At 45.7% G+C, this 57671-nt stretch carries 55 protein-coding genes and 1 pseudogene (1 of these 56 running past the window's edge); 30 read left to right on the forward strand and 26 right to left on the reverse strand.

The window, feature by feature from the left end; all coding sequences use genetic code 11:
* Nucleotides 1–6 precede the first annotated feature (6 nt).
* On the reverse strand, nt 7–261 hold the full coding sequence (locus tag QUB24_RS21845) for a hypothetical protein (protein WP_333155395.1): 255 nt from the start codon (nt 259–261) through the stop codon (nt 7–9).
* Between the two features lie 233 nt (nt 262–494).
* On the opposite strand from QUB24_RS21845, the gene QUB24_RS21850 reads away from it, so the two are divergent.
* Both QUB24_RS21850 and QUB24_RS21855 read left to right on the forward strand, forming a co-directional pair.
* A complete protein-coding gene (locus tag QUB24_RS21850; RefSeq protein ID WP_333155397.1) occupies nt 495–1691 on the forward strand; it encodes an RNA-guided endonuclease TnpB family protein in 1197 nt (398 codons plus the stop codon).
* Between the two features lie 35 nt (nt 1692–1726).
* The gene (locus QUB24_RS21855; protein ID WP_333155399.1) at nt 1727–3370 is read left to right on the forward strand and encodes a GTP-binding protein; all 1644 of its coding nucleotides are present in this window, start codon (nt 1727–1729) and stop codon (nt 3368–3370) included.
* Nucleotides 3371–3695: 325 nt separating this feature from the next.
* On the opposite strand, the gene QUB24_RS21860 is transcribed toward QUB24_RS21855, so the two are convergent.
* Nucleotides 3696–4829 (reverse strand): adenylate/guanylate cyclase domain-containing protein, encoded by a 1134-nt coding sequence (locus QUB24_RS21860; RefSeq protein WP_333155401.1) that lies wholly within the window; start codon nt 4827–4829, stop codon nt 3696–3698.
* Nucleotides 4830–5603: 774 nt separating this feature from the next.
* Between QUB24_RS21860 and QUB24_RS21865 the strand changes: the two genes are divergently transcribed.
* Nucleotides 5604–6533 carry a phosphoribulokinase gene (locus QUB24_RS21865; RefSeq protein WP_333083222.1) on the forward strand — a complete coding sequence of 310 codons (930 nt, stop codon included), beginning with the start codon at nt 5604–5606 and terminating at the stop codon, nt 6531–6533.
* A gap of 89 nt (nt 6534–6622) precedes the next feature.
* Here QUB24_RS21865 and QUB24_RS21870 read toward each other — a convergent pair whose 3' ends face one another.
* Nucleotides 6623–6811, reverse strand: coding sequence for a hypothetical protein (locus tag QUB24_RS21870; RefSeq protein WP_333155402.1), 189 nt, complete (start codon nt 6809–6811; stop codon nt 6623–6625).
* A gap of 110 nt (nt 6812–6921) precedes the next feature.
* Between QUB24_RS21870 and QUB24_RS21875 the strand changes: the two genes are divergently transcribed.
* On the forward strand, nt 6922–7902 hold the full coding sequence (locus tag QUB24_RS21875; protein WP_333155404.1) for an ABC transporter ATP-binding protein: 981 nt from the start codon (nt 6922–6924) through the stop codon (nt 7900–7902).
* Nucleotides 7903–8171: 269 nt separating this feature from the next.
* Here QUB24_RS21875 and QUB24_RS21880 read toward each other — a convergent pair whose 3' ends face one another.
* A complete protein-coding gene (locus QUB24_RS21880) occupies nt 8172–9806 on the reverse strand; it encodes an NB-ARC domain-containing protein (protein ID WP_333155405.1) in 1635 nt (544 codons plus the stop codon).
* 364 nt (nt 9807–10170) lie between these two features.
* Here QUB24_RS21880 and QUB24_RS21885 point away from each other — a divergent pair.
* The 3 genes and pseudogenes from QUB24_RS21885 to QUB24_RS21895 all read left to right on the forward strand — a co-directional run.
* Nucleotides 10171–11631: pseudogene (locus QUB24_RS21885) on the forward strand (choice-of-anchor K domain-containing protein); the annotation flags it as partial.
* A 282-nt stretch (nt 11632–11913) separates the two neighbouring features.
* Nucleotides 11914–12570 carry a calcium-binding protein gene (locus QUB24_RS21890; RefSeq protein WP_333155492.1) on the forward strand — a complete coding sequence of 219 codons (657 nt, stop codon included), beginning with the start codon at nt 11914–11916 and terminating at the stop codon, nt 12568–12570.
* Between the two features lie 177 nt (nt 12571–12747).
* Complete coding sequence (locus QUB24_RS21895; RefSeq protein WP_333155406.1) at nt 12748–13020, forward strand: hypothetical protein; 273 nt, start codon at nt 12748–12750, stop codon at nt 13018–13020.
* 442 nt (nt 13021–13462) lie between these two features.
* Here QUB24_RS21895 and QUB24_RS21900 read toward each other — a convergent pair whose 3' ends face one another.
* Together QUB24_RS21900 and QUB24_RS21905 are read right to left on the reverse strand one after the other, a co-directional pair.
* Nucleotides 13463–13798 (reverse strand): DUF5615 family PIN-like protein, encoded by a 336-nt coding sequence (locus QUB24_RS21900; protein WP_333155409.1) that lies wholly within the window; start codon nt 13796–13798, stop codon nt 13463–13465.
* Nucleotides 13782–14105, reverse strand: coding sequence for a DUF433 domain-containing protein (locus QUB24_RS21905; protein WP_333155411.1), 324 nt, complete (start codon nt 14103–14105; stop codon nt 13782–13784). Before QUB24_RS21905 ends, QUB24_RS21900 begins: the two co-directional genes overlap by 17 nt.
* Before the next feature lie 254 nt (nt 14106–14359).
* Here QUB24_RS21905 and QUB24_RS21910 point away from each other — a divergent pair, with 254 nt between their 5' ends.
* The 5 genes from QUB24_RS21910 to QUB24_RS21930 all read left to right on the forward strand — a co-directional run bounded on the left by QUB24_RS21910 (nt 14360) and on the right by QUB24_RS21930 (nt 15900).
* On the forward strand, nt 14360–14770 hold the full coding sequence (locus QUB24_RS21910; protein ID WP_333155413.1) for a hypothetical protein: 411 nt from the start codon (nt 14360–14362) through the stop codon (nt 14768–14770).
* Nucleotides 14770–15066 carry a hypothetical protein gene (locus tag QUB24_RS21915; protein WP_333057507.1) on the forward strand — a complete coding sequence of 99 codons (297 nt, stop codon included), beginning with the start codon at nt 14770–14772 and terminating at the stop codon, nt 15064–15066. Before QUB24_RS21910 ends, QUB24_RS21915 begins: the two co-directional genes overlap by 1 nt.
* A 138-nt stretch (nt 15067–15204) precedes the next feature.
* Nucleotides 15205–15387, forward strand: coding sequence for a hypothetical protein (locus QUB24_RS21920; protein WP_333155414.1), 183 nt, complete (start codon nt 15205–15207; stop codon nt 15385–15387).
* Nucleotides 15388–15427: 40 nt separating this feature from the next.
* Complete coding sequence (locus tag QUB24_RS21925; protein WP_333155416.1) at nt 15428–15631, forward strand: hypothetical protein; 204 nt, start codon at nt 15428–15430, stop codon at nt 15629–15631.
* Nucleotides 15628–15900 carry a type II toxin-antitoxin system RelE/ParE family toxin gene (locus QUB24_RS21930; RefSeq protein ID WP_333155417.1) on the forward strand — a complete coding sequence of 91 codons (273 nt, stop codon included), beginning with the start codon at nt 15628–15630 and terminating at the stop codon, nt 15898–15900. Before QUB24_RS21925 ends, QUB24_RS21930 begins: the two co-directional genes overlap by 4 nt.
* 89 nt (nt 15901–15989) lie before the next feature.
* Here the strand turns inward: QUB24_RS21930 and QUB24_RS21935 are convergent, their stop codons facing one another.
* Together QUB24_RS21935 and QUB24_RS21940 are read right to left on the reverse strand one after the other, a co-directional pair.
* Nucleotides 15990–16241: a DUF2281 domain-containing protein gene (locus QUB24_RS21935; RefSeq protein WP_333155420.1), complete on the reverse strand. Its 252-nt coding sequence runs from the start codon at nt 16239–16241 to the stop codon at nt 15990–15992.
* Between the two features lie 120 nt (nt 16242–16361).
* Complete coding sequence (locus tag QUB24_RS21940; RefSeq protein WP_333155421.1) at nt 16362–17015, reverse strand: Uma2 family endonuclease; 654 nt, start codon at nt 17013–17015, stop codon at nt 16362–16364.
* 22 nt (nt 17016–17037) lie between these two features.
* Between QUB24_RS21940 and QUB24_RS21945 the strand changes: the two genes are divergently transcribed.
* A complete protein-coding gene (locus QUB24_RS21945; protein ID WP_333155422.1) occupies nt 17038–17217 on the forward strand; it encodes a hypothetical protein in 180 nt (59 codons plus the stop codon).
* On the opposite strand, the gene QUB24_RS21950 is transcribed toward QUB24_RS21945, so the two are convergent.
* Entirely contained in the window at nt 17214–18230 is a 1017-nt protein-coding gene (locus QUB24_RS21950) for an adenosine kinase (RefSeq protein WP_333155423.1), read from the reverse strand. The genes QUB24_RS21945 and QUB24_RS21950 overlap by 4 nt on opposite strands.
* Before the next feature lie 152 nt (nt 18231–18382).
* Here QUB24_RS21950 and QUB24_RS21955 point away from each other — a divergent pair, with 152 nt between their 5' ends.
* The 4 genes from QUB24_RS21955 to QUB24_RS21970 all read left to right on the forward strand — a co-directional run bounded on the left by QUB24_RS21955 (nt 18383) and on the right by QUB24_RS21970 (nt 21837).
* Complete coding sequence (locus tag QUB24_RS21955; RefSeq protein ID WP_333155426.1) at nt 18383–19942, forward strand: AAA family ATPase; 1560 nt, start codon at nt 18383–18385, stop codon at nt 19940–19942.
* 29 nt (nt 19943–19971) lie between these two features.
* Nucleotides 19972–20355, forward strand: coding sequence for a hypothetical protein (locus QUB24_RS21960; RefSeq protein ID WP_333155427.1), 384 nt, complete (start codon nt 19972–19974; stop codon nt 20353–20355).
* Nucleotides 20356–20481: 126 nt separating this feature from the next.
* Nucleotides 20482–21276: a YdcF family protein gene (locus tag QUB24_RS21965; protein WP_333155429.1), complete on the forward strand. Its 795-nt coding sequence runs from the start codon at nt 20482–20484 to the stop codon at nt 21274–21276.
* Nucleotides 21277–21603: 327 nt separating this feature from the next.
* Nucleotides 21604–21837: a hypothetical protein gene (locus QUB24_RS21970; RefSeq protein WP_333155430.1), complete on the forward strand. Its 234-nt coding sequence runs from the start codon at nt 21604–21606 to the stop codon at nt 21835–21837.
* 92 nt (nt 21838–21929) lie between these two features.
* Here QUB24_RS21970 and QUB24_RS21975 read toward each other — a convergent pair whose 3' ends face one another.
* The 3 genes from QUB24_RS21975 to QUB24_RS21985 form a co-directional block, all read right to left on the reverse strand.
* The gene (locus QUB24_RS21975) at nt 21930–22163 is read right to left on the reverse strand and encodes a ferredoxin-thioredoxin reductase variable chain (protein ID WP_333155431.1); all 234 of its coding nucleotides are present in this window, start codon (nt 22161–22163) and stop codon (nt 21930–21932) included.
* Nucleotides 22164–22840: 677 nt separating this feature from the next.
* Complete coding sequence (locus tag QUB24_RS21980) at nt 22841–25612, reverse strand: DUF3536 domain-containing protein (protein ID WP_333155432.1); 2772 nt, start codon at nt 25610–25612, stop codon at nt 22841–22843.
* A gap of 100 nt (nt 25613–25712) precedes the next feature.
* Nucleotides 25713–25943: a hypothetical protein gene (locus QUB24_RS21985; RefSeq protein ID WP_333108520.1), complete on the reverse strand. Its 231-nt coding sequence runs from the start codon at nt 25941–25943 to the stop codon at nt 25713–25715.
* A 222-nt stretch (nt 25944–26165) separates the two neighbouring features.
* Between QUB24_RS21985 and QUB24_RS21990 the strand changes: the two genes are divergently transcribed.
* The 5 genes from QUB24_RS21990 (at nt 26166) to QUB24_RS22010 (ending at nt 29310) form a co-directional block, all read left to right on the forward strand.
* Entirely contained in the window at nt 26166–26318 is a 153-nt protein-coding gene (locus tag QUB24_RS21990; RefSeq protein WP_333155433.1) for a hypothetical protein, read from the forward strand.
* 18 nt (nt 26319–26336) lie between these two features.
* Nucleotides 26337–26483, forward strand: coding sequence for a DUF1016 N-terminal domain-containing protein (locus QUB24_RS21995; RefSeq protein WP_333155435.1), 147 nt, complete (start codon nt 26337–26339; stop codon nt 26481–26483).
* Between the two features lie 101 nt (nt 26484–26584).
* Nucleotides 26585–28231 (forward strand): hypothetical protein, encoded by a 1647-nt coding sequence (locus QUB24_RS22000; protein WP_333155436.1) that lies wholly within the window; start codon nt 26585–26587, stop codon nt 28229–28231.
* A 42-nt stretch (nt 28232–28273) separates the two neighbouring features.
* Nucleotides 28274–28771, forward strand: a complete 498-nt coding sequence (locus QUB24_RS22005; RefSeq protein WP_333155438.1) for a DUF4365 domain-containing protein — start codon at nt 28274–28276, stop codon at nt 28769–28771.
* A complete protein-coding gene (locus QUB24_RS22010) occupies nt 28768–29310 on the forward strand; it encodes a hypothetical protein (protein WP_333155439.1) in 543 nt (180 codons plus the stop codon). The genes QUB24_RS22005 and QUB24_RS22010 overlap by 4 nt, the downstream gene beginning before the upstream one ends.
* A 133-nt stretch (nt 29311–29443) precedes the next feature.
* Here QUB24_RS22010 and QUB24_RS22015 read toward each other — a convergent pair whose 3' ends face one another.
* The 6 genes from QUB24_RS22015 to QUB24_RS22040 form a co-directional block, all read right to left on the reverse strand.
* Nucleotides 29444–30259: an alpha/beta hydrolase gene (locus tag QUB24_RS22015; RefSeq protein ID WP_333155442.1), complete on the reverse strand. Its 816-nt coding sequence runs from the start codon at nt 30257–30259 to the stop codon at nt 29444–29446.
* Between the two features lie 254 nt (nt 30260–30513).
* Nucleotides 30514–31713 (reverse strand): FAD-dependent monooxygenase, encoded by a 1200-nt coding sequence (locus tag QUB24_RS22020; RefSeq protein WP_333155444.1) that lies wholly within the window; start codon nt 31711–31713, stop codon nt 30514–30516.
* Between the two features lie 154 nt (nt 31714–31867).
* The gene (locus QUB24_RS22025; RefSeq protein ID WP_333155447.1) at nt 31868–32464 is read right to left on the reverse strand and encodes a Uma2 family endonuclease; all 597 of its coding nucleotides are present in this window, start codon (nt 32462–32464) and stop codon (nt 31868–31870) included.
* 414 nt (nt 32465–32878) lie between these two features.
* Nucleotides 32879–33295 (reverse strand): VOC family protein, encoded by a 417-nt coding sequence (locus QUB24_RS22030; RefSeq protein WP_333155448.1) that lies wholly within the window; start codon nt 33293–33295, stop codon nt 32879–32881.
* A 64-nt stretch (nt 33296–33359) separates the two neighbouring features.
* Complete coding sequence (locus QUB24_RS22035; protein WP_333155449.1) at nt 33360–33869, reverse strand: GrpB family protein; 510 nt, start codon at nt 33867–33869, stop codon at nt 33360–33362.
* A gap of 83 nt (nt 33870–33952) precedes the next feature.
* Nucleotides 33953–34423 carry a GNAT family N-acetyltransferase gene (locus QUB24_RS22040; protein ID WP_333155451.1) on the reverse strand — a complete coding sequence of 157 codons (471 nt, stop codon included), beginning with the start codon at nt 34421–34423 and terminating at the stop codon, nt 33953–33955.
* Nucleotides 34424–34703: 280 nt separating this feature from the next.
* Here QUB24_RS22040 and cax point away from each other — a divergent pair, with 280 nt between their 5' ends.
* Together cax and QUB24_RS22050 are read left to right on the forward strand one after the other, a co-directional pair.
* On the forward strand, nt 34704–35825 hold the full coding sequence (gene cax, locus QUB24_RS22045; protein WP_333155453.1) for a calcium/proton exchanger: 1122 nt from the start codon (nt 34704–34706) through the stop codon (nt 35823–35825).
* Nucleotides 35826–37216: 1391 nt separating this feature from the next.
* The gene (locus tag QUB24_RS22050; RefSeq protein WP_333155454.1) at nt 37217–39286 is read left to right on the forward strand and encodes a serine/threonine-protein kinase; all 2070 of its coding nucleotides are present in this window, start codon (nt 37217–37219) and stop codon (nt 39284–39286) included.
* A gap of 105 nt (nt 39287–39391) precedes the next feature.
* Here the strand turns inward: QUB24_RS22050 and QUB24_RS22055 are convergent, their stop codons facing one another.
* The 3 genes from QUB24_RS22055 to QUB24_RS22065 form a co-directional block, all read right to left on the reverse strand.
* Complete coding sequence (locus QUB24_RS22055; protein ID WP_333155455.1) at nt 39392–39943, reverse strand: GUN4 domain-containing protein; 552 nt, start codon at nt 39941–39943, stop codon at nt 39392–39394.
* Between the two features lie 44 nt (nt 39944–39987).
* Nucleotides 39988–41658, reverse strand: a complete 1671-nt coding sequence (locus tag QUB24_RS22060; RefSeq protein ID WP_333155456.1) for a calcium-binding protein — start codon at nt 41656–41658, stop codon at nt 39988–39990.
* A gap of 70 nt (nt 41659–41728) precedes the next feature.
* Entirely contained in the window at nt 41729–42361 is a 633-nt protein-coding gene (locus QUB24_RS22065; protein ID WP_333155458.1) for a transaldolase family protein, read from the reverse strand.
* Between the two features lie 279 nt (nt 42362–42640).
* Here QUB24_RS22065 and QUB24_RS22070 point away from each other — a divergent pair, with 279 nt between their 5' ends.
* The gene (locus tag QUB24_RS22070; protein WP_333155461.1) at nt 42641–42868 is read left to right on the forward strand and encodes a hypothetical protein; all 228 of its coding nucleotides are present in this window, start codon (nt 42641–42643) and stop codon (nt 42866–42868) included.
* A 261-nt stretch (nt 42869–43129) separates the two neighbouring features.
* Here the strand turns inward: QUB24_RS22070 and QUB24_RS22075 are convergent, their stop codons facing one another.
* Nucleotides 43130–44293, reverse strand: a complete 1164-nt coding sequence (locus QUB24_RS22075; RefSeq protein WP_333155464.1) for a quinone-dependent dihydroorotate dehydrogenase — start codon at nt 44291–44293, stop codon at nt 43130–43132.
* Nucleotides 44294–44523: 230 nt separating this feature from the next.
* On the opposite strand from QUB24_RS22075, the gene QUB24_RS22080 reads away from it, so the two are divergent.
* Nucleotides 44524–47445, forward strand: coding sequence for a GAF domain-containing protein (locus tag QUB24_RS22080; RefSeq protein ID WP_333155466.1), 2922 nt, complete (start codon nt 44524–44526; stop codon nt 47443–47445).
* A gap of 182 nt (nt 47446–47627) precedes the next feature.
* Here the strand turns inward: QUB24_RS22080 and QUB24_RS22085 are convergent, their stop codons facing one another.
* Nucleotides 47628–48086 carry an ABA4-like family protein gene (locus QUB24_RS22085; RefSeq protein ID WP_333155469.1) on the reverse strand — a complete coding sequence of 153 codons (459 nt, stop codon included), beginning with the start codon at nt 48084–48086 and terminating at the stop codon, nt 47628–47630.
* Nucleotides 48087–48264: 178 nt separating this feature from the next.
* On the opposite strand from QUB24_RS22085, the gene QUB24_RS22090 reads away from it, so the two are divergent.
* Nucleotides 48265–49275 (forward strand): leucine-rich repeat domain-containing protein, encoded by a 1011-nt coding sequence (locus QUB24_RS22090; RefSeq protein WP_333155471.1) that lies wholly within the window; start codon nt 48265–48267, stop codon nt 49273–49275.
* A gap of 139 nt (nt 49276–49414) precedes the next feature.
* On the opposite strand, the gene QUB24_RS22095 is transcribed toward QUB24_RS22090, so the two are convergent.
* The gene (locus QUB24_RS22095) at nt 49415–49723 is read right to left on the reverse strand and encodes a hypothetical protein (protein ID WP_333155473.1); all 309 of its coding nucleotides are present in this window, start codon (nt 49721–49723) and stop codon (nt 49415–49417) included.
* Complete coding sequence (locus QUB24_RS22100; protein WP_333155475.1) at nt 49701–51200, reverse strand: NAD(P)/FAD-dependent oxidoreductase; 1500 nt, start codon at nt 51198–51200, stop codon at nt 49701–49703. Before QUB24_RS22100 ends, QUB24_RS22095 begins: the two co-directional genes overlap by 23 nt.
* Nucleotides 51201–51270: 70 nt before the next feature.
* Between QUB24_RS22100 and QUB24_RS22105 the strand changes: the two genes are divergently transcribed.
* The 3 genes from QUB24_RS22105 to QUB24_RS22115 all read left to right on the forward strand — a co-directional run bounded on the left by QUB24_RS22105 (nt 51271) and on the right by QUB24_RS22115 (nt 55494).
* Nucleotides 51271–52962, forward strand: coding sequence for a hypothetical protein (locus tag QUB24_RS22105; RefSeq protein ID WP_333155476.1), 1692 nt, complete (start codon nt 51271–51273; stop codon nt 52960–52962).
* A 110-nt stretch (nt 52963–53072) separates the two neighbouring features.
* A complete protein-coding gene (locus tag QUB24_RS22110) occupies nt 53073–54068 on the forward strand; it encodes a pentapeptide repeat-containing protein (protein ID WP_333155479.1) in 996 nt (331 codons plus the stop codon).
* Nucleotides 54069–54159: 91 nt separating this feature from the next.
* Entirely contained in the window at nt 54160–55494 is a 1335-nt protein-coding gene (locus QUB24_RS22115) for a serine/threonine-protein kinase (protein ID WP_333155481.1), read from the forward strand.
* Nucleotides 55495–55698: 204 nt separating this feature from the next.
* On the opposite strand, the gene QUB24_RS22120 is transcribed toward QUB24_RS22115, so the two are convergent.
* A protein-coding gene (locus QUB24_RS22120; protein ID WP_333155493.1) for an ATP-binding protein crosses the window boundary here: on the reverse strand, nt 55699–57671 show its 3' portion. It continues 439 nt past the right edge of the window; the window shows 1973 of its 2412 coding nt (coding positions 440–2412); its start codon lies off the right edge, out of view; it ends in the stop codon at nt 55699–55701.

Genomic DNA, 57671 nt, shown 5'->3' on the forward strand with positions numbered 1-57671 from the left:
CAAGCGTCAGAAACTTTCTTGTTTCTTTAGATTTACCAAGAAGAAGGTAAGCTCGCCTGAAAGTCGGTATGATCGCCTGAGTGTCGGCTCGATCGACTGATTGTCGGTAGGATCGCCCACTTGTCGGTAGGATCGCCCACTTGTCGGTAGGATCGCCCACTTGTCGGTACGATCGCCCACTTGTCGGTACGATCGCCTGTGTGATGTGGCGATCACCTGTTTGATGTGGCGATCGACCGTCCTCACTCTTTTAAGATACAAGGGGCGGGCTTCGCTAACGCGCGCTTCGCCATTTGAGATTTGAGATTTGAGATTTGAGATTTGCCATGACTGATGACTATCGGCGTAATGTAAAAATCAACTAGAACAGCAGGAGTCCCGCACTCTACCTGAAAGGTGAGTGTCGGGAGGAATGCGCGGCAAATTGAGGGGTTCGATACCCCGAAAGCTGCCAATACGCTACAATAACAACAGCAAAACTTCACTTATTGAAAATGTCCCAAGTTCTTACAGTCTCTTGCAAATTGGAAGTATCGCAGCAGCAGGTTGAAAAGCTGAATGCGGTACTGACTGCCTTTGCAAAATGCTGTGAGTACGTGAACACCCATACACCCGACAAGCTGACGAATCAGATTGCTGTTCAGTCCTGGATTTACAAGGAAGCGCGATCACATTCTGGGCTGTCTGCTCAAATGACGATTCACGCAATTCGTAGAGTTTGCGCTAATCGCAAAACGGCAAAGCAAAAGGGTAAGCCCGTTAAGAAGTTTGCCCCCACTTCTGCCACTTACGACGCGAGAACTTTCACCTTCGGCGAATCGGATTGGTTGGTCAGCTTGACCATGCTGAAGGGCAGAGAAAAGTTTAAGCTGCACATTGGTAATTACCAAAAACACTTGCTGCAAGGACAAGACCCCAAAACGGCAACTTTGGTAAAGCGCAACGATGGTAGCTTTTATCTGAACATTCAGCTTGAGTCTGAGCCACCAGAGAAACAAAAGACTGATGATGTCTTGGGTGTTGATTTGGGACGCACAGACATTGCTTGTACATCTGCTGGAGAGAAATTCAGTGGCAAACAGGTAACACAAGCCAGAGACAGATATAGCCGTGTACGGGCTTCGTTACAGCGTCAAGCGTCCAAAGGCACAAGGTCTACTCGTAGAAGGGCGAGACAGATTTTGCAACGGTTGAGTGGACGAGAACGGAGATTCCAGACATGGCTGAACCATACCATCAGCTATCGACTGATCCAGCAAGCCAAGACATCAAATCAGGCTATTACCCTGGAAGACTTGACCGGAATCAGAGAGCGTACCAATGAACTGCCACGGTCTAAAACAGAACGGAGACGCAGCAATAGTTGGGCGTTCTACCAGTTGCGCCAATTCCTGACCTATAAAGGCGTGAAATTTGGCGTTGATGTAAGACTGGTTGATCCGCGCTATACCTCCAAAACTTGTCACTGTTGCAAGGTGATTGGCAATCGCCAAGGTAAGCGGTTTGAGTGCCTGAATGAGCGATGCGGATGGATTGGCGATGCCGATGTGAATGGAGCAAGAAATATTGCTACTTTGGGGCAGATCGTAAACCTGCCGGGAGGTTCCGAGATAATGTCCTGCTCTTTGCAGGAAGTTGTCTTGAGGGCTACTGAAAGCCCGCACTCTATGCAAAGCATGAGTGTCGGGTAGTTTACAGCATAACCCTTTTATTTGCCACTCCCCTCATGCCTTTGCCGCGCCTGTTAACCTTAATTGCTGCTTTCTGCCTCGCCCTGGGGCTGATTATTGGGCTGGTGAGTTCCTTAACAGGGCTTTACAGTCAAGTTGCGTGGTCTGCTTCTCCGCTGCTGGCTAATTTGCTGATTTTCCTGATAATTGTACTTTTGGGAACCCTAATTTTTGCGCTGTTTTACTATTTTAGGCTGCTGCAACGCCCTCAGAAAGTTAAGGGAAAACGACCGATTACTCCGAAGATTCCTGTTGTGAAAAGTGAAGCAGCTTCGGAAAATCTTAAAGCAATTCGGCAACAAGTCGATCGCATTCAAGATGAAGTAGCGCGGCAAGCTTTGCTGTTGAGAGCCCGCGAAATTGAAGCTAGCATGGCTAGGGGCAGCGTTCGAGTAGTTGTTTTCGGCACCGGTTCTGCGGGCAAAACTTCCGCTGTGAATGCGTTGGTGGGGCGGATGGCGGGACAGGTGGGCGCGCCGATGGGAACTACCGAAGTTGGGGAAACTTACACTCTTTCATTGAAAGGAATCGATCGAGAATTAGCAATTACCGATACCCCAGGCATCTTGGAAGCGGGAGTAGCGGGCACTTACAGAGAGGAATTGGCGAGGCAGTTGGCGGCGAGGGCAGATTTGATCTTATTTGTTTTGGACGGTGATTTGCGAAAATCCGAGTACGAACCGCTGCGGACTTTGGCGGAAATTGGCAAAAGGTCGATCGTGGTTTTTAATAAAGTTGACCTTTATCCCGACACCGACAGAGATGAAATTCTCACTAGGCTGCGGCAGCGAGTCAAAGGTTTTGTATCAGCAATGGATGTAGTAGCCATTAGCGCCAATCCGCAAAAAGTTGTACTAGAAGACGGCACAATTTTTCAGCCAGACCCGGATATTATGCCATTAATTCGGCGCGTCGCTGCGATTTTGCGAGCCGAAGGCGAAGACTTAATTGCGGACAATATTTTGCTGCAATCTCAGCACTTGGGAGACCAAGCGCGCAAGTTAATTGACGCTCAAAGAAGGCGGCAAGCTGATAAGGCAGTAGAGCGATTTCAGTGGATCGGAGCCGGAGTAATTGCCGTAACGCCTTTGCCTGTTGTGGATTTGTTAGCGACAGCAGCAGTTAACGCTCAAATGGTAGTAGAAATTGCTAAGATTTACGGCTGCGAATTAAATATCGATCGCGCCAAAGAATTGGCATTGTCTCTAGCAAAAACCCTAGCAAGTTTGGGAATAGTTGAAGGCGTAATTCAAGTAGTGTCAAGGGCGTTGCAGTTAAGCGTAGCCGGGTTTGTACTTGGCAAAGCAATTCAAGCAGTCAGTGCCGCTTATTTAACCCGAATTGCCGGTAAAAGTTTTATTGAATATTTCCGCCATGACCAAGATTGGGGCGATGGTGGCATCGCCGAAGTCGTGCAAAGGCAGTTTCAGTTAAATCGGAAAGACGAGTTTGTCAAAGCATTTGTCAAAGATGCGATCGCCCGCGTTGTCGAACCTCTGAACATTTATCAGCAGGAATCGGAACCAGAATTAGAAATGTCAGCGGAATTGGAAGCAGAAATAGAACCCGAACCCTTGTATCAGCCGCCGCAACAAGACGATTGGGAAACTTACAGCAACAAACGCAACGATGAGTGGTAATTAGTCATTAGTCATTAGTCATTAGTCGTTAGTCATTGTATCATGTCCGCTGCCACAAATGTAAATCCAGTCGGGGCGGGTTTCACCAACAATCTTTCATTCATAGGAGTTACGCTCATCAACCGGCTTGCTCTGAAAAATTTATGTCTATTTAATAGTCTTGGATGCACTTGCGACCTCAGAAACCCGGTTTCTTCGGAGATTTTTCGTTCCGAATCGAAAAAAATCGGAGAAACCGGGTTTCTCACCCCCAATGGGTAAGTTCTGTTTAATTGGATATGAGCTAATGACTAATGACTAATGACTAATGACTAATGATTAATAACTAATTTCGCCCTACCAACAAATAAACCATCATTTCTCCTTTACCTTTAATCTCAACAGCACCGCGCCTTTTAAACGAAAATTTATCTTTTAAACGATCGTAAACCGCATCTGTCACCTGAATTTCCCCCGGAATACCGCTTGATTCCATCCGCTGAGCAACATTTACTGTATCCCCCCACAAATCGTAACTAAATTTAGTTAAACCAATGACTCCCGCCACCACCCCACCAATATTTATCCCTATGCGGAGACTAAAGTTGTGATTGTTTTGGACATTGAAGCTAGCGACAGCAGATTGCATATCTAGTGCCATTTGGGCAATGGCACAAGCGTGATTTTCCTGCGGTTCGGGCAAACCGCCAACTACCATGTAAGCGTCACCCATAGTTTTGATTTTCTCCAAACCGTGCCGTAACGATAACTCGTCAAATTGACTAAAAATTTGATTGAGAACTTTCACAGTTTCGGCCGCACTTCTTTGAGATGCAAAATTCGTAAATCCCACCAAATCGGCGAATAAAACGCTGACATCCGAAAAGCTGTCAGCAATTATGCTTTGCCCTTCCTGCAGGCGATCTGCAATCGCTTTAGGCAAAATATTTAATAGCAATTCTTCAATTTTTTCTTTCTGAGACTTGGTTGTTTCCAACAGCAACCGCGTTTCCCTTTCTGCCTGTTCCCGATAGGCTATTTCCTGCTGCAACATCAGATTTTTATCCCTCAGTTGCAACTCTAGTTCCCGCAGTCGCAATTGATTTTCTACCCTAGCTACCACCTCTACGGTTTGAAAAGGTTTAGTAATGTAGTCCGCCCCGCCAGCATTAAAGGCTTTCACCTTCTCAGAAGCTTCTACCACAGCACTCAGAAAAATAATGGGAATGCCACAAGTGCGATCGCTCGCTTTCAAGCGACTGCAAACTTCATAGCCATCCATATCGGGCATCATAATATCCAGCAAAATCAAGTCAGGCTGAGCCAAATTCACAGAATCGAGTGCCAGTTGACCGCTAGATGCAGCTTCTACTTTATAGCCTTTCCTGGATAAGATCAGCTCCAGTAACAATAAATTGTTAAGACTGTCGTCCACAATTAAAATACTTCCCCTTAATTTTTCTGAAGATGGTTGATTCATCGGCTTTCTACGGGCTTAGTTAAACTTAAGATTTGTTTAAATTTATAAATTACGCACGGGTGCGTCCAAACCTATTTTTTTCACGGAAAGACGCATTGCTGAAGGCAAGCAAGAGGAAAAAAAACAGGTTTGTGATTGCATGATTGCCTCCTCAAGTCAAATTTATTATACTAATTTGTCAAAACAGCGAAAGCTGGGGCTAAAATTTTATATTGCGGATAAATTCGATCGCCCTCCGCATCGATTGATTGACTGGCGAATTGATTCACTGCTTGCGGCCGGTTTTGAAACCAAAAATATCCCACGAGCCCACCGCTGCAATTTGCACTACAAAAGACAAAAGAGACTACCCGGACACTTTGCAGGGGTAATTTTCCCGAAATTCTGACGCGGAGCTGGATTCAAAAGTACGATCGACATTGTGGGCGGTAAGAAATGGGCGTGATTTTTTAATCAGATGCTCCCTGAGTCTGCGGTGCCGCATTATATTAAGAAATATAACAATATTTTTACAGATGGGGGAGACTCCGGGGGGAGCAAGTCAATCGATTTTAGATTTGAGATTTTAGATTTTAGAATTGAAGCATTGACTTGCGCGAGATAAATACGTTCGGCAAGTTTCATCGGATACAGGTTTTTTATTTCTGGACGGATGAATCACGTGGCGGGTATCCTGGATGCTTGATTGTCAAACCGAGCGATCGGATCGAACACAACTTTGATAAGATGTAAGATTGACAACAAAATTTGCTATTGTGCGTCCGGGTAAAAACAATGAGCGATCGACCAATTATTCTCGGTATTGTCGGAGACAGCGCAGCGGGCAAAACCACCCTGACGCGGGGAATTGCCCAAGTATTGGGGCCAGAAAATGTCACTGTGATTTGCACTGACGACTATCATCGCTACGACAGAAAGCAGCGGGCAGAAATCGGAATCACAGCATTGCATCCCGACTGCAATTACCTCGACATCATGCAGCAACATCTCAGTCTGCTGCGTACCGGACAAGCAATTCTCAAACCCATCTACAACCACACGACAGGTACATTCGACCCACCGGAATACATCAAGCCGAGCAAATTTGTCATAGTTGAAGGTTTGCTGGGTTACGCAACCCGAACAATCCGCGATTCTTACGACGTAAAAGTGTATCTTGCTCCTCCCGAAGAGTTGCGAACTCAGTGGAAAGTTAAGCGCGATATCATGAAGCGCGGCTATACTGAAGAACAGGTGCTTGCAGAAATAAAAAAACGCGAACCCGACTCTGAAGACTTCATTCGTCCTCAGCGCAAATCAGCCGACGTTGTAGTTAGTTTTTACCCGCCAGAAGCGGACAATGAATCGAATTTGAGCGTCCGTTTAGTGCTCAGACCGACAATTCCTCACCCTGATTTTACTGAAATTTTAGGTCGAGGCAGCGAGAGTTTTAAACCTGCAATTCGCTTGGGACTCGATCGGGATATGGGCAAACCTGTTGACGTTTTGGAAGTAGACTCCCACGCTACCAGCGAGCAAGTAAACGAACTGGAAATGATGTTGTGTAGCGAGTTGCCACACCTGCGGGGATTTTGCTCCGCCCAAGGCAACCCGGAAATTGGCAAACTGATCGGCACAACTGGTGAAGTTTTGCAAAGTTATCCGCTAGCTTTGACGCAGTTGCTAGTTGCATATCACATGATGAAAGCAATTCATGTGTATTAGTTAGTTGGCAGTTAGCAGTTGTTGGTTGGCAGTTGTTGGTTGTTATTGGTTATTGGTTATTGCAATGACCAATAACCAATAACCAATAACTAATGTACTCGCAAAGTCAGATTAGCAGTGCCTAATTGCTGAAGTGGCATCGAGACTGGCAACTGACTTTGAGGTGCGGGCAGCATTTCGCCTCGGAAGTCGAGGATGGTGACAAGCAGCAGATAGGCAACTGCTAAAATTATAGAAATCACGCCGGTGATAATAGCAACAATTTTTGAACGATCCATATTCAGCAAATTTTAACTACAGCTAATATTAGTTTAACATTAAAAATAGCAATTATTACTTAACTTATGCAATAGAATATAATCAGGTGCTAGTTATTTATCTGACAAAAATGGAACCTCTTATAGATGCGCCAAATCCCACCGAGATGCCCGGAGCTACCCCAGTGGTAGAAACATTTAATCTGGGGAAGTTCTACCGTACCGGCTTCTGGATGAATGAAAAAATTGAATCGCTGAAAAATTGCACTCTGACTGTCTCTGAGGGGGAAACTTTCGGGTTGTTAGGGCAAAATGGAGCGGGGAAAACTACGCTGCTGAAAACTTTGCTGGGTATAGTGCGTCCCACTTCTGGCCGCGCGCTGCTGTTGGGAAGGCCTTTGGGCGATCGCACGGTGAAGCAGCGAGTCGGCTACTTGCCAGAAAATCCCTATTTTTACGATTATCTCACGGGCTGGGAATTCTTGCAATTTGCCGCGGGGTTATTTCAAATTCCCCCCTCAATTCAGCGGCAGCGAATTCCGAATTTGCTAGACTTAGTTGGGCTATCTCAATCGGCGGCAATTAAAAAACAGTTGCGCCAGTATTCTAAGGGAATGCTGCAACGGATCGGCATGGCTCAAGCTTTGATTAACAATCCAGATGTGGTATTTTTGGATGAGCCGATGTCGGGTTTAGATCCGATGGGACGCTATCAGATGCGGGAGATAATTTTATCGCTAAAAAATCAAGGAAAAACAATTTTTTTTAATTCGCATATATTGTCTGATGTGGAGAAGATTTGTGATCGAGTGGCAATTTTGGCGAAGGGTGAGTTAATCTGCATTGGTGCGATCGACGAACTCCTCGGTAATACTGAAACTTACCGGGTTGAAGGTAGGGGCGGCCACTTGAATATCCTGAAAAAGTGGATACCGGATATGGAAGTTGATGATGATTTGTGGTACGGTCATTTGCAGGGCGAGCCGAAGGAGTTTATTTCTAGTCTGAGTGGTACGGGAGGGCAGCTAATTGCCATGAATTTGGCTAAGCCTACTTTGGAAGAGTTTTTTATGCAGCAACTGCAAGAAAGAGGGATTTATTCTAGTGGTTGAAGTCCATATATCTGATTTTTTGTGGGGTGGGCATTTTGCCCGCCCTGACTTATAGAAACGGGCAAGATGCCCGTTCCACAGCACATCAAGTTTCTTGTGGGGAGTAGGGGTTGGGCATCTTGCCCGCCCTGACTAATCATAAGAAAACGGGCAAGATGCCCGTTCCACAGCACATCAAGTTTCTTGTGGGGAGTAGGGGTTGGGCATCTTGCCCGCCCTGACTAATCATAAGAAAACGGGCAAGATGCCCGTTCCACAAAAGTTTAATTTTATTGTGGATTGGGCATCTTGCCCGCATCTGAAAGACTAATGTTTTTTACTTCCGTTAACAATGGCAACGGTAGATTTTCACATACTAACTCTGCACAATTCCACTGACGCAAATACTCATATACTTCAGAAATAATCGCATTTGCTGCATCTAAATCTCCTGCTTGAGAAGCATGATAGTGCGATCCGATTAGGGGCTTAATATCCTCGATATCTTGCCATTCCGATTTTGGTTTGAGGGGAATGCTAATATAATAACTATAGGCTTGGCTGTGGGCGGTACGGAGATTTTCAGGATTTTGATTTAGCAGGTACTCGCCCTTTTCTCGGACTAGGGGATGCAAGTGATAGGATTTGAGGTGGCGATCGTAATATAGCAATTGCCTGCGCTTCAGTGCCTGAATAATATTTTCTTTAAGTTCATACTTGCTAACTTCTGGCATTTGAGCGCTAATCCCGGCCAAAGATAGCGGATATTCTGAGGTTTGATAGACAGAAATTCGGCTGAGACAAGTTTGCTCGCTGTCGCCCAGACGCGCTATCATTTCATCGATCGCTCTTTCGATATCTCGAATCAGCAACCAGTCTCTCTGGTGCAGAAAAATCCCGACATTTCCCTGAAACTCGGTATCATCTCGAATCAAGGCTGCGACGAGTTGTAAGGCTTTGGGATGTCCTGAATAGCGATCGCCCATTTCGGCTAATTCCTCTGCATTTGCAGTCAGATTAAAAGATTGCAATAGGGCAACTGCGGCATCTCGATCCAATCCGTTTAGCTGGATTTCGCGGGTGACTGTTGACGGCAATTCGGCTAAGCTTTCGCGACTGGTGAAAATAATTTTGCTTTGATGTTCTGTTTCTAATAGTTGTTTGAATAACCAAGCATATTCTGCACAATCGTCGGCGAAATAACCAGCGGCTTTGGCTTCTCCTGCTTTCAAAAGTGTGTCGGCGCGATCGAAAACGAGCAAGCAAGGTTTTTCTCTGAGGATTTTGAGCAGATTTTCAGTTTTTTTGAAATAGTCATTTTGAGCATTGACGGCTGCGGTAATGTCGCCGTTGGAGAGGGTGAATAGCAGGGAGTCAATTGTGCGATCGAAGGGGGGTGCTTTGCCTGTTGCAGATTGCAAGGATTGCCAAGCGGCGCAGGTGAAGGGGGTATTTTCTGTGTGGATTTGGCGAATTAGTTGGCTGACGAGGGTGGTTTTGCCGATGCCTGGTAATCCGACAATTGAGATGGCGGTGATATCTGAGTTAACGATGGTAGTTTTTAAGATTTCGATTTCTTTGGTGCGCTGTACCCAATTTCTGACGGGGGGTAAGTTTTCTGGGAGGGGGAAAGTGCGATCGTTTTGGGATTCGAGAGGGATATCTGCGATCGCGGCTGATAGTAATTCTGGTTCCTGAATTTCTCGCGCAACAATGTCTTGCCAGTTTTTCACACCTACAGCTTTGCAAATGTGTATAAAAGTCTCTCGTCTAATTGGTTGCTGCGTCCAAAATCGCTTTAAAGTTGCTTTTGAAGTGAGAGCAGCCTGACACCAGAGCTCATCTGCTTTATTCCATCCGAGATTGCGTCTTACCATGTCAATGATTTTTAGCCCTTCTTCGGATGCTCTGAGCAAACCTGCCATTGCTACTCCTCTACGGAAACTCTGCCTTAGTAAATCATGTTACATGATTTGGTGAGCCAAATGAGCCAAATGAGCCAAATGAGCCTTTTATGTTGAGCCAAATTGTGAGCCATTAAGCCTATACAGATTCAGGATTGTGGAGTATTGTGAAATGATGTGTTTGGTTTTCAGCTACGTTTGACGGTTCATCTGGCGGGCGATCGGGGATACAGCTTATCTGCTGTTGGGAGCAATGTAAAGTTTTGTTACAAAAATAGGGCGATCTGCATAAAAAGCAGATGAAGGCCCTGATAGATATTTAGGAAAGCTTGCTAGGCGGGCTTTGCTGGTTTTTACGCAACTATATTTTTGAGGAGATGGAATTATGTTTGATGTGAATTTCAATATATGGGGTAATAAGGATGAGGATAAAATAGTCGCATCTATTCTTACCATCCAGGGAACAGATGGTTCTATATTTTTAAACCCTCCTGTATCAGTACCCAGCAATCAACCCATTAGAAACATAGACACCAATCAAAAAACTTATATAATCAGTCATGGTTTTACCAATACTGGGGGGAACCAGGGTAATAATTATGCGGCTTCATTATCAGAGATAGCTAAAGCTCTGCGAAGTCAACCAGAAAATGCCAATGCAAACATTATTTTAGTAGATTGGGAAGAAGGGGCTAAAGGTTTTCAACTTCAAGGCTTTCCTGTTTACAGTCCTGCCGCACAGAATACGAGAGAGGCAGGTAATCTAATAGCACAGTTTCTAGTTAAGCAGAGTATAGATCCTAACAAAACAGAACTAATTGGTCACAGTTTAGGTGGTCAGGTATCAGGCTTTGCAGGTGCTAAGTATAAAGAATTAACAGGCAAATAAATCGACCGAATTACAGCTCTAGATCCAGCTGCATTTGGTATTATTGTTCCTTTGGATTCTTTTGACAGGGAACTAACATGGAAAACGAGATTTACCGAACCTTTACTCAACATTGTCCCTTTGCCTGCTGTGGAATCAGCACCACCCAGCGATCGCTTAGATCCTGATGATGCTAAAAGAGTTGTTGTCCTTCATACATCCAATGTTTTAGGAACTGATGAGTTAATAGGGGACTTGGATTTTTTTGTGAATCCTAATACTTTTCTTCAACCAGGTAAAGTTATCACCATTAGTGATAATCACGGCTACGCGACGGAACTATACACACAATTAATTAAAGGAAATGTATTTCCTCAGTCAGATGGCTCAAACTTCAACTCTTTAAGATTAACCTCTTCAGAAACTGGGAGAATTGATGTAGACACCACTAAGGTTCTATTTGAAGGATCAACTTCCGGCACTTTTGACAACGAGAAAAATAAGAAGATTTTAGGAGAGCCTCGTCAGGGAGACACCGAGAGCTATGTGCAGTTTGATGGTAGAGGAAGTGACGGTAATGAATTTAGTAACGACCAGGAATTTAGTCAAGCCAAGGGAATTAGTACAGCCAGTGACATTCCTTTCAACCTTGGCAATCTGACTTATCGCAATGGAATTACGCTTCAAGGTTCTGAACCTCAAGGTGATTTCCCTCTCGATGTCACGCTGTCTCTCACTAATCCTGTACCTAGTGCTCAGACTTTTAATTTCTCATTTAACTTGACTACTACAGTAAACACAACTGGCGATCCTGTTAAAGATGGAGATATACTCCGTTTTTCCGATACTGGCATTTCTCAAGAGATCATTAAGTTTCCCGGCTCATTCGGAGATTCAGGATATAGACTTGAGTTAGTAGGCTTTTCGACGGATGGTGGCAAAACAACACTAGGGCGTTTTGACACCCCAGAACAACGTTTGTCTGATGCTCTATTGATTGCTAAAATTAAACCCGTATCTATTCTGGAAGAAGCAGCGGAAGGAACAATTGAGGCAATAAAAGAGCTACCAGGGAATATAAAAAATAAGATAGGACAGACTGTTAATGATTTTAATGGCAGAGTAGCGACTTTTAGTAAAGGCTTGTTGGATGGTTTATCTGCTAATGTATCTAGCGTTCTTTTTCCGCCACCACGAGTTGCTCAAAACTTAAAAGCCTCAGCCGAGCAAAATTCAACCTTTCAGATTACCGAAGCAGTCATGGCTGAATATCCAGGAGGACTGCTAGGAACGGAGAGTGACGATCGCATAATCGGCTCTTCTTTAACAGATGTGGTATTAGCCGGGCAGGGTGCTGACACTCTAGAAGGTGGTACGAGTGGCGATTACCTCTTGGGAGGAAAAGGTGGCGATCGCATTTTAGGAGAGGATGGTAACGACATTCTCGCTGGCAATAAAGGTAATGATTTCGTCTCAGGAGGTGTTGGTGATGATTTATTGCGGGGAGGAAAAGGTAACGATCAAATTTTCGGCGATGATGGAGAGGATATCTTAATCGGCGAAAGGGGAACAGACCGACTTACTGGTGGTATTGGAAGCGATATCTTTATCCTGAGAACAGACACAGGTACAGAAGAAACCAATGCTGCCACTGCTGATTGGTTAATTGACTTCAACGCTAGCGAGGGCGATCGTATTGGCATCAATGGAGGCGTACCCATAGATATTCTCACCTTCACGCCTACTGATGTCAATCAAGATGGGACTCCAGACACCATTATTCAATACACTGAAACAAATGCAATTTTTGGTGTGTATACAAATATCTTTGGTGTAGTCATCAACACGTCGCCAGATATTGTGAAAAATTCCTTGTTTACTATACCGCTGAACGACCCAATCACCCAGATAGGATGATGCTCTGGGAAAGTCGCCCAAGAGTTTTGTCATAGCAATATTAATGAGTGCGATCGCCCTTACGACAAAAAGTGCGATCGCCCTTAAAATCAGAATAGACAAACAACATCTAATTTGTTATAATCGAGTAAAACTATACCTATAGAGTTTTACTCAATTATATAATAGCTGAAAGATATGTTTTGGATTCTGAAAAACTTAATCAGCACAGATCCCCAAGGACACCTAAGTTTAAATCTCGAACCCAAGTCAACAGAATATCGCGTTCTCGTCAACGAAGCCGGACAAATTTTATTAGACCCAATAGCCAACATACCCGATCGCGAACAGTGGTTGTGGCAAAACCCCCAAGTATTAGCCGCCGTTAAGTGCGGCTTCGCCCAAGCAGCTAAAGGTGAAGTACATGATTTGGGTGACTTTTCTGAATATGCCGATTTGGAGATTGAATAGGAATAAATTTTCGGATATAATTTTCTTCATCAGCTAGAGATAGCTTAGTTAAGCTTCAGGAACTCGATGCCAAAAAATACAATAAAGTGCTGAAAACACTTGGATTAATGGCAACTAATTTACGCCATCCCAGCTTGAAAACTCATAAATACGATACATTATCTGGGCCTAATGAAGAGGAAGTATTTGAGGCATAAGTCGAAAACAAAACCCCAGCAGCGTTTCGAGTTTTATGGTATTATGGCCCGGAGAAAGGACTTATTACAGTTATTGCAATTACGCCTCATCCTTAAGTGGCCATATATCCGCGTTCATCACCTTGCATTTGCGGTTGGTCAAAAGTGCGATCGCCCTTTACGACAAAAAGTGCGATCGCCCTTAATCCCTCGCCGTTCATCCGCCTTCATCTGCGGTTGCTAAAAAGTACGATCGCCCTTCGCCCTCACAAATACTCTACCATTCCGACCATATCTTCCGGTGTGTAAATTTCATATAGCAAAATCAACATTTCTATTACTTGTCCGATCGAACGACTCCCCTGTTTAAAATAAGCCACACCAGGATGATCCTTGCTCATACCAGCCATAACTAGAAAGTCTCGATCCTGAGTGACAAGCACTCGCTGCTGTTGTTGAATAAACAACCACTGCTGCTCATCTATCTTAGTCCTTAATCCTGCTTCAACCGTTGTCGTCACATCAATGCCATAGAGACGTAACGCCCTAGCAATGTCACGATCGATATGCTCATCTAAATGAAACCTAATTCGCAGACTCACCTTTTAATTCCTTTATTTTTGCTTGTAACCTACCTGGATTTTGACGCATAAATTCATCCACAAAAGCATCATCTTCTGCCATTTCTCTGTCAATTGCTTGGCGATGATCGTAATAATAAGCCATAGCGTCATAAACGGCTGCTACAAGCAGATCGTACTTAGTGGCAATTTCTAAAAGAGAATAACCCATTTTTAGGTGCATCACCATCACGTCTTGTACGGCGATTCTCGTCCCAGCAATCCGGGGTTTCCCGCCTCGTACTCCCGGTGTCATTTCAATGTGTTCTACGCTTACTGTTGTTACCATGATTTTTTATTAGGTATGATTCAAAAATACTACTATTATAGCCCAAATAGATATTTTTACAAGCTCGATAGTTTGGGATTTTGAATAATAGCGATCGTCCTTAATCCCTCGCCGTTCATCCGCCTTCATCTTCGGTTGCTAAAAAGTACGTGAAGCGAAGCTATCCCGAAGGGAATCGGCCTTACGACAAAAAGTGCGATCGCCCTTCATCCATGATAAAATTAAATCACAGCAGTGAAAGCTAACTCGCATAAATGACCGACGAAACTCGACGAGAAATAGCGAGACGACTAGCTAGAGAACTAGCATCAAGGACAATCATCTCACCCATAACACCCGGACAAGGCTTTCAAACTTTTGGTGAATTTAAAAGAACGATCGGGGTGGCAGGAGCGGGGTTAGCGTGGCATCATATAGTTGGGCAAACAACATCAAATTTACAGAGATTCGGGGCAGAAGCAATACACAATACAGGCAATCTCGTCCGGCTAGAACACGGTACTGGGTCAATTCATCAGGAAATTACCAATTTCTACAACTCCGTCCAACCAGAATTAACAGGTACGAATACTCTAACCGTGAGAGGGTGGCTCAGCACTCAATCTTTTGCAGAACAACAAGACTTTGGCATTAGAGTTATTATAGCTTTCGGAGGAACAGTTTAATGCTGACTCTAGATATCCAATCAATCCTCAATTCTATTCCCAATGAAATTAGCTGGCAAGACATCGTACAGTTTGAAAATCTAGACGCTCGTGTTAGCATTGCTAATGACCTTTGTGCTAACATTATTGGTGTCAATGAAAGTACGATCGAATTGTGTCCTAATGAAAATCCTCCCGCTCGTTTAGAACAACTGGTTTGGTGGTGGGTTGTGCGTCCAGATTTAGGAGCGGCGATTGCCAAAGAAGCTCCTCAAGAACTCAAAAATATTATCAGTCAATACATTCTGCAAAATTGACAAAAACCAGCGCTCATCTGTGGTTAGAAAAAGAGCGATCGCCCTTAAAATCCGAATAGACAAACAACATCTAATTTGTTATAATTAAGTAAAACTCAACCAACCGAGTTTTACCCAACTTTATAATAGCTGAAAGATATGTTTTGGATTTTGAAAAACTTAATCAGCACAGATCCACAAGGACACCTCAGTTTAAAGCTCGAACCCAAGTCAACAGAGTATCGCGTTCTCGTCAACGAAGCCGGACAAATTTTATTAGACCCAATAGCCAACATACCCGATCGCACTTCATCGGGTTCTGAGATATCGCTGTTAAAATAGAAGCATCATTCCCTCATAACTCATCTCACCATAAAAGTGTATGAAAATAGAAGACTATCCACTGGCTAAAGAATTGATATTCGATGCCGAAGGCAACATTAGTCAAGTTATTCTAGATTATACCGACTATCAGTATTTCCTAGAAGCGATCGAAGATAAAGGACTTCTCCAGGCTATGCGCGAAGTAAAAAATGAAAACCCGTTAAATTTAGAGCAAGCACTTGCAGAACTGGAAACAGAATGAAAGTCGAATATCTACCCAGTTTTTTGAAAGATTTAAAAGCTCTTAAAAGTACGCCTGTGTTTGAGCAAATCAAGGATTTTGCTTTTGCGGAAATTCCCAATAGTAATGATTTACAAACAATTGTTAACTTAAAAAAATTGAAAGGTGAGGATAATGCGTATCGGCTTCGGGTTGGAGACTATCGAATAGGTTTTTATTTTGATGGCGAAACTCTTACTTTTGCCAGGGTGCTTCACCGGAAAGATATTTATCGCTACTTTCCACCATAAAGCTGTTTTTACTATGGCAGAATGTTTTGGGCAACTTGTCCTTGTCCTTTGAAATAGTAAATTAATGTATTTGTATCCAAAATGTACATCTAAAAGCTCTCCCGCAAGATGTCTTCCCCCGACTCCGCACGAATCTGTTCCAGAGTAGGAAAGTCTTCGGCCCATGTTCCAGCTAGGGAATAAACCAATTCTGTCGAAGGAGTTAAAAAATCTACTGTGTCGGTGGATTGGTTCTCATTCAGGTACTTGGCACGAATAAACTCAGCGAAAGTGAGAATTTCGCTAGCTTGGTTTTCGGGAAGGGTTTTGACGATCGCGTAAATCTGTTCAATGATAGTCATAATCTGGTGAGAAATCAACAGTCGTTAAATTTTATTTTAGCAATAGCGATCGGCTTTTTCGTGTCAGTTTTCATCTGGGTTTCAAAAAGAGCGATCGCCCATTCCTACTTTTTCCAAAACTCACTGCGCCAAAACTTCCCTAATCCTTTCCCGAAACAAACGCACCGCTGCCCTTTGTCCAATACTTTTACTTTGTTCTATCAAACCAGGAATTTCGGCGATCGGCAAAAACGGAAAAGCCAGACTATTCTCCCTCTCTTCGTAATTACCCTCAACCAATTGATACACTTGAAGACATAGATTGCGATATCTCCAGATTTCAGGAACCCCCAGAGAAGCATAAATTGAGAACTTATTCAAAGAAGAACTCGTGTAGTCTGATTCGACTACCAAATCCGGTGGCGGATCGGCAGGTAAATTAATTTCATCTTTATCTCTAACTAAAGATTCATTTTGAATGTAAAAACAAGTATCCGGTTCAATAGCACGAGTTAAATCTTCCCGTTCCAGAGTCAACGCACCGAGGCTCATAGCTTCAATTTCTAACTCATCTGCTAAAGCTCCAATAAATAGTTCCAGCATGACTTTAGGTCTTTCATGTTTCGGTAATGGCATTCTGATTTCTAAAACTCCTTCAGCATAAGCAATTCTCCACGCTCTACCGTCGCCGACATCAGACATTATCGCTTTAAATGTTGACCATTTAATGCCTGTCAAAGTAATTAGTTTTTCCTCGCTACTTTGTATAGGAGGAGTCAATGTGGTTGTTACCATAGCAGGTATAATTAGTTAAGCTTTGATTGATTTTAACACACCCTTCTCCCATCTGCATCCACTGTGGCACGGGCAGGACGCCTGCTATGGAAGTGACTCATTTCCACTGTGGCACGGGCGAGACGCCCGTGCTATGGAAGCAGTTAAAAAAAGTGCGATCGCCCTTAACAAAAAAAGTGCGATCGCCCCTTTCAATTCCTAACCAGAAATCACCTCATTCAAAAGATGAGCCTGAGAACCCTCAAGCCGAGGCCCATGAATCTGCACCACCCTAGAAGCCAAGAAATTGCCCCAGCGAGCCGCTTGTGTAGAACTTAAACCGTTAGTAATTCCAAACAAAACACCCCCCGCAAAAGCATCCCCAGCACCCACAGTATCGATCGCCTTTACCGGAAATCCAGCCACATCAACAATCTGTTTGTTCTCCACCACCATGCAGCCTTTATCCCCATTAGTGATAAAAGCCAAATCCGAAATATCGCTCATTTTCCGAGCGCACTCTTCCAGAGATTCCTCCTTAAAAAAGCTCCGAACTTCATCAGCATTGCAAAAAATTACATCGCAATATTCCGAAACCACCTTGTGAAAATCATCAGCAAATCGATCGACCAAAAAGCCATCCGAAAAAGTAAAAGCCACCTTTACGCCCAGACGCTTAGACTGTTCCATCGTCTCAATGCTAGCCTTTCTCGGGTCTGGAGCATCCCACAGATAGCCCTCAACATAACTGTACTTGCAGTGAGCCAGTCGATCGACATCAATATCAGTCGCCGCCAGAGTAGTAGAAACCCCCAGATTAGTACACATCGTGCGTTCCGCATCCGGCGTAGTCAGCACTACACAAGTACCCGTAGGCCCGTTCGACTCAGCAGCAGGATGCACGTTAAAATCAATCCCCGCCGCCAGCAAATCTTGGCGGTAAAATTCGCCGTTAGTATCCTTAGCAACCTTCCCCGAATAATACGCTTTACCGCCGCTCTGAGCCAAACCAATCATCGTATTGGCCGCCGAACCCCCCGATCGCATTTGCAGCGAATTGTGCTCTAAATCGTGCAAAATACCCCCCTGGGTTTCCGAATTCATCAGCGTCATCCCGCCGCGATTCAGCCCGTGGCCGAGTACAAATTCATCTTCCACCAATGCTAGGATGTCTACAAGGGCATTGCCTACGCCAAACACGTCCACTGAACCAGATTCTTGATTATTTTCTGTCATCGCTGCTTTTTTTGACACTAACTATCAACTCTATAATAAATCGGATTAAAGTCAACATCCGCACTCCCAATCTAAACTCCCCAACTTAAAATCTAAAATTCCCAATCCCAAATCCCCAATCTAAAATCTAAAATCTAAAATCTAAAATCGCTATGACTTGTCTCCCACGTCTGATTCAGCAAATGTTGCAGCCCGGTTTTTACCCGCACGGGGTGACAGAACCAGTGCAGCTAATTCAGACTCACGCTTCCTTTGTCCTGCTGACAGGAGATTATACTTACAAAATCAAGAAACCAGTCAATTTTGGCTTTTTGGACTATTCAACTTTAGAGAAACGGCAGCATTTCTGCAACGAAGAATTGCTGCTGAACCGACGCACTGCACCGGAAATTTATCTAGAAGTTTTGCCAATTCTTAAAAGGGGCGATTCTTTTCACTTTGGCAGGAGCTTACCTGCTATAACTCCGGCTGAAGTTGCTGTAGAATATGTGCTGAAAATGCGAGAATTTACTCAAGATTCGCTGTTGCTCAGTTTGTTGGAACGCGGACTGTTGACCGAGCAAATTATGGCAGACTTAGGGCGGGAGGTTGCCAATTTTCACAGCAGGGCAATTAGTAATAGCTACATTCGCAGATTTGGCGAAGTCAGTCAGATTCGCACAGCAATAAACAACAATTACCGGATTTCGGAAAAATATATCGGCGGGCCGCAAACTCAGACACAGTATCAGGAAAATAAAGATTATACTGATGCATTTTTTGCGAATAATAAAGAGTTATTCAACCTACGGATAGCCAATAATAAAATTCGCGAGTGTCACGGAGATTTGCACTTGCGGAATATAGCATTGTGGCCAGATAAAATATTGCTGTTCGACTGCATTGAATTTAACGAGCCTTTCCGCTTTGTTGATGTCATGTACGATATCGCTTTTACAGTAATGGATTTGGAATCGCGGGGGCGCAGAGACTTAGGCAATGCTTTTCTCAATACTTATATCGAAGAAACAGGGGATTGGGAAGGACTGCAACTGTTGCCTTTGTATTTGAGTCGTCAAGCTTATGTTAGAGCGAAAGTAACTTCGTTAATGTTGGACGATCCCGCTATTTCAACAGCTCAAAAAGCAGATATTTCACAGACAGCAGCTCATTACTATAAACTGGCTTGGGAATACACAAAACCGCGCCGGGGAAAGTTAACTTTGATGTCTGGTTTGTCGGGTTCTGGCAAGAGTACAGCAGCTCGATATTTGGCTCGCCACACAGGGGCAATTCACATTCGATCCGATGCTGTTCGGAAACATTTAGGCGGCATTCCTTTAAATGAACGCGGGGGGCAAGATTTGTACTCGGATGAAATGACGGCACAGACTTATGGTAGATTGTTAGAGTTGGGGATAATTCTGGCTGACCGAGGTTGGGATGTGATTTTAGATGCAAAGTTCGATCGCCAAAACTGGAGAACCGATGCGATTAATCAGGCTCAATCCCACGGCTTACCCCTGCAAATCATTTACTGCACCGCACCACTTGAAGTATTGCGAGAACGACTGCAACAGCGCCGCGGCGATATTGCCGACGCGACAGCAGAACTATTGAGCTCGCAGCAAGCAGCTTTTGAACCTTTTACAGAATTAGAGCAAATTTCTGTAAAGATTGTAGATACCCTGCAAGACTTAGAGGTACAATTAAACGAGATTTGTGGGGAGTAGTTGCAGTTCGATCGCCCTTGGCAATTTGATTGTCTGCTAATATTGTAAATATCTTTCTGTTTTATTACAAAAAAAAGTTGCAGCTTATGCCAAAATTTACCGGAGACTCCAAGGGCTTTAGCCCCGCGCTGATATGGTTTGTGTTGTTTACCGTTGGGTTTCGCTTAGTAGGATCTACGCTGCCCCTGAGTCTTGGCCTTGGTGTCATTGGTGGCGTGGCAGCAGGTTTAATTGTCGCTTGGTGGCACAACGAATTACTACTCAACCCGAATGTAAATTCCAAGGACAAAACCTCGGATGCTATCCTCAATAAAGAAGTAGTGCAAACGGACGCCCATAAATATAGCAAAACCTCTAGGGGTGATGCTGCTACATTTTTTGGCTGGTTATCTGGACCAGAGGATCGTCGCTAGCTTTAGTTATTAGTCATTAGTGATTAGTCATTAGTTAACAGTTAACAGTCACTAATGCCCTGGGCCCAATACCCAATACTTCGGCTACGCGAGCTTACAAGTTCCCAATGCCAAATTCCCAAGTGAATGTTTGTATTTCTATCGAAACTCCTGCCGCTGTTTATTTATCCTTTGGGGTTGAGTTGCCTGTTAATGATGGCGGCTTTAATCACACTTTGGAAGCGTCCCAAATGGGCGGCGGCCCCAATTGCTGCGGCTCTAATTATTTTACTCCTCGGAAGTAGCGGTTGGGTTTCAAAATCGTTAGTTCGATCGCTCGAATGGCAAAACTTACCAACCGCCGAACTCCCCCAAGCTGAAGCGATTATCGTCTTGGGTGGCGGTGTCAAAGCAGCTTTACCTCCCCGTCCTTGGGTAGAATTAGCGGAAGCGGGCGATCGAATAATCTACGGTTCCCGACTTTACCGGCAAGGCAAAGCTTCCTGGTTAATTCTCAGCGGCGGTAGAGTAGATTGGAAAGGCGGGGGCTCTCCCGAATCGGCAGACATGGCAGAAATTGCCCAAACAATTGGTGTACCGGCATCAGCAATTCTGCAAGACCCCGATTCACACAACACTTATCAAAATGCCGTCAACGTGCGGAAAATTTTAGATGCTAAAGCTATAAAAGGGCCGGTTTTGCTAGTGACATCGGCTATGCACATGACCCGATCGCTCTTAATTTTCCAGCGTCAGGGAATAAAAGCAATTGCCGCACCCACAGACTTTCAAATAACGCAGCAGGATATCGCAGCCTCCGAAAGCAATTGGCAAGCAGTCGCCTTGGATTTATTGCCGGACACCTATCAGTTAAACCAGTCAACTAAAGCTTTGAAAGAATACATCGGCTTAATCGTTTATCGTCTGCGGGGATGGCTTTAACAGAATTTTAGATTTTAAATTTTAGATTTTAGATTGAAGAATTTAAACCAATATTCAATCCGGTTGCATCCCAATTATAGGGGCAGGTTTATATAATTTGTCTATACTTATCAAATATCTGGGCGAACCGGCCCCTACAAAACTTCATCAGATAAGATTCTAAATCAAACGGATACGATCTAAAATCTAAAATCTAAAACCTAAAATCTAAAACCTAAAATCTAAAACCTAAAATCTAAAATCTAAAATCTAAAATCTAAAATCGATTGAGTGTGTTAGCTTAAAGTCATTAAAGCCAATATTAGCCACAGTCGCCCCCAAACAATCATGCTGCCCCACGAGTTGCAAAACATTGCCCCAGAACCGACTCCCGCGGCCGAAATTTTTCAGAGACACCAAATTGTCCGCGAGTTTTACGATGAAGTTAAGTACCGTCAAGAACTAGAACTTCACTGCCAGTGGTATTACGCTACAGCCAAGCAGCATCAGCAGGAATTGCAGAAAATGCAGGGAGATTGGAATATTTTAGGTTGGTTCAGCCGCAGACGGTCGAAAAATTAAGGATTAAATAATTTACGAATATTAACTTAATCCCACTTTAAAAAACTGAACCCCAAGATCCCGACTTCTTTAAGAAGTCGGGGATCTAACAGCTAGACTTCAGAAGAGATCAATTCAACCTCATCTTCTTTGAAATGAGCTTTAAATTTTTTGTCAAACTGAACTAGAATCGGCCAATTAGCACTGACAGGTCTGCCGTGCCATTCGTGAACGATCGCCACGACTTCTCCTTCCATACCCTTAATATCAAATGGTTGACTGCGATTTTCAGGATGGTGGTAGACAACAACAGAGTTTTTAATGCAAACGCGATCGCCAACTTTCATCAGAAAAATGGGTAGAAACCCCGTCCTTTTAGGACGGCTTTACATTTTTGATTGACTACCGCCTTGGGACTGGTTGGCTCGGTGTGCTTTTGTGTTGCACTTTCAACGGGACAATTACCGCCTCAAACTTAAGAGCCCTGTACGCATAGTATTTTGCACGGGTTGTGCCTCCCATGAATGGGGTAATGTTAGCTTCGACAATGTTTCGAGAGCTTGTTAGACCTGCAACACTGTTCCAGTGACCTTAGAACTGTTTAATTGCAGATGACAGAGCAGGGGACTAGCTACGCATCCACAGGGTGTCGTGACTCTCAAAACGTAGGCAATTAAGCCTTAGTCTGGTCAGTATGGCTTGCCAGATTTCTCTTACAAGCCCCGTGTCTTTAGACCGGGGTTACTGACAAATTTAAACTTAGTGTTCTTTCTTCCAAACTCTACAAAGCGCGCAAGTGCAGAACACCTGTACGCTTTGGGGACAGTCTGTTTATCTTCCCACATAAGTAGAGCGAAAACTTAAACAAAATTGGCGGTTCTCTGTCGGTGCTTCGATCGCCCGCCGCGATCCACGTAAACCGAAATGTCGATGATTCTCCCTTGAACCCGTAGGCCCGATCGGCCTTTCAAGCTTGATCGGGCGGATTCTCAAGGGCGGGAATTGATGCAGGCTAATCGGGAAACTATTTACTTAACTGATTTAACCAACACTCAACATCAACGGCCAAGGTTTGACCCAACTCCAGCAACTGCCGGATCGAAGACAAGTCCCAGCCGGCGCCGGAACCTGCAATCCCCAAGGCAACGGCTGCGACCACACTCTCGCCCGCCGAGGCATCTTGCAGTTGCAGCCAGCCCAAACACAGAGGCACAATTTGACTGTACAGAGAATCGAAATACAGTTCCTGCGATTTGTCCAAACACAAACCCAGACTCAGCCGATCGCCCACAGCAATCAAACGCTCGATCGTGCGGATATCAGCTTCTAACTGGACAGGCGAGAGATCCTCCGCCCCCGATCCTGCTTGCAGCAGCGCGTCTAGCGATCGCCAAATCATCTTTTCCAAAATTTGTTTGACTTCGGGAACGTTCAACCGACAGCGGAGATGGCCGGTTTCAGTTGCGATCGCCTCAATTTCCGCCAGCAGCGGTTCGACATCCTCCGTTTCCAGTTCCAGGGCCTTGGCCGCCGTCAAACAGCGATGTCCCAAAGCCACCTCAGCAGCCACCTGCAACTCGATCGGCACCGGCAACTCGTCTCGGTGGAACGCCATCATCACCCCGTAATTTTCGCGGTAAACCTGAGTGTAAAGCTGATCCAACCGAGTCAAATTTTCCTGACTCAGCAACTGCACGATCCGGTGGCGTTCCTCAGCGAATAAATCCCGCAAGCTAAAGGACTGATCCCCAAACAGCCGCACCATTTCCAGAATCGCGTGGGCCGCCGAAGCTTCTTGCATAACTCCAAACAACCGCTCTTTCAGCATAGTGTAAGACCGGCGGCTGCCAAAAGGCTGAATGCAGCAGTGGAAGTCCCAGCCGCCGAGGTGGAACGCAGCAAACACATAAACCTCTGTTTCCCGCGTAATTTCCGAGGTTAACTGCAATTGACCCACAGCCAGAGTCATCGAGCCCATGCGCTGAATTTGGAAATCTTGCTGCTGGGCCTGATAGCAGTAAACTCGCTGTTCGCGGGGATATTTGGCAAACAGAGAACTGATCGCGTAGTGGGCGGCTACTTGTCGGAGACTAATTTGGGCTGTCACCACTAGTTGGCGGTAAACTTCGGCCCCTGTTTTGAAACAATCAACGTTGCTGGGTACGAGGGCTAGTTGAGCGACAAACTCCTTTTCTAGCTGGACGCCGGTAACTTCCCCCGCCAATTCCAGCGCCCGGGCTGCGTAGCGCAGAATTTGCACGCCTTCTGGCCGCGAGATTTCTTCAAAAAACCAGCCGCAGCTAGTGAACATTAACAGGGTGTGGCGCTGCATTTCCAGCAGTCGCAGGGCGTCCACCTGTTCTCCGGCATCGAGGGGGCGCACTTGATGGCGTTCGAGGAAACTGTCAACGTTAGCGGGCGATCGATCCCGGATAACCTCAATATATTCATCTCTAGCTTTCCAGGGATCGCACAACAGTTTGCGCCCCGCTTCTTCGTAAATGGGAATCAGTCGATCGCGCAGCCAATTCAGAGTATCCCGCAGAGGGCGGCGCCATTTGAGGTGCCATCCGCCGCCACCACCGCAGCCGCAATCATCTTGCCAGCGATCGACCCCGTGAGAGCAACTCCAGGCCGTCACCGGTTTGAGTTCCACTTCCCAAGCGCTCGGATTTTGACTTAAATAATGAGCAAAATTCGTCACCGTCCAGCCGCGGCGGGGAAACTCTTCTGTGAAGGCGTAGGCGAGGCATTTTTCGGTACTGTGTTTGTGGTGGCCGAAAGTTTCGCCGTCCGTCGCCACGCAGATTAATTGAGCCGGTCGGTGGTCTCCCCGCACTGCTTGACCCAAGCGCCCGGCCAAGTGGTGGCTGCTGCTGAGAACGTCATTGAAGCCCATATCCCGCGAGATCGGGCCATCGTAGAAAAAGATATCGATGTAGGGAGTGTTGGTAGTTGGGGCTGCAGAATTTTGGGAGTGCTGGCGACCAAAATAGTGAGTGCTCAGCGGCGAGAGTTGGTGGTCAGCCATCAACCGCATTTCTGGTTTCAAATAGCAGCGGTACGGGCGAGTCGGATCGATTTGACCCCCGCCGACTTCGTGCCATTCGGAATTTTGCCCTAGTTCCCCTTCGTGGTTTTGCCCGATTAGCGGGCGGCAGCGTTCGGCTTGGGAGGGGGCTAAGACAATGAAGCGGATGCCTTCAGCGACTAAAACTTCGAGGGTGGCGTAGTCTACGGCGGTTTCTGCGAGCCACATTCCTTCGGGATCGCGATCGAACCGGGATCGGAAATCTGCGATCCCCCAGCGAATTTGGGTATATTTGTCTCGCTCGTTAGCGAGGGGCATGATGATGTGATTGTAGACTTGGGCGATCGCGTTGCCGTGACCGTTGAGACGCTGACAGCTTTTGCGATCGGCCTCCAGAATCCGCTGGTAGACTTCCGCGTCGTAGCGTTCCAGCCAGCTCATCAGGGTCGGCCCGATGTTGAAGCTCATATACTCGTAGTTGTTGACGATCCCCGCGACTTCGCCGCGATCGTTGAGTATGCGGGCAAAGGCGTTGGGGCGGTAGCACTCGATGTCAATGCGTTCGTTCCAGTCGTGGGCTGGAGAGGCGCTGGCTTGGCGTTCGATCGCGTCCAGGTAAGGGTTTTCCCGGGGTGGCTGGTAAAAGTGACCGTGAACCGTCACGCACACCCCAGTTGCAGCAGCCACACTGGTTTGGGTTGCAGCCGTTACGGTTGGCGAAGGCAAAGGCAGCACATCGGATTGAGTAGTAGAAATCGAAACCATGCGGGCAAATCCTCACTCAAGTAGTTAAAGACAATAAAACCAGCCTAATTAGAAACTGAAACCTTACGCAGCAAGAGTTACAGCTAGGCATCTGTTCGGGCTAAATTTTGGCAGATAAGTTTTGATACATTTGTAGTATTGCGAGCAAAGCATTCGTTCCAAGATGCCAACCGTCGATCCCTGGTTTTTTTGCCAATGCTTTGCTGTTGAAAGAGTTAAAAAAGGTAGCTTTGGCTGCTTTTTGGCACTTGCGACCCATTTCGGGTTCGTGCTTGCAGGGCTGCTCATTGAGAGTTTCATTTACCTTGCTGGATTGTAAAGTCTTATTCATTAAATAGCAACTTTTCGCCGGAAAAATTTAATTTTTGACAATAAATCTTGGCGGTTGTGGATATCGGTTTAATGCCCGATCGATTTATAGAATAAGAGTTTTGCCTGAGTTTCGCATCATACTTTAGGTGCTTTTTACCTAAGTTCTGGAGAAGTTAGGCCAGTTGGGTTCAGGCGGGGCAGATTGGCGGCAAATGTACTTTCCAGAAGAGTTGTAACACTGGTGCGGAGTCAAAAGCCAACAAAAAAGCAAAACGGTAAGTTTTATATTTTAACTCCTGAGAGGTATGTGGGGGCGGAGGCGGAGGCATTGGAGGAGGAGGAGGGTTGGGACGAGAAGATGCTGCATTTGACGGCGAAGTGGGAAAAAAACTAGGTTTCTGGCGATCATCTTGTGCAAGAGGTGCTTGCACAAATTCCTTGGGGGCAGAATCTCCGCATTCTGGAGGCTGTGAAATATCCTGTTGACCGCGAGTGGTACATTGGCTATACTATCGAGCAAGGATGGAGTCGAAATCTGTTAGTTTCTCAGATAGAATGAATCAGGAGAAAGCCCCCAGAATTTCTGTTATTGGTCAGGTAAAATCACCCTGTTTTTTCTCAAGTTTAAATTTATTTAAATAAATAAATATAAAAAATGCCATGAGTAATGACAGGAGTTCCAATAAAAACAATAACGGTGTCCATAACAATTGGTTCTTAACCAACATTGACTATGAAGGAGAAGGACGGGGTGAGTTTGAAAATCCTCAAGGATATATCGAAGGAATGGTTAAAATTTCCTTTGATGAATTTGGTAATTCCAGTATTAAAATGAATGTAGCCAAGTACCATACTGAACAGCCCCTCAGCTTTAATTGTATAGAATTCTTTAATGCAGCTCCCGCCCTGGAAGAGGGTAGTTTCTCTTCTACAAATCGTTTTGGAAGCAACCCGTGTAAAAGTTTAACTGTCAATACTCCTCATGGAACCTATTCCGCACAAGGAAGTATAGTCTACAACCCTATCATTAGCTTGGGCGGGGATAACACGAGAGTTGAATTTTATTTGGTTCCTTCATATTTTGACAATATAAATGCTGAACTTCCTAAATATTGGGTGTTTCCAATATTTAACTTAATCTCAGATTTTACTCAGCTCAATTCACAGCTTGATTTCCATCCCCTGCGTATTCTTCCCAGGCTTGACGATGCAGAAAATACTACATGGACACCATTATTCAGGAAGCTTTTTTTCAATATTCATCGTTTAATTGTCTTTGATTTCAAAGGAACTAAGGGATTTATTCAAAAATTGCTTGATTTTAAGGAACGTAAAGAAAAGCTGTACTCTGGTCAGGTGCAACGTACAATCACAGCGGTAATGGTTGGGGAAGTTGGCTCTGAATCCATTGACATAGATAAATTGACGAACTGGCTACCATTCGGTCTTCTCCCTTTACTGAGTCTTGCTACTGGTTCTGAGGTAGGAATTCCTTGGATTGAATTTAGAGATGCTAATGGTGGGCTTGTCCGACGCATCCATAAAAGATTCGGTCAGCCAAAATTTTCAAGAGGACACACAACTATTTCGGAACAATATAATCAGGGAACTGGCTATTTACTCACCTGCGCTCAGTCTTCAACCCATTATGGAAAAGAACCTCTAGGTTCTGTAATATTTGACCTAGTTCAAAGCAGTTCACATAGCGTTACTCTTGAAGACAAGCTAAATAAAATTTGTCGAGCCTTTGATTATTTATGTCAGCACTATCAGCTAGACACACAAAATTTACTTCTTGGCTTAGATGATGATTATAAGGTTCTCGTCAAAAAAACTCTTAGGTCTGCGGCACAAGAGATTCGTTCTCTGGCACAAGCTGCAAGTGATTCAGGGCAAAGCAAATTACTTAACAAAATTGCTGATAAAACGATTAACTCTAGCAACATAGACAGGGATTTCGGTCTAGCTGTAACTGACTTACTAAAGCATTTGGGTTTACATGATGCTGACATTATTGATGCCTACTATCAAAGTAACCCACGAGCTGACGGAAGGACTCATTGGAGCAGTGTTCTGGCTAGATATCGTGGAATTGCAGTGCATACGGGTGACTTTAGCTTCCAAGAAAAAACATACGATATACATGATGTTGTAAGAATTACTTATCATTTATACGATATTCTGGTACGCATTGTTTTTAAGATGCTTGGGTATGATGGTACATACCAGCCAATAATCAGAAATCAAACCTCACAGCCTGTCGATTGGGTAAAGGCTGATCTTCAAGCCAGCGAATTAGGGTATTAACCCAAGAATATATGGTTTAGATTTAATCGCCAAAACATTGAAGTGGACATCAACCAACAAAAAGAACAATTCAGCAACATCTACCTGCAAGCTGTCACCACCGTTGCCGGCTATTCCCTCTACAAACCATTCGTAGACGATGACAGCGTGGATTGGGGAGTAGCTGCGAAAGGCGGGACTGGCCCCATCAGAGCACCTCGCTTAGAATTGCAGTTAAAATCTACATCAAGAGATATCCAAGACGATCGCTCCATCCGCTACCCTCTAAAGCTCAAAAACTACGACGACTTAAGAATGGATGACTTCGCCATTCCCCGAATTTTAGTTGTCGTTTTAATCCCCGAAACACCCGAAGACTGGTTAACCCAGTCGGAAACAGAACTCTGCATCAGAAACTGCGGATATTGGATCTCGCTGCGGGGAAAGCCAAAAACACAAAACACAAACACTGTCACCGTCGCCATCCCCAGAACCAACCAATTTACAGTCGCCGCCCTTCAGTCAATTATGGAGGGAATTAGCCAAGGAGTTAAACCATGAAAATCACCGTAAAAGATAGCCAAACTCTCGAAACAATCAAGCTAAATCAACTGAGAAATTACTTACAAACTCACGGCTGGCATGAAGACCAACCTTTTTTAGATAATGCCACACTTTGGCACAAACCAAAAGCCGATGCAGAAAAATTTGAAATATTGCTACCTAACCGGGAAAACCTGGGAGATTATGCAGCCCGCATCCGCGAGGCAATCCAAACCCTAGAAAACGCAGAAAATCGCCCTCAAATTGAAATTTTAAGCGAACTACTTACCCGCATTCCCAACACGATAATTCAGGGAATTGTTATGCAAATTCACACCCCAAATACCCAAAAATTAAGTGGCGAAATTACTCTACTCGGCCTGGTAGCTGACAAATTGCGGAAAATTCAAACTTCACTCGCAGACAAAGATTATATCCTGGCGATTAAAGCTTATCAAGAACGCTTACCGATTCTCTGTAGCGGTGACTTAATCAAAGACAATAACGCCTTCATCCTCAAAAACCCTCACAACTTAACCCTCGATGAATTGTGGTAAGACTAACAGATTTTGTCGAAATCTATAGCGGTTCTCAGGAAAGTAAGGTACTCTTCCAATGCCCCATGCCCCATGCCCCATGCCCCATGCCCCATGCCCAAGAACACCTCATGTTACTGAGAAAGGCTATATATTAAACACCTTCCAAACAGATATCAAGTTCCCTAGCAAAGGCCTCCGGCGCATCCAGCATCAGCCAGTGTCCAGTATCGGGTAGCGTAGTTGTCGTCAGCGTGGGACGGAGGATGTGGAGGCTGAACGGAAAAGTGTTTGAGGGAGCAATAATTGCGTGGGCTCGTGTTCCAGGGGCTGCTAGGTAGCGATCGAGATTATCAACTGCTTCAAAGGCAAACATCCCGCGAGACATTCCAGACAGACAATCCTGTGGAGTCGCCGCCAAGCAAGCGAGTATCCGATCGCGCGTCTGGGCCCTGCTTCCTGTCAGCGCCTCATTGAAGCTGGTTTCCACAGCAGCCCGCCAATCCTCCGTCTCCAGAGCCCTCTGGTAGGGGACGATGCGTTCCTCGTGCACCTCTCCAGGCACCTTGGTAAAGTCTCCAGGTGGGTCTGCCAGGATCAACTGCGCGATGCGCTGCGGTGCGGCGGCTGCTGTGGCGAGGGCAATACAAGCACCGAAACTGTGCCCGACGATCGCCACTCGATCGAGTCCCAGCCCATCTACTACCGCCAAAACATCCGCTGCACAGGAGGCGGGCGCATAGTTGCCGTCCTCCGGCGGTGCAGAATCGCCGTGTCCCCGCATATCAAGGGCGATCGCGCGTCGGGTACGGGCGACATGGGCAAGCTGGGCATCCCAGATGCTCGCAGAAACCGTCATACCGTGCACGAATACCACCGGTAAAGGCTCCGACTCCCCAGCCGTCACAGGCGGGCTGGCTTCGATGATGTGAATAGTGCCGATCGGTCCTTTGATAGTTGTCGATCGCATACAATTTTCTCCTAAGTTTTATAGTCCTAGACGGACGGGTAGTCAGAAACCGGATTTTTCGCAAAAATACTCGGTTATATCAAATCCGTTAACATCGGAATTATTATCTCTCTCTTCTCTTTCTCTGTGTCCTCTGTGCCCTCTGTGGTTTAATCATTCCGATACAACCGGAATTGATATTAGAGCATCGCAGAAAAGGTAAAAACCCGGTTTCTTTGGTTGGGACGGGTAAGTCAGGTTTCAATTTCCTCATTTTACACAACCAATTTTACATCTGTTACTCCTTGACGCAATTCATACTGTTTTTTTACCCAAAATTGTTTAATTTTTTCACCCAAAAACGGAGCAGCTTGCATCATCAATAAACGCAATAATCCATTTTTTCGTAGTTGTTCGCCTTTCCACGCTTCTTGTGCTTGAAGTTTTTGGGCGCGAATAATTTCCGGTTCCCGTTCTGCCTGAATCCGCGATAATGCTAAGTCAATATCCTCGGAATTAGCCCCTGCTTTCAATAAAGGTACAAGGTGATTGGCGGCAACAATTACATCGCGGAACGCCATGTTAATTCCTTGAGCGCGAACCGGAGACATGGGATGTGCCGCATCCCCCAAAAGTAGGATTCCTGGTCGATGCCAGCGCGGACAGCGACCAACTACAACAGATAATCGCATCGGAGATTCGATTGTATCGGCACACTTGCGGAAATGTTCTGCCATCCACCCAGGAGATAGCGATGCGAAAGTTTCTGCCCAGTCTGTGTGTTTCCAATCCGTTTTGTCATCTGCCGATAGCACCCAAGCCAGATGAAGTTTTCCTGATTCTGCCCCATGAAAAACACTGAATCCGCTACCGCCATTCAGGATGGAATAAAATACATTATCAGCCACAAACCGAGGATGAGCGGCAAGTTTAAACCACAGAACATCAATACTCTTCTGCTGTTTTACTAACTCTAATTCTGCACGTTGTCGTACAACCGAGTTTCTACCATCTGTACCAATCACAAGTGCAGCAGGAATCTCTCGCCCATCTCCTAACTTTACACCCGCAATGCGATCGTCCCTGTACAGTAAATCTTTTACGGGAACACCTGAGATAAATTCAAACTCTGGATGCAACTTAGCTTCTGAAATTAGTGTTTCTAGCAAAGGCGGTTGCGATACCAGCGTACAAGGTCGATTTGACCCCATTGGCTCATCAACTCGAAATAACTGCCGATCGCCCACAACGAACTCCCAGGCATCAATTTGTCGGTGTGGAACACCTTCTAGCACAGTGGATAAGCCCATTTGTGCGATCGCATCCAATCCGCTGGGCATCAATCCTTCACCGCGAAACACTCGATACGAATCTTTTGCAGCCTCAATCAATGTTGTGCGAATACCTCGTTTTACCAGCAGCAAAGCAAGTGCCGCACCAGTTGGCCCCGATCCGACAATTACAACTTGTGTCATTTGGTATTTTCCATTGCTTGTTGCGGATATTGAGATGCAAACAGAGGTGGTTAAAGGGTGCGCGATGATCTATTAGACATCTCCCATAATTATCGTGGAACAGGCATCCTGCCTGTTCAAAACCTGCTTTTTTGGAGAAGTCTCTTAATCCCAGCTATTTTTGGAGTGCCTGTTGAAAAGTCTTAACTGCATCAACATGATTCACCATATTGATGCAGCGCAACAACAAATCCAAATCGATCCCTTTCACTTCCTCACTACTGGAAACCTTTTCATAATGAAGTGTATTGCCCTCTCCCCGCAGGTAATAAACCTCTAACAATCCATCTTCCCAGAACCACACTTCAGGAATTTTCAGCCGCTTGTATGCCTCCAGCTTGTCGAGCCCGCCACTGGAAAACACGATTTCGAGCGCCAAATCGGGTAGCCTACGACCGGGAGCAAGTTTATAAGATTTATCGGCCTCTCGCTTGACTTTACCCGTTTCACTTTCCAGAGTCATTGAGCCAGTTGGAGTAAAGTCAAACCCCGCCATCAGCAGGTAAAGCTCCAACAATGCACCAATTCTTTCTTTAACGGTTTCGTGGGGTTCTCCAGGCATTAGTTTAATCTCCAAAACTCCATCCAGGAAAGAAAGTCGATATCCTGGACGGTCTAACAATTGCTCAACTGCTTTGAACTCTCTCCAAGTGAGTCCCTCAAACAGAAGGGGTGATTCTTTTCTGGGTGGTGCGATGATTGCTGCAGTCATCAAAATTGCTGGGTTAGAAACCCCGTCCTTCCAGGACGGCTTTACATTAAATCAAAACCCCTTTCGGAGCGGAGGGGTATGGTTGCCCCTCCATTGGAGATATGGTTGTCTCCATCCCATTTTTGGGTAACGTTAGCTTCGCCAAAGTTTAGTGAGCTTGTTAGGCCCAAAGCACTGTTCCAGTGACCTTAGAACTGTTTAACCTTGAGCGATAGAGCGGAAAACTAGCTACGCATTCTCCGGTATCGTGACTCAAAAAACATAGTCCGCTTGCGGACTTAGGCTGGTCAGAACGGCTTGTTAGATTTCTCTTCCAAGCCTCATGCCTTTAGGCTGAGGTTCCTGACTTGATTCTCCAGTCTATTTCCCGATGAGAAACGATCGGGTTTGGAGGGCGATTTGTTTATTATAACTTTAAGTAGCATCCTCCACTGTAAATCCGATTTCTTGCCCGTAGGATAGTTCCAGCGTGTGACCGTCTGGGTCTCGCAAAAAAGCCCAGTAGCCGATCGGATATCCAGAATCTTTTGGTTCTTCAAGCAATACGCCTTCTTGACGTGCTTTGTCGCAGAGTTCGTCCATATATTCGCGGCTTTTGCAACCTACTCCCAGGTGTGCCAAGGGAGACAGAACGGGATGTACGGAGTCTGTTTGAATTAGCACAATTACAAAAGGGCGAGTGCGATCGGAAAGCCAGACTACAGCAACACCAGCTTCTGCATCGATGCGGCGGTGAACGACCAGCATTCCAGCATACTTGGAGTAGAATTCGATAGTGCGATCGACATCAGAAACGGGCAGTGCGATGTGTGTGAAACCGATATCACTCATATGTTATGTTGCTCCCGTCATATTAGGTTTAAAATCAAGAATTGCCAGTTCCAATATCATAATTTTAATGAGATGCTCGCCACTTTGCAGCGTTCAGATCCATTGCTTTAATGAACCCATCTTTTCCGTCCATGTACGCCTGAATATTATCAGGGTATTTTTGGGCAAGTTTTCTCTTTAGTTCGCTGTATTCCTGCGCGGCTTCAGAATGGGTAATCATATAATCTCGAAACGCTAAATGGCGCTCTATCTGCGGTGAACCAACTTCAAAACTGTGAATGTGGTGGGTTCTACCCTTGCGAAAATAACGACGACCGGATATCCCAAACTCACCCATTGCTTGATAACCTAATGCCTCCATTTCTGAACTATGTGTATCGATTTTAAGAATATCTTTAACCTCAACTAACATATCGACGATCGGCTTTGCATGAATTTGTGGAATCGCTGTGCTACCAATGTGATGTATAGCAACCACATTGTCCCTAAGTGCAAGTGCAATCAGTTTCGACTCACTTTCAAAGGCGCTTCGCCAATTTGGATCGTGCGGGACGACTTCTACTTTTATTGACATGGCTGATAATTATTGGCTTTTTTTGTCATCTCATTGATTTACCATCGCATTTAACCGAAACTGATTTTATTATGCCTCATATTTTACGGGCTGCGCTCCAAGCTCTTAAACATACGGACAACGGGGAGAAACTGACTGTTTGGGAGAGAAATTTCAAACCGCTCGATCGCCCGATAGTCAAATTTTGTGTAAAATGGCTCTCCCGCCAGCGTCGCAATCATCTCAACTTCCTTAAATCCAGCACGCTCAGCAGCCAGTTCGCATACTCGCATAATCTGACTTCCAATTCCTCGCCCTGCCCATGCTGGATGAACAAAGAATGCACGAATCTTTGCCGAGTCGCTGTCTGGGTTGAGGAGGCTGTCTTCTGGATTATTTTTGCCTGAATCACCTCCATAAAGCGTTTTACGTTTACTCCAACCACCGCAACCAACAATTTGGTGATTGTTCTCAGCAACAAAGTATGTTTGGTCTAGAATCAGTTGACTGTCAACCCCAAAGGCTTTGCCCAGTGCGCCTTCAATCTGCTCTGAAGTGTAGTACCCTGCAGGCACAAGCTCTAGCAGAATCAGGAATTAAAGTTGTCAGCTTAGGAATGTCTTCTAAGGAAGCTAACCGAATACAAAAATCCATTGAATCGATCGGCTAAACAAATCCCTCTCTTAGTTTGTCACATCAGTGAAAGCCGCCATGCAGCGATCGCCCGTTAGCGAAGCTTGCAGAAGAGGATCCTCCGCCCCCAGCTTTCAGCGAACACCTAAATCCCTCACCCTCACCCTTTTTTTCATTTGGTCACAGGCTATGATTGACGGTTGGCAGCTTTTGAGAATCTAAATGCTAAACACAAATACCATTATTTCCAGCCTGCTGTTATTTATCCCGGTTTCCATCGCCGGACACTTTCTCGGCTGGGAATCCTCCACAATCTTCGTCACCTCGGCTTTAGCCATCATCCCCCTAGCCGCGTGGATGGGGACGGCCACCGAAGAAATCGCCGTCGTCCTCGGTGCCAATTTGGGGGGTTTGCTGAACGCTACCTTCGGAAATGCCACGGAACTGATTATCGGCATCGTCGCCCTCAACGCCGGACTAATAGATGTTGTCAAAGCCAGCATCACCGGTTCAATTATGAGCAACCTGCTGCTGGTGATGGGATTGGCGATGCTGCTGGGCGGCTTGCGCTACAAAGAACAAGATTTTCAGCCGACAGTCGCCCGGTTGAATGCTTCAGCGATGAACTTAGCCGTGATTGCCATTTTGGTGCCAACTGCAGTTAATGCCACCTCTATTGGCATCCCTCCGCAAACTATGCAGAACCTCTCTAGCGCTGTTGCTATAGTCCTGATTGTCGTCTACGTGCTGACGCTGCTGTTTTCGATGAAAACCCACAGTTATCTGTACGACGCAGGGGTGGCAGAAATAGAAATGCTGGAAGATTTAGCCGAAAATAACTTAGCACCAGACAGTCCTGACCACAAAGTCAATCTGCCACTGTGGATTGGGGTGCTGTTGGCCTGTACCCTGATGGTAGCTGTCGAGTCGGAACTGTTGGTGGGTACTCTCGAAGAAGCGACGGCGCGTTTGGGGCTGACATCACTGTTTACCGGGGTGATTTTAGTGCCGATTATTGGCAATGCGGCCGAACATACGACGGCGGTGACGGTGGCGATGAAAAATAAAATGGATTTGTCGGTTTCTGTGGCCGTGGGTTCGAGCTTGCAAATTGCTTTGTTTGTTGCCCCGGTGTTGGTTTTGGCAGGTTTTGTCTTGGGCAAACCGATGGACTTGAATTTCAACCCGTTTGAACTTGTAGCGGTTGCGGTGTCGGTGCTGATCGCCAATTCTATCAGTTCTGACGGCAACTCTAACTGGCTCGAAGGTACTTTGCTCTTGGCAGCTTATACGGTTTTGGCGCTGGCGTTCTACTTCCATCCGGTAATTGAGGGACTTGTTTAAAAGGCTTTCTTATCGGGAAGGAAGAGGGAAGAGGGAAGAGGGAAGAAGGCAGATTTTTTCACTCCCTCACTCGCCCACTCCCTCACTCGCCCACTCTCCCCCTCGCCCACTCTCACTTATTTCTTCGAGATTGGTGGTTGCGATCGTACAATTGAAATGTGCCTGCTCTCTCGTTATTAGTTCTGGTCTGTTTGTAAATTATGTGCTGTCATCAGGGATTTGTGACCTCGATCGGCTGTGAGAAACAACAAAACCTTTGGCCTCAACTCGATCGTTCGATCGCAGTGCCCCCGGTTATACAAAAACACGGGATGCTGAAGTCAAGCCAGACTAAAGCCTCCCTTGACTTCAGAGACGCTGCAAGATTTCAATCAAGGGTGCTCATGAGTCTTTTACTAGGTGTGCTACGATCGTCATAAGTTGAAAATTGAGTTGGACTTGCATAGCCAAAAAGTTTACTAAAATTAGTCATACTTAACTTGAATGGTTAACATTCTGGGCGGTATGATGACATCAGTGCCGAAAACAAAGGCTTAATTATCTGGGAGAGTAAACCGAGCGTGCAAGTCAAAACTGACCAGCCTGTTACAAGGTCGAACGGGAGTCCGCGTTTCGTTAAATTGGTTGAAAATATTGGATGACTCATGGCTAAAAGCTTCAACTAAAATTACATCAATTAGGGCGTTGCTCCGCCCGAATTAACGCCTGTGGACAAGAATGAGCCGACTCCCTTGGGTGAAACAGGAAGCAGACCCTTCAGGATCAATCCTGATTGAATGGTGAGACTTAAATAAGTTTAGCCAAGTTTTGTGTAGCAGTCTAACTAGACAACGTAAAACCTCGTACTCTTATTGTTGAGTACGTCGTCCTACAAACACGGTGTTGCCGTCTAGGAAAACTCGTATTTGAACAAAAACCGAACTAGATAAAGAGGACTAATCAAATACGGTATGCCATACCGGAATTAACGATTTTAGAGAAGACACCTCTAATGCGGCTTGAGTAATCTTGTCAAGGCAAGTAACGCAAGCTGAATCAAAAATCTCACTCACCAAGAGTGGACACAGTAGACGAGGGTCGATTTAAAACTGACCAGCCTATAAAAAGGTCGAACGGGAGACCACGATTCGTTAAATTGGTTGAAAATAATGGTTAAACAATGGCTAAAAGCTTCCACAATAATAAATAGTTGTAGAGACTTCAAAAATAGGGTGCTGCTCCACCCGAATTTACGCCTGTGGACAAGTAAGAGCCGACTCTCTTGGCAGAAGCAGGAATCAGACCCTCTAGAAAATACTTCTAGTTGAATGGTGAAGCTTAGATAAGTTTAGCCAACTTTTGTAGAGCAGTGTCAAAGTAAAACTTGATAGAGCAACCTCAATCAGGGTTATGTGGCTTCTGTGAGTTATTGCCTCAATCCCAAATGCCCGAATCCCTCCGATCCAGCCAACTCTGGCAAATCCGCGTGTATCCACTGCGGGTCAGAACTTTTGTTGCAAGGTCGATATCGGCTAGTCGCGCCTCTCGGAGGCGGCGGCTTTGGCAGAACATTTGAAGTGGACGACAACGGCGCCCGAAGAGTGCTCAAAGTCCTGCTCAAAGAACATCCCAAAGCTGTAGAACTGTTTAAGCAAGAAGCTGACGTATTGGTCAGGCTCAGACATCCAGGTATTCCAAAAGTCGATCGCGACGGTTATTTTATATTTACGCCCGCTCACAGCACAGAGTCTTTTCACTGTCTGGTGATGGAGAAAATTGCTGGGGCCAATTTGCAAGACTGGCTGAAACATCGGGGCCGCCCGATCAGTCAAGAACAAGCTGTGAACTGGCTCAAACAACTGTCGGAAATTTTAGACCAAGTTCACCGCCTCAACTATTTCCATCGGGATATCAAGCCGCACAATATTATGTGCAAGCCAAACGGGCAGTTAGTGCTGATTGACTTCGGGACTGCTCGGGAAGTGTCGGCGACTTATTTCGCTAAGGTGGGGCAGGGGCAAAATGTAACTGGTATTGTTTCTCCCGGCTACACGCCGCCGGAACAAACTAATGGCAAGGCTGTTCCGCAGTCAGATTTTTTTGCTCTGGGGCGCACTTTTGTTTATTTGCTGACTGGAAAGCCGCCGACTGCGTTTCCAGAGAATCCGCGCACGGGCAGATTAATGTGGCGCAAAGGAGCTCCTCAAGTTTCCGACTCCGTGGCTAATGTGATCGATTATCTGATGGCGCCTTTTCCGGGGAATCGACCTCAAAGTCCCCAGATGGTTTTGCAGTGCTTGGAGGAAATTAATCTCGACGGCGCAGAAACTCAGGTGCCGACTCAGTTGCCGACGACGGGGCAAACTAAAATTCGCGCAACTGCCGGGGCGTCTGGGGCGAAGAAGCAGAGTTCCATAAACCGCCTCAGACCTCTGAATTCGGGATTGAACAAGACCGAAAAAGATGTTTTTGATTGGAAAAAGAAGTTGCTGGCGGGCACGGCTGTTTTGATGGTGAGTATTGGCGCGTCCCAAATTTACGGTTCGCTGCGTTACGGGGTGTTTCCGGCAAACCCGGTGTGGCTGCTTTCGACTTTACCTACCACTCATTTTTTGCAAAGAAGTTTGGATAATGTCGGGAGTGTAAATGCGATCGCCCTGTCCCCGGACGGTCAAACTTTGGTGAGCGCAAGCTTTGGGACGATTAGAATTTGGAATGTGAGGACGGGACGGCTGGTGCGGACTCTCAATTCGGTGCATTCTAAAAAATCGGTCAACACGCTGGCGGTGAGCCCGAACAGCTCGATTTTGGCCAGCGGCGGCGGCGACAAGAATGTGATTCTCTGGGATTTGAAGACGGGGCGACGGATGCGGACGATTCCCGCTCACACAGCCGCCGTCAACTCCATCGCTTTTAGCAGGGACGGTCAAACTCTCGCTAGTGGCAGCGATGACAAAACTATTCGCTTGTGGAATGTCAAAACCGGGAGCAGGTTGCGGACTTTGAGCGGCCACGCCGGAGGAGTAAACGCGATCGCTTGGAGCCGGGACGGTAAAACTCTCGCTAGCGGCAGCCAGGACAAGACTGTGCGTTTGTGGAATCTCGGCACCGGAGAAGTCAGAAGAATTATCACAGGTCACCGGGGCCCGGTTACTGCTGTGGCTTTTAGCCCGAACGGGCAAAGTGTGGCTAGTGCTAGCACCGACAATACGATCCGTTTGTCGAACGTGCAAGACGGGAAGCGCACCCGCACTTTTAAAGGGCATTCGGACTGGGTGAGGACGATCGCCTTTAGCCCGGACAGCCGCACTTTGATCAGCGGGGGCGGAGATATTATAGTTTGGGATTTGAAGACCGGAAAAGAAAGAAGCAGTCTTTCTGGTCACAGTCAGTTTGTGAGTTCTATTGCTATTTCCAGAGATAGCAAGACTTTTGTGAGCGCCAGTCCCGATCGCACTATTAAGATTTGGCGAATGCCATAATTTTACTATTTTAGATTTTAGATTTTAGATTGAAGAGTCGAGGCGAGTGAGAAATCCCATCCCGACTCCGACGTGGAAGTCTGGGCATTGCCCGCCCTACAACTGTTACTTGCCACAATTGGCAAAAGTAGAAAACAAGTTAAATTCTGTAACCCTCCACGCTTGCCATGTCTGCGCGCCAGCAAAAAGACTGTACCTAGTTATGCTTTTATCGCTGTCAACATAACTTTGCCAACTTAATGAAGCAACAGTGGGATACTGGGCTGGAAACTCCCCTGGTATAGGACTTACTTGCGAGCTCATGTTCCATCCTACTTGCTTGCTAAAATCTTGAATTTGACCTTCGCAAGTGCGACAGCTAGAACCGCCCACTTTCTGCCAAATCTCTAACTGTGGAGTCAATCCATATTTTCCGTTGCTCGATTGCATCCACATTTGATCGATCGCGCGGAGGTTCGGACAAGACAGATTGGCGGGGTTGTTACGGATCAGAGAGACTGTTTCTTGATCTGCTTCGTACCATTTTTTGGCTTCTAATAAGGATTGAAGTTTGCTAAATTCGCTGTTGCTTTCTTGTGAATTAGCGGTAAATGCTGGTTGCAAAACTGCAATAAATGTGCCTACTAATGCGAGGGATAGTTTGCCAAGTTTAATCATGTTCCCTGATTAAAAGTGATTTAACAAAGGACAGTTTACCATCTCTAGACCGAGATGAAATCTTCAGAGCCAATAAAATTGGGAGCAACGCCTGTCAAAGAAGCTAAAACTTCACCGCTGCTGGCTACTCTAATTAATGTGCCGTTAGTTCCAGGGGAAATTGATAGTTGTCCGAAGGTCAAGCCATTGATTAATTGAATGGTATCTTGAGAGTTGGCGAAATCAGAGATTGTATCAATTCCCAATCCCGCACCTAAAACAAATACATCGTTGCCTGCGCCGCCGACGAGATTATCGTTGGCCAAGCCGCCGTTGAGGGTGTCAAAACCTTTGCCGCCAGATAGGTTGTCGCTGCCGCCGCCCCCGATCAGGATATCATTGCCCCGCAAACCGTTGATGTTATCGCTGCCATTCGTGCCTGTCAGGTTGTCGTTGCCGGGAGTGCCGTTGATGACGTTTGGAGGGTTATTGCTGCCACCTGGAGTGCTGGGGGTGTTAGAAACAAAAATGTCGCTGTGATTGTTAGTGTCTCCCGGCACGAGGTTGGAGGAAGATGATGGAAACGCCACAAACCGCCCGTCGGCTGAGATGGAGGGGCTGGCGAAGTCTTGGGTGGAGGCGTTTCCCTGATTACCTGCTGAGTCTACAGAGAGGCGGGTGGTGGTATTGGTTAACAAGTCCCGCATGAAAATGTCAGCGGTATTGTTAGTGTCCCCCGGCACGAGGTTGGAGGCATCAGATAAAAACGCCACAAACCGCCCGTCGGCTGAGATGGAGGGGATGTAGGAGTCACTGTTCGCCAGATTGCCTGCTGAGTCTACAGAGACGCGGGTGGTGGTATTGGTTGACAAGTCCCGCACGAGGACATCTGGGCTATTGTTAGTATCATCCGCCGGCACGAGGTTAGTGGCATCAGATACAAACGCCACAAACCGCCCGTCGGCTGAGATGGAGGGGGTGTAGGAGTAGCCGTTCCCCAGATTGCCTGCTGAGTCTACAGAGACGCGGGTGGTGGTATTGGTTGACAAGTCCCGCACGAAGATTTCGTAGCGATAGTTAGGGTCTCCCGGCACGAGGTTGGAGGAATTTGAAGAAAACGCCACAAACCGCCCGTCGGCTGAGATAGAGGGGTAGTAGGAGTCACTGTTGGCCTGATTGCCTGCTGAGTCAACAGAGACGCGGGTGGTGGTATTCGTCAACAAGTCCCGCAGAAAGATGTCGTTTGTATTGTTAGTGTCCCCCGGCACTAAGTTGGAGCCCTGAGATTGAAACGCCACAAACCTCCCGTCGGCTGAGATGGAGGGATCGGAGGAAACAAGGTTTCCCTGATTGCCTGCTGAGTCAACAGAGACGCGGGTAGTTGTATTGGTTAACAAGTCTCGCACGAAGATGTCACCGAGATTGTTGGTATCTCCCGGCACTAGGTTGGAGGCATCCGAATAAAACGCCACAAACCGCCCGTCGGCTGAGATGGAGGGCTGGGAGGACCAGCCGTTCGCCTGATTGCCTGCTGAGTCTACAGAGACGCGGGTGGTGGTGTTGGTTGACAAGTCCCGCAGGAAGATGTCGATGTTATTGTTAGCGTCCCCCGGCACTAGGTTGGAGGCAGATGATTCAAACGCCACAAACCGCCCGTCGGCTGAGATGGAGGGGCGTACAGACCAGTTGTTCGCCTGATTGCCTGCTGAGTCAACAGAGACGCGAGTAATTGTCATAAGTCTTGGTGTTAAAAGGACAAGTTTAAATATCCCCGGATCTTACTCACAGCATACAAGATAGCCAAGCTCATATTCCCCGCCCGTTTTTGGCAAATTCATCAACAGTTTGCTGCGATAATTCGTGAACAGTCATTGCTTGCAATACATCAAAAGGCAATGTCAAATGATGTGCGCCAGCTAATAAAGTTTTTACCGCTTCGGAGGGTGATTTAATGCTAGCTGCCAAAATCTCAGTATTACTTTTCTTCAAGACATCTGCCATATCTTGGACTAAGGCAAAACCGTCTCCCAACAATCTGGTGGCGCGATTCACGTAGGCGATCGCATATTTGGCCCCCGCTTCTGCTGAAACAACTGCTTGTGATGCGCTGTATATCGCCGTCACCGCGCAAGGAATTTCCGGTGACAAATGCGCTACTGCTTGAAAACCCACCGCCGTTGCTGGAACTTTCAACACTGTTTGCTGTCCAATTAATGTAAAAGCCGCTTTTCCTTCTGCTACCATGCCATCAAAATCAGATGCAGTTAGCTGATAATACACTTCCCCCGGAATAAGTTTCGCCAGTTGTGTGAGCGTCACATCGGGAGATAAATCGCTTTTTCCCAGGAGGGTAGGATTAGTAGTAATTCCCGAAAGCCAGCCGAACTGGCTCGCTTCTTTTGCTTCTGCTACAATTGCAGTATCGAGATAAATTCCCATCAGCTCTACACCTTTATTTTCTTAGTTTTTTCTGACTTTTCCGAGGCTTAGTTTAAATTTGATGTCACTGAGCGTCAAATTGATTGTTAGGTATTAACTGTAGCAGATTTGTGAAAACATCGCTAGTAAGTAAAAATAACAATTAAGTGATGGGTATCACGTCACTTGCTGATTACGATCGCCATGTAAGAAAACTTCGATCGCCAAATGCCGGAAACAAACAATTTATATTTGTAGTATGGGTTATGTATGCAGTAACTCAAGGAGGTGACTCATAAAATGAGAGAAAAAGAAAATCATCAGTCACAAGTCAGTCTTGAGGAATCTTGTGAGAAAGCGGAGTTTGAAAAACCAGCGTCAGCCCCTCAAGACTTGCCAGAAAATGATAATTCTCAAACCGAGTCTCAAGCATTTGAAAATCACGGTGAAGATGGTTTGAAGGCTCTAGCACGCTTAATGATGGTGAGTCTAACTTGGTCGCTGGCAGGACTTTCTAAACCCAAGTAAATTTTTGGGTTATTGGTTATTGGTAATAAACACTGGTATTATGCCCGATTGCGATGAATCTTTAAGTTTTAACATCCAATTTCTAATCTCTCGCCTGTGCTTTTTATAGTACAGGCTTTCCCATTTCCCAATCGGATGGGACTCAATGCCTCATCCCTGGGCTTCGCCCAATTCCCAATATCAAACTTTTATTTATATCAACCGTTTTGGCGGTTGCTATCAATCCGCCCCAAAGACACAATATTGTTGTGTCCATATTTGCTACTTAATATTTTCCGAACCTACTGCCTCAGAAATCGAATTAAATCCTTTTTCTTCCAACTTTTGCAGCAAACCTTGGAGAATCCGACGCACCATCCAAGGCCCTTCGTAAACCCAACCGGTGTAAACTTGAATTAAACTTGCACCAGCGGCTATTTTTTCCCAAGCATCTTCGGCGGTGAAAATGCCGCCAACTCCAATTATGGGCAATTCGCCTTTTGTATATTGCCAGATAAATCGGATTACTTCTGTCGATCGCTCCCGCACAGGAAGCCCGCTAATTCCCCCGGCTTCTTCGGCGATTGGTTTGCCTGTTTCTCGCAATATTTGTGTTTTCAATCCGTCGCGGCGGATGGTGGTATTTGTGGCGATAATTCCTGCTAGTTGGTAGGTTTTTGCTAAGTCAAGGATTGATACGATCGCCTCGGACTCCAAATCCGGCGCAATCTTGACTAAAATTGGCTTGATTCCCTGATTTTCTTGTTGCAAAATTTCCAAAATTGTGCTAAGCCCAGCAGCATCTTGGAGCGATCGCAACCCAGGCGTATTCGGAGATGAAACGTTGACTACAAAATAGTCGCCCCAATCTTTCAGCAGCTTAAAACTCTCCAAATAGTCGGCTGCTGCCTGCTCTAACGGTGTTACCTTAGATTTACCGAGATTGATGCCCAAGGGGAAGGGAGACTGAGGCATGGGGCGCTGGGCATCGAGTGGGGACTTTTTCTGTGCTGCCTGAAACCGGGCCGCCATTGCCGCGGCTCCTTGATTGTTAAATCCCATGCGGTTGAGGGCTGCACTGTCCTGAGTCAAGCGAAACAAGCGAGGTTGGGGGTTTCCCGGCTGTGGTTGACAAGTGACAGTGCCAAGTTCGGCAAAGCCAAAGCCAAAATTTGCCCAAATGTCAGCAGCTACGCCGTTTTTATCAAATCCGGCGGCCAAGCCGACAGGATTGTTAAAGCTCAGTCCCCACAAAGATTGTTCGAGGCGAGAATCTTGGACTCCCAAAGATTTCTGCAATCGAGAGAGCATTTGGCTGGTGGCGGGGTTTGACTGGGTTCTGGCTGCGAGTTCGAGAACTTGGAGAGTGCGGTTGTGCAGCCACTCGGCATCGGTTTTCAATACGGAAAACAACAGCGGGCGTACACTTGATTGATAAATATCCAATGATTTGTACTGGGGCAATTTACAAATTAGAAAGGAGAATGGAAATAAAAATATTCACGAGCAGACAGTGAAGGTGAGGTTGTTACTTCAACTTCGATCGACTTTATCCAATGTTTGAGACTGAAGGATAAGTGAGACGATTATATTATAAGTTGACTCTTTGGCATTTTAATTTTTTGAATTTTTAAGTTAGTAATTTTAAATTAGACAAGGTGCGGGGAAGCTTGGAAATGGGGCAGCAGCAAAGACCAAAGGATTTAGACGAACAAATCGCGACCCTAGAGCGCGTTCTCCTGACTCTCCGAGAAGAGGAGAATGTTGAAGTGCTACTTTCGACCACACTCGGTTACTTGCAAGCGGAATTTGACTGGCGGTTGATTTGGATCGGGTTGTACGATCGACAGGCCCACAGATTGTTCGGGAAAGGTGGCATAACTCCTAACGGCGACTCGTCTTTTCTCAAACAGCGCTTTGCTCTCACTCCGGGGGATTTGCTCGAACAAGTGGTGATTCAGCTCCGGCCGGTGGGAGTCCCGGATTTGCGATCGGAAAACCGAGCCGGAGAATGGCGCAAAGCAGCTCAAACTTTCAATATTCAAGGCACGACTCTGTTTCCGCTGCGCTACAAAGACCGCTGCTACGGCGTGATTTTGCTCGGAACAGACCTGTGGGGATCGTCGCCAAAGTCGGGGGAAAAAACGCAGTTGGCGATCGTATTTGGAGCGCTGGCAACTGCTCTTTACCAAATAGAAAAAGACTGGCAGCGACAACAAGTTAAACACCCAGACGAGTCTCTTTTTGCGCTGATTTCGCAGTTGGGGGAATTGCGATCGCTCGACCAATACTTGCAAGCGGTGGTCGAACAAACTCATGAATTTATCGAGCCGACACGCACCAATGTTTATTGGTTCGAGCGAGAGCGACGCTATTTTTGGCGCCGAGTCAGCAACCGCGAAGTTACTCCGGGTTTGGGCGGGCCGGGCCGAGCGGCTTCGGGCATCACCGTCCAAGACTTGGGCGAATTTTATCAGGCTTTGGGCCGGGAAGAAATGGTTTGGATCGGTGAATCTCAAAGTTCTCTGAAAACTGAGCTGACGGGACGGTTGATGCAGCAAATCCGCGCTCGCTCTCTGTTGGCTGCGCCGATTGTTTCGGAAGGGGAATTGTTGGGATTTTTGGCAGTCGAAGCCGGCGAGCCCCGGATTTGGCAAGATAATGAAAAGCATTACCTGCGGGGAGTGGCGCAGTTAGTGGCTCTGACGGCTCCTATGTCGGAGATGGAGGAGAAAATTCAACAAACTGAGATCGATCGAGATTTAACTGCTGGAATAGCTCACGCCATCTACAGCGATGCTGACTGGGAGGCGACTTTGAAAAATACCGCCGAACAGTTGTGCGATCGGCTCAAATGCGAATACTTTTTGCTGCTGCTGTACGGCGAAGAACAAAATCGCTTTGAAATTGTCTGCCAAAATCTGCCCCGCAATCGCAGGCCAGTGCCGTCGCCACTCAACGCCCTCGATGTGGCTGACGTGGGGCTGTTGCAAGAAAGTGTACCTCTAGCTATTGAAAATTGGGAGGAAGATGGGCGGTTGGGCGCTTGGCGGGATGTGTTGGGGGAAGCTGGGGTGCGATCGCTGTTGGCATCGAGCACTAGGGCGAAAAAGTCCGAGGGAGAAAACCCCAATCTCAAATCGAAAATCGCCAATCGCAAATCGATCGAGGGTTTGCTGGTTGTCGGGCACAGTGCAACTCGCACTTGGAGGCGATCGGAGCAAGAATTAGTTCGGCTAGTGGGCGAACAACTCGGATTGATCCTGCATTCGTGGCAGCAGAGTTCGGCAATCGACAAATATCAGCAATTTGAGCGATCGCTCAAATCGGGTTTGGCGGTTTTGCACCATTCTCCTGATGAGCAATCTGAGCAAGAGATATCTGCTGCTTCGCCGACGATGTTCCCAGAGTTGCCGCTACAAAAGCTCGATCGTAACTTTGCTCAACACGTTTCCCAGACAATTTCCTGTCCTTTAGTAGCCGTAATTACTTGGAATCCCGGTGAGGAGGAAGGTTCCATCGTGGCGACGGTAGCTGCCAATCCCGTATTTGCCATCAATCCCGAGGCGGTGATTCCTGTCCAAACAGATGCTTTGATCCAACAAACCCTGGCTGCTAGCGGGGTGCTGCAACAGAACACGAGCCAACTGCAACTGGCGACGAAGCGGTGGCTACGCAGTCCGGGAATTGGGGAGATTATGACGGTGGCGCTGCGGACTGCCCCAGAACACGCTCCGGCGGGCATTGTGGTGGCTGCGGACGCTCCGGGCCGCCAGTGGTCGGAGTTGTCGGTGAGTTTACTCAGCTCAATGGCGTCTCAGTTGGCTTGGTGGCGCAGGTATTTGGCGGTGCAATCGATCCAGGAGTCGCAGCGAAAGGATCTGGAGTTGCTCAACTGGTACAAACAGCGCCGTTTTGAGGAGTTTTACCGCACTGTGGGAGCGGGGGTGAAGGAGTTGGGGGAGTTGAGTCAGTCGATTTTGCAGTCGGCGAAGGAACAAAAGGATGCTCTGAAAATTTTGCGCTACCAACAGGTTTTGCGGCAAATGGGCAATGCTTTGGGGTCAACTCATTTGCTGCTGAAACAGGAACATTGGCGGCTGCAATTCGCACAAGATGCGGTGCCTGTGAGCGCTTGGCTGAGGCGATCGCTCGATCGAACGGCCCCCCTGGTCAAACAGTCGAAAGTCTTGCTGGAAGTGCACAGAGAAACTGCTGTGTCGATGCCTGCGGGGCAGACTTTGAGCGTTCGCGGGGACTGTATCAAGCTCGATTTGATCCTGTGCGAATTGCTGGCGACGGCTTGCAGGCGCTCTGCTGTGGGCGCCAAGATTGAGATTCGCTCTGAGTTGTTGGGGGAAGATTGGCTAGAATTGTCTGTGATCGATAGCGGCGCGTGCGATCGACAGTTAATTGCTGCCTTCAACGGCGATTCCGAACCCGATATATTAGCGGTTTCTAGTTCCAATAGGTCGATCGTGCAAAATCTCTTAATTTGTCAGCGAGTGGTAGGCTTAATGGGGGGAAACTTTTCTATAGAAATGTTAGAAAATAATTTAATTGTCGCTCGTTTAGTGCTACCCCTAGCCAATTCTTAATATTCTCTAGCCGCGAGTTCACCCGTACTTATAGTTATTGTAGGGTGCGTCAGGGGAAAAATTTTTAGTCTTTGGTCGTCACATTCAGCCCTGACGCACCCTACTAACTAAAGGGACTGAGTTTCCCACTTACCAAATTTTTTTATGAATGATTAACATCCAAGGTATTAAAAACCCTCTGCCTAAACCGATGAAGTAACAGTTTCCGCAGCCTCAGAATTCGGGAAAAACCTTTCAGTAATCCAAGCAGTTACAATATGAGAAAGCAATCCCATCGGCCCAGCAAAAAAACACAAAGCCAAAGAATGAACCGTCCAAACTCCTGTCCGCTGTCCTTCCCAATAAATCCAGCGCCCGACAAACAAGTCCATCACTAAAAAATGTATCCATCCCGTAGCCGCCGCCGTTTCCTCCCCCAGAAACTTAGCAATATCTGCTAGTTTGGGATTCGACAAAGCTGCCGCATTTTCCGCAGTCAGACTGCTACCAAACAAATATATGTACAAAGCGGCGAGCACTGCAAACGGAATGAAGGAATTCATCACTTTTCGAGTAATTCCCCAGTTTGGTAATAAAATCATAATTGCCCAGAAAGGCACAACGAACAGATTACCGGCATTAAAAATTAGTTCTGGTGTCATAGTTGGCTCTTGGCTCCTGCGAAGGCAATGCAATTAAGGATGTTAAGATTACTTTACACAATTTTTGCGGAAATTTCTCAAAACCCGAAAAAAATCTCATTCACAAATGGAATAGAATTGCTATACTTATCTAAAATTTCAAATTTAGCCTCTAAAATCGATTAAGGCAGCACAGCCCATGACAACTTATAATAACTTTTCCGAGTGGTGCAAGCACAAAGAAAACATCTCTCCCGGCGCAAAACATACGGTAGAAATACTGTTGCAAATATCAGATACTGCCGAGTGCGATCGAGCCAACGAACTCCTTTATAATACAAAAGAACTTAACCTCAAAAATCTTCAAATTACCGATATCAGCCCCCTCTCATCTTTCACTAACCTTACTAATCTCATCCTCGGCAGTAATCAAATATCTGACCTCGCTCCTCTGCAATCTTTAACTAACCTGAAAAATCTGATTATAGATGTCAATCAAATATCAGATATCAGTCCGCTTTCATCTCTGCTCAATCTGAGTAGACTCGTTCTCGATACCAATCAAATCTCAGACATCAGTCCCCTAGCAGGTCTAACTAATCTTACCGCACTTGTCTTGTTTGACAACAAAATTTCCGACATCACTCCGGTGAAAAATTTAACTAACTTAAATGCGCTAATTCTCTACAACAATCAAATTTCCGATCTCGCTCTTCTGGAAAATTTAACTGAACTCCAGACACTCTACCTTTATAATAATAAAATATCGGATATCACGCCGCTGGCTTCCTTGAAAAATCTGACTACGCTGTTTCTATTCGGCAATGAAATATCTGACCTTACTCCGCTGGCATCTCTAACTAACTTAAATAAATTAGTTTTATTCCAAAATAAAATATCAGATATTAGTCCTTTGACATCGCTCACTAATTTAATTGAACTTAACCTCGGTAACAATCAAATATCAGACATCAGTCCGCTGAAATCCTTAACTAATTTGACTGAACTTTATCTGTTCAACAATCCGATTTCGGATAGCAGCGCGCTACAAGCTTTAAATAATTTATTTTTACTAGACTTGTACAACAATCAAATCTCGGATATCAGTTCCCTGCAATCTTTGCAAAAGTTGACTACCCTGGACTTGCGCGGGAATCCCATTGTTAATAAAATTTGCCCTGTCAATCCTGAATCAATCTGCCGGTTTTAATTAATTATTAAGGTCGAGGCAAGATAGCAGTTTATAGAGTATCATGTCAAAGGTCAATATCAGGAGAAAGTGATGAGCGGACACGATGCTTTGATGTTAGGATTGCTGCTGTTGCCAGGTTTGGCTTTGTCGATCGCAATTATGGGCGCTTTTGCCGCTGGTGGATAATCAGTTTTGGCAGCAGGCAGATTTTGTAAAAAGTAGTTTTTTCCTGGTTTTCATCGTTCCCAGGCTCTGGCTGGGAACGCATTTCACTCTTGCTCAGCCTCCTGTTTTTTTGCCAGCGAGGCAGAGCCTCTGGATCTCGGTTCCCCGCCAGAGGCAGGGAACCAGTTAATTTTCCTTCTCCCTTCTTCCTTCTCCCTTCTTCCTTCTTCCTTCTCCCTTCTTCCTTCTTCCTTCTTCCTTCTTCCTTCTTCCTTCGCTTACAAAAATTGTCCTGTAACATCGGAATTTACTAAAGTATTCGCGCACAAAATACCCGATGCTGCGACGGCGGGGACGCCAATTCCGGGCATGGTGCTGTCTCCCACGCGATACAAGCCTTTGACTGGTGTTTGCGGGCCGGGAAATGTGCCTTTTCCGGCGGCAATGGCAGGCCCGTATGTTCCTTGATATCGGCGCAAAAATCGGGCGTGGGTTAGCGGTGTGCCGATCGACTCTAAGACTATCCGCGATCGCAAATCCGGTATAATTTTTTCTAAAGCTTGAAACAAAGATTGCGATCGATCTTGCTTTTTCTGCTGATATAATTCGCCATATTCCCAACCTTCGTAAGGTTCCAATGTATAAGCGTGAACGGCGTGATGTCCGGGCGGCGCGAGAGTTGCATCCCACACTGTAGGAATCGAAATCATGCAAGTATTTCCCGGTACTGTAATGTCAATCTTGCTGTCGTGAACGACGACGTGGTGGCCGGTCAAACCTTCGAGTCCTTCGGCTTTAATTCCTAAATGCAGGTGCATGAAACTGTCTACTGCTGGCATCGACAAAGCGTTTTTTCGGTAGCTTTCCGGCAAATCTTCAGCTCGCAGTAACTTTGTATAAGTATCCCAGATTGTGGCATTTGAAATGACAATTGGGGCGCGAATAATTTCGCCATTTTTCAAGCGAATGCCGGTGGTTTTGCCCGCTTCAACTAATATTTGCTCGACAGGAGATCCCAGGCGCAATTTTCCTCCCCAGCGCTGCAAACCTCGAACTAAAGCATCGACGATCGCACCGCTGCCACCTACAGGATATTCGATCGCACAGCGCGATCGTTCGCCAATCATAAAAGCTATTTCCGGGGCGACAGTTCCGTGCGCTTTCAAACCAGACAGCAAAAAGCACTCCAAATCAATCAAACGCCGCACCCAAGGGTCACGCACGTCCCGATCCATCAAGGAACCTGCAGAACCCGCGATCGCACCTACTAGCGGCAACAGCTTCAGCAAAGCAGGCGAGTACCGAGACAGCAAAACAGGTATCAACTGCCAGTCGGATCTCAGCGCTAAAGCCGGAATTCCACGCAAAGCTTCATACAATACTAATAAGTTTTGTTGAAATTGCTGTAATTCTACAGCACCTTGCGGTGCGAACTTAGCTACAGCATCTAAGTAACTTCTCGCATTAGCATAAATCGGTAAACTTCCCTCTGGAAAATGGTAATGCCCCAGGGGATCGTAGGAAATTGCTGCGATCGATTCCTCCAAAACATCAAAAACTTGCCGCAAAGGATTGAACGACCGGGGGTCAGTCAAACCGCAATAAAAAGAAGGCCCCGAATCAAAGTGAAATCCCCGGCGCGAAAAGCTGTGAGCTGCCCCGCCCGCTATGATGTGGCTCTCGCAGACGAGAACCCGCTTCCCGTAGCGAGCTAGCATCGAGCCGGCGACTAAGCCCCCAATACCGCTGCCAATTACGATCGCCTCAAAGTCTTGCATTTATCAAATGTGGTATAATTGTATTATTTCTTGCTGAGTGTTGACAGGGTATTTTTATGGGAGGAAAACTATGAAAGCTTTATCTATTTTAGATGAAGTTGTTCGCGAATTAGAACAAGACGTGAATCTCTCGCGCATTAAAAAAATAATATTTTTTGCTTGTAAAGAGTTCTGGGAAAACGACCCCGCCCAACTCGCCAGCGCCGATGTAAGGATTTTAATCGAAGAACTGTGCGCCAAATACAGCAGATTAGAAGATATTGAAGCTGTTTTAAATAGTATAGTCTCTAAGGTTAATAAAAAAACCGAGTATGCTTTAGTAGCAGACCTCATAATCTGTCAACTTAGCAGGCTGTATGAATTTGAAGATTTCACCAAATTAGAAATAAACATATCTAGTTTTGGCGGTCAGGAAGCTCCCGCATTTGACGATCACTTTAGTTCGGAAGTACCCAGCAGCGAAGAAAGGGCAAGAAACCCCGGAACTTTATTTGATGTCAGACAAAAAATTTTGCAGGGAACAAATCCGCTGAGGGCGAAAATCCTAATTTTTTCTACTCTTTATCACCAGTTTACTTTTAGCGATCGCGACTGGCTACTTCTGAAAACTCAAGAACTTGACAATCTACTGCGACAACTGTTTAATGTTTGTGCCAGCCTAGCCGAACTGGAATCTCAGTTGTACAGAACTGCTAGCAATCTCGACAACAGAGATGAAAACGACCAAGCGGCGAGCGTAATCATCAAAGCGATGAATCCTTGTTACGCAAAAATGCAACAGGAAGAACCCCATGAAGCCGAATCTTCGGCTAGTGAAGATTACGATCAGACACATTTAAACAACAGTGTTTATGAAGAAAGCGATCGGGTGGACAGGCGCAGCGATTATTTTGATCCAGGCGAGATTACTCACATCCTTCAAGCTGCTCCACCTCATTATCATTATGACCCCCAAAAGAGTTACTTAGTGCCGGACACGGCAGAAAATGTACCGTTTAAAGAACCCGAAACCAGCAATAATTATGCTACCGAGTTCAGACAGGAAATCGTAGAAACCTTCCCCGTTACAGAAATGCCGACTATTATCGAAATTGTAGAACCGGCGGCTCCTGTTATTATAAATATTAGCGATTCCATCAAACGCAAGTTGGGATTGGAAGAAGAAATGACAGAATTAGTCAGTCAAAGTGCTAACTCCGCAACGGCGCAAATAGAAAATATATTCACCCAGTTAGAAGCTGCTTTGAATGGAAAATTTTCTACGGGAAGTGTAGAGGAGCGTTTGTACTGGAAATATAAAAATCTCAGAGAGTATGTAGGTAAAGTTCAGAAGTTTACCGATAAATTGCTGGAAATTTTGATTGAATTGGAGTCAAAAGAAAGCGGAAAATATTCTTCTGAAATACCCGAAAACATGGCAGACAATATTTCAGACAGACCGCCGGAAAACTCTAGCCATAAAGCAAATCAGTATCAGCTTCTGGAAATGGCAAAGCAAGGCAAACCAAAGGCGATCGCCCAATTGATTAATCAATTGCTACAGCCTAAAGGAATTGCTGCTACAGTAGGATTTAAAGACGGTTGGCTCCATGTGATTCTGGAGTCGGCTGAAGTACCAAACCAACAGGCTACAGCTACATACATTCACAAAAAACTGTGTACTTTAAAATCAAAATATCTTACTCATGTGAAAATTCACGGGCGACAGTTAGGCAGCAAAACAGTTTCTTGGACTCAAGAATTTGTCACTCAAAATCATTAAATATCCCGACTTAAGTCAGGGGCTACAAAAACTCATTCCGCCTGCGCGAACAGAAGAATTTTAACAATTCTAGAAATAGCAGATTGTACCTAATTCACCACCAAAAAAATATGAATGCTAGCGAAATTTTAAGGCGATATACATCAGGAGAACTAGATTTTCAAGGTATGAATCTCAGAGGGGTATACCTGAGCGGTGCCGATTTAATTGGCGTCAATTTAAGTAATGCTGACCTCTGGGGTGCAAACTTAGCGATGTCGTACCTGAGCAGAATTAACCTTCAGCGCGCCAATTTAACTAATGCAAAGCTGTGCGGTGCTAACTTAAATCAAGCAAATTTGAGCGGAGCAAATTTGTCCGATGCAGACTTCCACGGAGCGACTTTGCAAGGTGCAGACTTTCGCAGAGCCAATATCTCTTTGGCAGTTTTTATTGATGCAAATTTGAGCGATGCAGATATGCGAGGTGTGAATTTGCAAGGTGCAGATTTGCGCGGGGCGTGCTTGCGGGGTGCAAATTTGCGGAAGGAGGTGCGGATTTTTGAGGGTGCAAATTTGCGGGGTGCAAATTTGCAAGGTGCAGATTTGCGGGGCGTCAATTTGCAAGGTGCCGATTTGACTAAAGCTAATCTCAGTCACGCGAATTTGACAGAAGCATCTCTGGGAGAAGCAAATCTGACTCAGGCGAATTTGAGCGAAGCTATTTTAGATGGCATATTTTTGACGGAAGCAACTTTGGTAGAAACAAATTTTTCCTGGGCTGTAATGACAAATGCTAAATTGGAAAGAGCTGTGTTAATTGATGCTGAATTTGCTGGCGCTAACTTGCGGGGTGCATTTCTTCCTGATGTTAAGTTGAGCAATGCTAATTTAGTTATGGCTGACTTGAGTCGAGCTAATTTGGTGAGGGCTGATTTGAGTCGAGCTAATTTGAATCAGGCTAATTTGAGTGAAGCTGATTTGACTGATGCTTACCTGGCTAGAACAGATTTGCGGGAGGCAATTTTGCACCGCACAACTTTGATTAGGGCAGATTTGAGCACTGCTAATTTAGCGGGTGCTCAGTGGCGCGGTACAATTATGCCGAATGGAGAAATGCACGGATAATTACTTGTACTAGCAATTTAACGCTCTCGGCAAAATAGTTAATTTAATAGTTAAGGAAATTTCATATAATTAAAAAAAATAGGGCAATGCTGTGTTAGAACCAGGAAAAATCTTACAAGAACGTTATCAATTGCAACAGCGTTTAGGACGCACAGCGGCTGGTCATCAAACTTGGCTAGCAGTAGATTTAGAGTTTCAAGAACAGGTGACACTGAAAATGTTAGCTTTTAGCCCGGAAATGCAGTGGGAAGAACTCAAGCTTTTTGAAAGAGAAGCACAAGTTTTGCAGGCGCTAAATCATCCCCGCATTCCTTGCTATCGAGATTATTTTTCCCTGGAGCGGGAAGCCGGAGCAGGATTGCCTTGGTTTGGATTAGTGCAAGATTATATTCCGGGATTTTCACTTCAGGAATTTTTAGAAAATGGTCAGCATTTTTCCGAAAAACAAGTACGAAAAATTGCCACTGAAGTGCTAGAAATTTTAATTTATTTGCATGAATTAAGTCCCCCGGTTTTGCATCGCGATATTAAGCCGAGTAATTTAATTTTGGGGGAAGATCAGCAGGTTTATCTAGTAGATTTTGGTGCGGTACAAGCTCAAGCGGCGGTGACAGGTGTAACGTTTACAGTTGTAGGAACGAGTGGCTATGCACCCTTAGAACAGTTTTGGGGGCGGGCGGTGGCGGCTTCGGATTTGTATGCTTTGGGAGCTACTTTAATTCATTTGTTAACGGGGGCGACTCCTGCGGATTTACCACAGAAAGATTCTCGGATTCAGTTTAGCGATCGCGTGAGTGTCAATCCTAGTTTGGTAAGCTGGATTGAGAAAATGACGGAAATCGGGTTAGAAAAGCGTTTCCCCCTGGCTAGAGAGGCTTTAGCAGCTTTGAAATCGGGCAACATACAAGGGGCTAATCTTCAAATTGCGACTGTTCGGAAAATTGCTAAACCGCCTCACAGTCTCATTCAAGTTAGCAAATCAGCGACGGATTTACACATTAAAATTCCGGCTTTCTTAGTCAGAAAGCCTTTATTATCTGCTTATCTAGGAACAGTAATGCTAATGATATTCATCCCGACAATTATCCCTTTTTTAACAGGAGAATTGAGCATAGGGGTAGTAATTTCGGTACTTATAATAGGTTTATTAGTTAAGGTTATTTTTGAGATAAAGCAAGTTAAATTTAATCGCAAATATTTTCAAATAACACATCAGGTATTGGGGTGTAAATACTTACAAGAAACAGGAGAAATATCAGAAATTTTGGGTGCTTTCATTCACAATAACTCTCTTTCGGGAAATCAAATCAAGATTCGTGCCGGTAACGATATAGGAACTTACTTTTATGTTTTAGGAAAAAATTTGACAGAGGTTGAGGCGGCTTGGTTAGCGCAAGAAATTCAAGATTGGTTAAATTTAAGATAAATTTTTGTAGGGCGAAGCCTTGGTGATTAATTTTTTTTGTATAATAGACATCTCCCAACTCAAAATGGGTGACGCGCTCACTTATAGGGTGTCTAAAATACAACTTTAAAAGAGTTATGCCAAGGCTTTCAAAAAAAGACCCGAATTAAAGTCAGTATATCTTATTACGCGATCCCCCAAAAAACATTAAATTTTAATTAAAATTTATCCCTTCACAGGTAAAACGATCGCAAACTCAGTCCCCACTCCCGGCTCGCCATTCACTTCGATGCTTCCGCCATGTTTCTCTACCGCAATCTGGTGGACAATTGCCAACCCCAATCCCGTTCCTTTGCCGACACCTTTCGTCGTGAACAAATGGTCGAATATCTGCTGTTTAACTTCCTCTTTGATTCCGGTGCCGTTATCAGCAATTTGAATTTTAATGTAACCTTCGCCAACTATATCAGTGCAAATCGTGATGCGGTTGGGATTGGCGGTAATTTCGCTAAAAGTGCGTCCTATATTTGACTCTTCTAAGGCATCGATCGCATTGGCAAGCAGGTTCATGAAAACTTGATTCAATTGACCGGGAAAACATTCTATTTTAGGGAGATTGCCGTATTTAGTTATCACTTCGATCTGCGGGCGGTGTTCGTTTGCTTTGAGACGGTGTTTCAAAATTAAAATAGCGCTATCAATGCCTTCGTGAATATTAAAAGGAACTTTGTAGTCTTTGTCGCCTCTGGAGAAGGTACGCAAACTGTTGCTGATGCTGCAAATGCGATCGCACCCAAGTTGCATTGAATCAATCATCTTCGGTAAATCTTCCAAAAGATAATCGAGGTCTATCTCTTCGGCGTGGTCGGCTATTTCCGATGGCGAGGCAGCGGAGCGATACAATTCTAAGTGTTCGATCACATCTTCCAAACTCCTTTTACCTTCGCTTAAATTGCCAGAAATAAACCCAATCGGATTGTTAATTTCGTGGGCGACTCCGGCGACCAAATTACCCAAGGCAGACATTTTCTCGCTTTGCACGATTTGCAGTTGTGCTTGTTGTAAATTTTTTAAAGTTTGTTCGAGCTGTTGATTTTGCTCTTGCAAAAGTTCTGCTGCTTGCTTGCGATCGGTGGCATCCACGCCCAAACCGATAATCCCGATTGTCTCGCCCTGGGAATTTTTTAACTGCACTTTCGTGACTTCTAAATAGTGCAGTTTGCCGTCAACAAGTCTGAGAGTTTCGCTGGAGTAATGCGGCGAATCTTGGGCAAGGCAGGCCGCATCTGAAACCAGACAGTTCGCTGCATTCTCCCCGAGTATATCTTTGTAATGATCGACAGCTAAAAACTCGCTCAGAGGCACGCCCACATCTTCACAAAATGTCTTGTTGAAAAACTTTACTTTACCTCTAGGATTAACCATCCAAATCCAAATCGGAGCCACATCAAGAATCGCTTGCAGCATTTGTTTCTGCTCCGCAAGCTGAGCTTCGGTTCGGCTAATTTTTACTAGCGATCGCTCTAATTGTAGGTTGTAATCCTGATATTTTTTGTAGAGTAGAGCATTTTGCAAACAGATGGCTGCCTGGGAACACAGGAGATTGAGAAGTTGCAGGCGATCGCGGGTAAAAACTTTTGCGGTTAAGCGATTTTCCAGATACAAAATGCCGACTAAGTTGCCTCGATCGAGAATCGGCCAACACAACAGGCTCTGCGGTTGATATTTGAGGATGTAGGAGTCGGAATCCCAATCACGTTGTTGAGCGAGATCCCGAACAATCACAGGTTTCAATAAATTTTTAACGCAGTCAACAATTTTGAGGGGCAAGATATCGCTGTTTTCATCGAGTGTTGCGGATGATAAGTCGATCGCCCGCTCGACTCCCGAATTGTCGATCGCGCTGGTAGCGGCGATTTCCCATTGATTGCCGTTTGGCAAAATCAGCGCTCCTTTGTCAGCTCCTGTATTTTTCATCGCCAGTTGCATCAGTTTGGCAATCAGTCGATCGAGTTCTCTTTCACTAGAGAGCGATTGACAAGCTTTTAGCAGTGTTGAAAAATTCCCGAAATCTGAGACGCTCGCCGAAACAGACGGAGGAATGGATGGATGAATGGAGGGATGAAGCGATTGATTTTGCCCAGCAGGTGTTGGAAAATTTGCTAAGGGATGTGCAGGGAGTTTTGCGGGTTCTAAAA

Origin of the sequence: Microcoleus sp. B9-D4 (assembly GCF_036705105.1) — a bacterium.
Lineage (GTDB): Bacteria > Cyanobacteriota > Cyanobacteriia > Cyanobacteriales > Microcoleaceae > Microcoleus.

What these genes read in the sequence shown, in the direction of transcription:
- QUB24_RS21850 (WP_333155397.1), top strand. Translation starts at nt 495, where the DNA reads ATGTCCCAAGTTCTTACAGTCTCTTGCAAATTGGAAGTATCGCAGCAG.
- QUB24_RS21855 (WP_333155399.1), top strand. Translation starts at nt 1,727, where the DNA reads ATGCCTTTGCCGCGCCTGTTAACCTTAATTGCTGCTTTCTGCCTCGCC.
- QUB24_RS21860 (WP_333155401.1), bottom strand. Translation starts at nt 4,829, where the DNA reads ATGAATCAACCATCTTCAGAAAAATTAAGGGGAAGTATTTTAATTGTG.
- QUB24_RS21865 (WP_333083222.1), top strand. Translation starts at nt 5,604, where the DNA reads ATGAGCGATCGACCAATTATTCTCGGTATTGTCGGAGACAGCGCAGCG.
- QUB24_RS21870 (WP_333155402.1), bottom strand. Translation starts at nt 6,811, where the DNA reads ATGGATCGTTCAAAAATTGTTGCTATTATCACCGGCGTGATTTCTATA.
- QUB24_RS21875 (WP_333155404.1), top strand. Translation starts at nt 6,922, where the DNA reads ATGGAACCTCTTATAGATGCGCCAAATCCCACCGAGATGCCCGGAGCT.
- QUB24_RS21880 (WP_333155405.1), bottom strand. Translation starts at nt 9,806, where the DNA reads ATGGCAGGTTTGCTCAGAGCATCCGAAGAAGGGCTAAAAATCATTGAC.
- QUB24_RS21890 (WP_333155492.1), top strand. Translation starts at nt 11,914, where the DNA reads ATGGCTGAATATCCAGGAGGACTGCTAGGAACGGAGAGTGACGATCGC.
- QUB24_RS21895 (WP_333155406.1), top strand. Translation starts at nt 12,748, where the DNA reads ATGTTTTGGATTCTGAAAAACTTAATCAGCACAGATCCCCAAGGACAC.
- QUB24_RS21905 (WP_333155411.1), bottom strand. Translation starts at nt 14,105, where the DNA reads ATGGTAACAACAGTAAGCGTAGAACACATTGAAATGACACCGGGAGTA.
- QUB24_RS21910 (WP_333155413.1), top strand. Translation starts at nt 14,360, where the DNA reads ATGACCGACGAAACTCGACGAGAAATAGCGAGACGACTAGCTAGAGAA.
- QUB24_RS21915 (WP_333057507.1), top strand. Translation starts at nt 14,770, where the DNA reads ATGCTGACTCTAGATATCCAATCAATCCTCAATTCTATTCCCAATGAA.
- QUB24_RS21920 (WP_333155414.1), top strand. Translation starts at nt 15,205, where the DNA reads ATGTTTTGGATTTTGAAAAACTTAATCAGCACAGATCCACAAGGACAC.
- QUB24_RS21925 (WP_333155416.1), top strand. Translation starts at nt 15,428, where the DNA reads ATGAAAATAGAAGACTATCCACTGGCTAAAGAATTGATATTCGATGCC.
- QUB24_RS21930 (WP_333155417.1), top strand. Translation starts at nt 15,628, where the DNA reads ATGAAAGTCGAATATCTACCCAGTTTTTTGAAAGATTTAAAAGCTCTT.
- QUB24_RS21935 (WP_333155420.1), bottom strand. Translation starts at nt 16,241, where the DNA reads ATGACTATCATTGAACAGATTTACGCGATCGTCAAAACCCTTCCCGAA.
- QUB24_RS21940 (WP_333155421.1), bottom strand. Translation starts at nt 17,015, where the DNA reads ATGGTAACAACCACATTGACTCCTCCTATACAAAGTAGCGAGGAAAAA.
- QUB24_RS21950 (WP_333155423.1), bottom strand. Translation starts at nt 18,230, where the DNA reads ATGACAGAAAATAATCAAGAATCTGGTTCAGTGGACGTGTTTGGCGTA.
- QUB24_RS21955 (WP_333155426.1), top strand. Translation starts at nt 18,383, where the DNA reads ATGACTTGTCTCCCACGTCTGATTCAGCAAATGTTGCAGCCCGGTTTT.
- QUB24_RS21965 (WP_333155429.1), top strand. Translation starts at nt 20,482, where the DNA reads ATGTTTGTATTTCTATCGAAACTCCTGCCGCTGTTTATTTATCCTTTG.
- QUB24_RS21970 (WP_333155430.1), top strand. Translation starts at nt 21,604, where the DNA reads ATGCTGCCCCACGAGTTGCAAAACATTGCCCCAGAACCGACTCCCGCG.
- QUB24_RS21975 (WP_333155431.1), bottom strand. Translation starts at nt 22,163, where the DNA reads ATGAAAGTTGGCGATCGCGTTTGCATTAAAAACTCTGTTGTTGTCTAC.
- QUB24_RS21980 (WP_333155432.1), bottom strand. Translation starts at nt 25,612, where the DNA reads ATGGTTTCGATTTCTACTACTCAATCCGATGTGCTGCCTTTGCCTTCG.
- QUB24_RS21985 (WP_333108520.1), bottom strand. Translation starts at nt 25,943, where the DNA reads ATGAATAAGACTTTACAATCCAGCAAGGTAAATGAAACTCTCAATGAG.
- QUB24_RS22000 (WP_333155436.1), top strand. Translation starts at nt 26,585, where the DNA reads ATGAGTAATGACAGGAGTTCCAATAAAAACAATAACGGTGTCCATAAC.
- QUB24_RS22010 (WP_333155439.1), top strand. Translation starts at nt 28,768, where the DNA reads ATGAAAATCACCGTAAAAGATAGCCAAACTCTCGAAACAATCAAGCTA.
- QUB24_RS22015 (WP_333155442.1), bottom strand. Translation starts at nt 30,259, where the DNA reads ATGCGATCGACAACTATCAAAGGACCGATCGGCACTATTCACATCATC.
- QUB24_RS22020 (WP_333155444.1), bottom strand. Translation starts at nt 31,713, where the DNA reads ATGACACAAGTTGTAATTGTCGGATCGGGGCCAACTGGTGCGGCACTT.
- QUB24_RS22025 (WP_333155447.1), bottom strand. Translation starts at nt 32,464, where the DNA reads ATGACTGCAGCAATCATCGCACCACCCAGAAAAGAATCACCCCTTCTG.
- QUB24_RS22030 (WP_333155448.1), bottom strand. Translation starts at nt 33,295, where the DNA reads ATGAGTGATATCGGTTTCACACACATCGCACTGCCCGTTTCTGATGTC.
- QUB24_RS22035 (WP_333155449.1), bottom strand. Translation starts at nt 33,869, where the DNA reads ATGTCAATAAAAGTAGAAGTCGTCCCGCACGATCCAAATTGGCGAAGC.
- cax (WP_333155453.1), top strand. Translation starts at nt 34,704, where the DNA reads ATGCTAAACACAAATACCATTATTTCCAGCCTGCTGTTATTTATCCCG.
- QUB24_RS22055 (WP_333155455.1), bottom strand. Translation starts at nt 39,943, where the DNA reads ATGATTAAACTTGGCAAACTATCCCTCGCATTAGTAGGCACATTTATT.
- QUB24_RS22060 (WP_333155456.1), bottom strand. Translation starts at nt 41,658, where the DNA reads ATGACAATTACTCGCGTCTCTGTTGACTCAGCAGGCAATCAGGCGAAC.
- QUB24_RS22065 (WP_333155458.1), bottom strand. Translation starts at nt 42,361, where the DNA reads ATGGGAATTTATCTCGATACTGCAATTGTAGCAGAAGCAAAAGAAGCG.
- QUB24_RS22070 (WP_333155461.1), top strand. Translation starts at nt 42,641, where the DNA reads ATGAGAGAAAAAGAAAATCATCAGTCACAAGTCAGTCTTGAGGAATCT.
- QUB24_RS22080 (WP_333155466.1), top strand. Translation starts at nt 44,524, where the DNA reads ATGGGGCAGCAGCAAAGACCAAAGGATTTAGACGAACAAATCGCGACC.
- QUB24_RS22085 (WP_333155469.1), bottom strand. Translation starts at nt 48,086, where the DNA reads ATGACACCAGAACTAATTTTTAATGCCGGTAATCTGTTCGTTGTGCCT.
- QUB24_RS22090 (WP_333155471.1), top strand. Translation starts at nt 48,265, where the DNA reads ATGACAACTTATAATAACTTTTCCGAGTGGTGCAAGCACAAAGAAAAC.
- QUB24_RS22095 (WP_333155473.1), bottom strand. Translation starts at nt 49,723, where the DNA reads ATGTTACAGGACAATTTTTGTAAGCGAAGGAAGAAGGAAGAAGGAAGA.
- QUB24_RS22100 (WP_333155475.1), bottom strand. Translation starts at nt 51,200, where the DNA reads ATGCAAGACTTTGAGGCGATCGTAATTGGCAGCGGTATTGGGGGCTTA.
- QUB24_RS22105 (WP_333155476.1), top strand. Translation starts at nt 51,271, where the DNA reads ATGAAAGCTTTATCTATTTTAGATGAAGTTGTTCGCGAATTAGAACAA.
- QUB24_RS22110 (WP_333155479.1), top strand. Translation starts at nt 53,073, where the DNA reads ATGAATGCTAGCGAAATTTTAAGGCGATATACATCAGGAGAACTAGAT.